Origin of the sequence: Streptomyces sp. NPDC092296, from assembly GCF_044755465.1 — a bacterium.
Lineage (GTDB): Bacteria > Actinomycetota > Actinomycetes > Streptomycetales > Streptomycetaceae > Peterkaempfera.
This window is the reverse complement of sequence record NZ_JBIVRB010000022.1, coordinates 1-57,671: the sequence shown is the minus strand read 5'-3', so window position 1 is coordinate 57,671 and position 57,671 is coordinate 1. Positions and strand designations below refer to the sequence as shown.

Genomic DNA, 57,671 nt, shown 5'->3' with positions numbered 1-57,671 from the left:
CGCAGGAGGCACCCACGGCCTTCGCCCAGGCCGTCATCGACGTGGACCACTTCTGACCCGGGCACCGCCCGTGCTCCGAGGGACCCGGTCCGGCCGGACACTCCGCCCCGGGCCGCTCATCGGGCCCGCGCGTGCGCGCCTTCCAGCCGGTCCGAGGTCGATTCAGCGCCATTCGTCACCGCCTTGACAGGTGACGAACGGAGTGCGAGTCTGATGATGCTCGAGCAGTACGGTGTGATCCGCCGCCGATCGGACGGAGTTGGCCATGGAGAACCAGCGCACGACGGACACCGCCGCCACGGTGCGTCACACCCGGTTCGGCACGCTGCCCGAGCGCATCCGCTACGAGGACATGGTCGAGGAGCAGCCGGTCGGACCACAGGACCCGGCGAGGGACAGGTACAACCCCGAGCGGTCCTGGCTGTTCTCCTCCTGCCTGGCCACCGACCTGGGGCTCTAGCCGAGCCGCCCCCGTGGACCGATGGGGCCTGCTCGGCGTCCCACCGCACGGGCCCCGGCGTGGACGGGCCGATCCCGGACAGCATCCGCAGGTGCGCGGTGCCGATGACCCCGGCGCGCTCTGCGCCGAGTCGCGCGGCCCGGGTCGGTGGGGTGGCTGCTGCTAGGCTAGGAGCGACGTCCGATGTCTATCGAGGAGACGCGACATGGTGGGTGACGACGACATCTCCGGGTGATACCCGGAGCTGATCGCCACCGGTCGGCGCGCAGCAGCGCGGCCGCAGTGGCTGCTCAGTCGTCCCCAGTTCCCCATGTCTGCCGAGGGCAGCACGGTTTTCAGCTGCCCGCATCGCCCACGAGGTCGCCTCCATGTCCGACGCCGCCATCGTCTGCTCGAACCTGTCCTTCCACTGGCCCGACGACACGCCGGTCTTCGAAGAACTGTCCTTCACCACCGGCAGCGGCCGTACCGGCCTGGTCGCGCCCAACGGCACCGGCAAGAGCACCCTGCTCAAGCTGATCGCCGGCGAACTGCGGCCCACCACCGGGTCCGTGGCCGTGGGCGGCACGCTCGGCTACCTTCCGCAGAGCCTCCCGCCGGCCGGGGGGCTCACGGTGGCCGAGGTGCTGGGCGTCGCCGCCGTGATCCGGGCCCTGGACGCCGTCGAGTCCGGGGATGTGAGCGAGGAGCACTTCACGGCCATCGGTGACGACTGGGACATCGAGGAACGCACCCGCGCCCAACTGGACCGGCTCGGCCTGGCCGACCTCACCCTGGACCGGACCCTGGACACCCTCAGCGGCGGCCAGGTCGTCTCGCTCGGCCTCGCGGCGCAGCTGCTGAAGCAGCCCGCTGTGCTGCTGCTCGACGAACCGACCAACAACCTCGACCTCGACGCCCGCCGCAGGCTCTACGACGTCCTGGCGGACTGGAACGGCTGCCTGCTGCTCGTCAGCCACGACCGGGCGCTGCTCGACCGGATGGAGCGCATCGCCGCACTCGACCGTGGCGAACTGCGCCTGTACGGGGGCGACTTCACCGCGTACGAGGAGGCCGTGCGCGCCGAGCAGGAGGTCGCGGAGAAGAACGTCCGCAACGCCGAACAGGAGCTGAAGCGGGAGAAGCGCGAGATGCAGCAGGCCCGGGAGCGGGCCGAGCGCCGCGCGAACAACGCCGCCCGCAACCTCAAGAGCGCCGGACTGCCGCGCATCTTCGCCGGGAACATGAAGCGCGGCGCCCAGGAGTCCGCAGGCCGGGCGGGCCGGCTGCACGCCTCCCGGGTCGGGGAGGCCAGGACCCGGCTGGACGAGGCCGAACGCGCCCTGCGCGAGGAGCAGCGCATCGTACTCGACCTGCCGGACACCGGCGTGCCCGCCGGGCGCACCGTCTTCCTCGGCGAGCAACTCCAGGTCCGCTACGGCGGGCGGGCCCAGTTCAGCGGCACCGGCGTCGACCTGACGGTCCGGGGACCGGAACGCATCGCGCTGACCGGGCCCAACGGCGCGGGCAAGACCACGCTGCTGCGCGTGATCAACGGTGATCTCGCCCTGGACAGCGGGCAGATCAAGCGGGCCGACGGCCGGATCGCCTACCTCTCGCAGCGGCTGGACCTGCTGGACCCGGACCGCACGGTGGCCGAGAACTTCGCCGCGTTCGCGCCGCACCGGGCGGAGGCGGAACGGATGACCCTGCTCGCGCGCTTCCTCTTCCGCGGCGCCCGCGCCCACCTCCCCGTCGCGGTGCTGTCGGGCGGCGAACGGCTGCGCGCCACCCTGGCCTGCGTGCTGTGCGCCGAACCGGCACCGCAACTGCTGCTGCTGGACGAGCCGACGAACAACCTCGACCTGGTGAGCGCCGAGCAGTTGGAGAGCGCGCTCGGCTCCTACCAGGGGGCGTTCGTCGTGGTCAGCCACGACGAGCGTTTCCTCGACGGGATCGGGGTGCACCGGTGGCTGCGGCTGGCCGACGGCGGACTGACCGAGACGGGCGCACCCGGGGTGTGAGCCGCTGCCGTGCCGACGGGAGCAGGCAGCGGGGGACCCGGGACATGGTGACCACTCTGACAGGTGACAAATCTTGCGGACGCAAGAGTCACCTGCCAGGATGGTGACTGTGAACCTGAACCATGTCTTCGTCTGCGGAAACCCGTCCCTCGACTTCGCCGCGACCCTCCGCGCGCGCCGTTCGACGCGGTTCGAGATGTTCGCGACGCCGGACCGACTGGACGCCTGGTACCGGGAGTCCGGCATCGTCGACGCCGTCTCGCCCGCTCGGCCGGATGACGTCGAAGAGGCGAAGACCGTACGGGAGGCCATCTACGAGCTGGTCACGGCCCGCCGTCTGGGCGAGGAGTACGGCGACGACGCACTGGCCGTGCTGAACAGCGCGGCCCGCAAGCCGTCGGCGACGCCGCAGCTCACCTCGTCCGGGCGTTGGACCGAGGCGACGCCGGACGAGGCCCTGGCCACCGTGGCACGGCAGGCCGTCGAGCTGCTGAGCGGGCCGGATGTGCCGCTGCTCAAGGAGTGCGGCAACCCCGAGTGCACACGTGTCTACATCGACCGCTCACGCGGCATGCGCCGGCAGTGGTGCGGCATGGAGTCCTGCGGCAACAAGATCAAGGCCGCCGCCTACCGTGCCCGCAAGAGCAGCGCCCAGGCCGCAGCCGCCCACTGACGGGCGCGTACGCGGCGGCCCCGCACCGTTGCCCCCGTACGACGCAGCCGCCTGCACGGGAGAGGCGTCCCGACCGAAGCGCCGGATTCAGGCGTGCCGTGGGCCCCTGGTGTCACAGGGTGTCGAGCCGCCTCCGGCCGCCCCGCGCAGTTTGCGCAGCGCGTTGTACTGACGGGATTTGACCGTCCCCGGCGGCACTCCCAGAATTCCGGCGGTCTCCTGAATGGTCCGGTCGTACAGATAGAGGTGGACCAGCACCGCGCGGTGCTCCGGCGACAGCGTCCGGAGTAAAGGCACGGCCAGCAGGGCGTCATGTACGGCGCCGATGCGGTCGGCCCTGCACGGCGGGTCGCTGTAGCCGGCCCCCACCACCTCCCTGCGGGTGTGCGGTTTGCGTACCCAGTCGACGACCAGACGGCGTGTCACGGTGAGCAGCCAGCCCCGCACCGAGCCCTCCGTACCGTGCAGGCGGTCGATGTGCCGCCAGGCCCGGATGAACGCCTCCTGAACGACATCCTCGGCGAGCCCGCGATCGTGCAGCAGTCTCTCGGCGTACGCGATGAGCCCGGCCCGGTGTTCCGCGACGATCACATCGAGCGGGTCCGGCCGCTGCCTGGGCGCGGGGGGCGTCACCGTCGTCATCTGCGCCATCCTCTTTCTCCGTCATACCGCCGACAGAAGCCGGGCTCTGCCACCCGCACACTCTCCGGCCCCGGGCGGACGCCGAAAGACCGCCGTTTCGGCCGGGGAGGAGAGCGGGGGCCGGGGGAAGGGTCGGGCGGTTGCCGTCGGCCGGATCAGACGGCGGTGGCGTTGACGGTGACCGGGATGTTGCCGCGGGTGGCCTTGGAGTAAGGGCAGGTCTGGTGGGCGGCGGCGCCGAGTTCGACCGCCGTCTGCCGGTCCACGCCACCGAGCTCCAGATTGAGGACGGCGGCGAGGCCGAACTCGCCGTCGTCGCCGTGCTGGAGGGTGATCTCGGTGGTGACGGCGGTGCTCGTCAGCCTCACCTTCCGCCGGCCGGCGGCCAGGCGCACCGCACCGAGGAAGCAGGCGGACCAGCCGGCGGCGAGCAGTTGCTCGGGATTGGTGGCGTCACCGGCCCCGCCCAGTTCCTTCGGGATGGCCAGCGTGGTCTTCAGCAGGCCGTCGTCGGACTGGACGCGGCCCCCGTTGCGGCCCTCGCCGGTCACCTTCACAACGGCGGTGTAGCTGGCTGCCATGGCGTATCCCCTTCGCACGAGTTCTCACGAGTCGAAGCACCCGCTTCGCCGACGCACCCTTTGCATCACCGGTTCAAGCGGTGACGTCATGGTGGCATCCACGCTCATCACCTGTCAAACAGGTGACGAGCAGCTGATGGGTGAGGCACATGGGCCGCCGTCACCGCGTGCGGCGCGTGGGGCCGGACAGGAGCGGGCCCGGACAGCTCCGGACGGCACTCACCAGGCGGAGTCGGTGCTGCGGAGTGGAGCGCGGGGCGCTACGGCCCTACGGACGCAGGCGGCGATGACGGCACTCGGGGCAACCCGCGTCGGGATGGGCCCGCTGCCCAGGCCCCTGGCGAGCTACGGCAGGGGTCATCGGCCTGGGTACCATACGCAACGTCATCCATTTACTGAGGAGTGAACGGTTGTGCTCAGCCGATCAGCCGCTGCCACGCTCCGATCGCGGTACATCGAACAAGCCGCATCGGACCTGGAAGAGAATCGCCGCCGGCAGCAGGAGCTGTCCGAGGAGATCAAGATGTTGCGTCAGGAGGAGGTGCTCCTGGTGGACATCCTGAACATCGCAGAGCGCTTCGAGGGCTCCCCGGACGCGGCGCCCGCAACACAGCAGGCGCCGGAGGGGACCGGCCCCACCCCCGCTGCCGCCGCCGACGGGGCAGCGCCCCAGCGTGCGGCCAGGGCCAAGGGTGCGGGCCCGCGCTCCGGGAAGAACGCCGCCCGGACCGGGGCGAAGGGCAGCGCCAAGGGGAAGCCGGGTCAGCCGCTGCTCGGGGACATCTTCCTGACCCTGCTCAGCGGGCACGACGAGCCGCGCCTCGCCAAGGAGCTGCGCGAGGAACTGCTGGAGCGGCACCCGGGCCGGACGCCGACGCCGCAGGTCGTCCGCAACACTCTGGAGTCACTGGTCGCCAAGGGCCGCATTCAGCGGCACAAGCAGCAGCGGTCGGTGATGTACTCGGTGGTCGAGCCGGACGCACCGGAGGCGGCCCCGGCAGCCGATACGCCGGAGAGCGACGGCTGAGTCCCCGCAGGGCCGGCGTCCGGCCGACCGGCCGCGCTTGGCCGCGCCGGGGCTCGGCGCTCCGCACGAGGTCGGACATGTGTTCCCCGGACACCCGGGAGGGCCGCGCCAAGCGGCAGACGACCCCCGTGCCACCGCATCGGCCCGTGCCGTGGAACCCAGCGCTCCTCGGCGGTGATGTTCCACGGCGCGGAACCGGCGGGCGGCAGGCCGTTCGACGGTCTCGATGCGTGAGCGGTTCCGTACGGGCAGGTTGCTCCGCCGCTGTCATACGTGTCTCGGGCCGGTCAGCCGGTGACTGACGGCCGCCAGCGGGCATCACCCGTGTACAGCGTGCCTGTCACGTGGCAGCGATCACCGTTCGTGCCCGGTGCGCCGGTCCGGCGGTCCGCGTTGCGGAAGACGGCGACGCTGCGCTCCGTGGCGGAAACCCGGCCCCGAGCCGCACACCTGTCGCGTACGGGTTTCTCGGCAACCGGCGGCCACGGCCACTTCGATGGCCCGGTGTCGACCCACCGAGCGCCCGGTCCGCACCCCTATGCCCACGGGGTCGAGTCGGCATCGCATCCGGGGGGGCGTTCGCAGGGCGCGTTCGCCGCCGCCCCACACGCCTCCGTACCACCCCGAGCGGCCGGCACGCGCGGTGCCGTACCGGGCTGCGCCGGCCACCGGCCCCGGGCGCGGCACGGGGGGCGGGCAGTCCGCCGCCGGGGCGCGCCGGTCGCTCCGGTGCCCCGCTGCCGCAAGCTGCCTGACGCTCGATCAGGCCGGAGACGACTTCCGACCAACACTGTTTACACGCCGTTGATCCGCTGTTATGTTCCTCAATGGGAGCGCTCCCATGACGCTTCGTTCACCCCACCCCCCACCCCGGGACCGGCTGCGGTGGGCCACGGCCTCGGGGGACGTCACCGGAAGGTCTCCACCTTGAACAGACGCAGAAGACTGGCTCTAATCTCAGCAGTCGTTACTCTCTTCTCCTCGCTCGGCCTGATCTTCCTTGGTCAGGGCACGGCTCAGGCGCACGGTGTCGCCATGATGCCGGGCTCGCGCACCTACCTTTGCTACAAGGACGCCTTCACCTCCACGGGTGCACTCAGCCCGACGAACCCGGCCTGTGCCGCCGCGATCGCGGCGACCGGCTCGACGCCCTTGTACAACTGGTTCGCTGTCCTCGACTCCAACGCGGGCGGCAAGGGTCAGGGTTACGTCCCCGACGGGACGCTGTGCAGCGCGGGCAACAAGTCGCCGTACGACTTCTCCTCGTACAACGCCGCCCGTGACGACTGGCCCAGGACCCACCTGACCTCGGGTTCCACGATCCAGCTGCAGTACAGCAACTGGGCCGCGCACCCGGGCAGCTTCCGGGTCTACGTGACCAAGGCCGGCTGGTCGACCTCCAAGCCGCTCGCCTGGGCGGACCTGGACCTGGTCCAGACCGTCACCAACCCGCCGGCGGTGGGTTCCCCGGGCACCGACGGTGGCCACTACTACTGGGACCTGCCGCTGCCCTCGGGCCGCTCGGGCAACGCCATGGTCTTCATCCAGTGGGTCCGCTCGGACAGCAACGAGAACTTCTTCTCCTGCTCCGACGTCGCCTTTGACGGCGGTCACGGCGAGGTCACCGGCATCCGCGGTGGTGGGTCGCAGCCCACCAACCCGCCGACCACCGCGCCCCCGACCACGCAGCCGCCGACCACGCAGCCCCCGACCACCCCTCCGCCCACCACGAAGCCGCCGACGACCCCGCCGCCGACCAACCCCGGCAACGGCACCTGCATGGCGACCTACGCGGTGACCAGCTCCTGGAGCGGTGGATTCCAGGGCGAGGTGACGGTGATGAACCACGGCACCTCGCCGACCAGCAAGTGGACGGTGAACTGGACCACCGGTAGCGGTACGCAGATCACCAGTCTGTGGAACGGCACCCTCACCGGTTCCAGCGGGGCCGTGAGCGTCACCAACGCCGCCTACAACGGCTCCATCCCGGCCGACGGCTCCACCACCATCGGCTTCACCGCCAACTCCACCGGCAACAACCTGCCGACCGGTTCGATCACCTGCAGCTTCGCCTGAATAAGCTGACAGCCTGACGAGCTGACGCACCAGCACCAGCACTCCGCCCCGCAAGGCCCCACGGCCTTGCGGGGCGGACGTGCGTCCGGCGCAGCGGCGGAAGTCCGCTGCGCCGGACCGGGCGTGTGCGGCCCGGCCCGCCGGGGCGGGCCGGGCCGCACGGGGTCACCCTGTGAGGTCGCCGTAGCCGGTGGCGGCGTTGAGCAGGGTGCTGGTGGAGTCATCGGCCTCCAGGGAGTACATCATCACTCCGCCGAGGCCCTTGTTCTTGATGTACTGCCGCTTGTAGGCGAGCGACAGGGGCGATTCGATGCTCCAGAAGTCGGTCCCGTCGTAGACCCAGGAGCCGTAGGTCTGCGGATCGAAGTGGACGTTGCCGCCGGTCAGCTTCCCGTCGGCCTTCAGCTCCTTGTAGAAGACCACCCCGGGGGACTGCGAGAACCCGTACGCCGCCGTCGGTCCGGTCACCGACTGGTACAGGCCGCTCTTGCCGCCGTCCGGGACGCCGGTCCAGCCCCGTCCGTAGAGCGGGACGCCCAGGGTGAGCTTGCCGGCCGGGAACCCCTGGGTGAGGTAGTTGTTGACGGCGTCGTTCGCGGTGAACTGGGTTCCATTGGCCGGGCTCTCCGGCGAGTCGAAGATTGGTGACTGGAAGTCGGTCGGACCGTTCGCCTCGAAGGCGCCGTGGAAGTCGTAGGCCATGACGTCGCCCATGTCGAGCGCCGCCGCCAGCTGTCCCACCTGGAGCCGGCCGATCTCGGTCGGTCCGGCCGGCAGCGCTGCGGTGAGCTGGTAGTGCTTGCCGCCGCCGAGGGCGTCGAGTTCGGTGCGGAACTCCTGGAGCAGCAGGGTGTAGTTGGCACCGTCCTGGGCGGAGACATGGTTGCCCGTGTGCCCGTTGGCGCTGCCCGGGAACTCCCAGTCGATGTCGAATCCGTCGAAGACCCCGGCGGCCACGCCGGTGCCACCGGCCGGATCGTCGTTGATCCCGGTGGGCAGGTCGCCCTTGATGTACATGTCGATGCAGGAGCCGACGAACTTCTTCCGGGAGGCGTCGGTCGCCGCCACATCGGAGAAGTACTTCGAGTACGTCCAGCCGCCCAGCGACACCACGACCTTCAGGTTCGGGTACTTGGCCTTCAGCTTCTCGAGCTGGTTGAAGTTCCCCTTGAGCGGCTGGTCCCAGGTGTCGGCGACCCCGTCGACACTGTTGTCGGTCGTGAAGGACATCTGGTAGTCGGCCCAGGCGTCCGCCGAGCCGTCATTGCCGTCGGTGTCGCTCTCGTCGGACGAGCTCGCCTTGTTCGCCGCGAAGCAGGTGAGGTTCACCGGGTCGATGTTCTCGAAGGCGTAGTTCAGGGTGGTCAGCTTCCCGGCGATGCCCTGGGTGTCCAGGTCCTTCGGGTAGAAGGCGTTCCCGTAGACCGACCAGCTGGGGTAGTACGCGACCCGCTGGGCGGGCTTGCCGGCGTCCCCGATCAGCACACCGCCGCCCGACGTGGGGTCGTCCCAGTCGGACTCCGGGTCCAGCACCGGATCGCCGCTCGGGTCGTACGGTGTCATCAGCCACGTCTGGTTCCGGGCCGGATCGGCATGGCTGCTGCACGGCCAGACGTCCAGATAGCCCTGGTCCGGGTCGACGGGTCCGCCGTGGACATCCAGGCACAGGTCCGGGCGGGCGACGCTGTGGAACATGACCTCCGCGCCCCGCAACTGCTCGACCCGCCACTGCTGGCTCGCCTGACCGGGGTGGCAGTCGAAGATGACCGCCTCGCGCCCGGCTTCGGCGGTGTCGCTGCTGTGGATGTCGAGGCAGCGGCCGCTCTGCACCCCCTTGAAGGTGACGGTCTGGCTGTCGCTCCAGGAGAGGTACCAGCCCTGGTTGGGCTGCCTGGTCCGGTGGTACTGGACGACCAGTGAGTCATTGTCAGTGTGCCTGCGGTCCACGTCCATCAGGCCGCCGGCCTTCAGGGACTCGACGCTGACCGGTCCCGGGACCTGCTTCGAGAAGTCCCACGGCCCCTCGGTGGCGAAGGTGTACGGCCAGGACGGTGTGAAGATCCACCGTTCATTGGGCGTGTTGTTGCAGTCCCACAGTATGGCCCGCTTGGGCGTATTGATGTCGGGCTGGCCGCCGCTGACGTTCAGGCAGAGGCTCTGGTTCTCCAGATTGCGCAACTGGTACTCGTTGTTGCCCAGCCACTGCGCCGCCCAGCGCTGGGTGTCCACATCGTCGCAGTCCCAGATCTGCAGGGGTGTGCCCGCCACCGCGTCACCGATGTAGTCGAGACAGCGGCCGCTGTCGATGTTGCGGAACGTGAGTGCGCCGTCGTCGTCCTCCTGCACCGTCCACCGCTGGTTGGTCGCGCCGTTGCGCCGGTTGCTGTAGATCGGCGTCCCATTGGCGGAGCCGCCCTCGTAGGCGTCGAGCACACCGCCGGACTCCATGCTCTCCACCGTCGCGTCCAGGTAGAGCGTCCTGGGTTCGGCCGCGCCCCGGAAGGGGCCGACGAACACCGGGACGTGGTCCGCCATCTGGGCGATGGTGGTGTTGTTCAGGACTCGACCCACCAGGACGCCGTTGGCCGGGGCGGTCCCGACACCGTAGTCGAGCTCCCTCGGCGAGGAGTTGCTCTGCCCGAAGAGGTTGTGGGTGTAGTTCCCGCTGTTGTAGAGCTGCGTCCCGGCCGGAATCGTCAGGGTGCCCGGATCGCGGTTGTAGTCACCGAGGGCGATCCAGTGCGGCGCCCCCACCGCCAAGGGCTGGCTGTCGACGAAGTCGCTGATGTTCGACAGGAGCCCGGCGTCGTCGTTCCCGCTGCCCGAGAAGCCGTGGAGGTCGAAGTACCACGTGTCTCCGATGCGTATGCCCAGGGCCGCCCGCGCGGAGTAGGGGTTGGCACCGTCGCTGCGGGCGAGCTGATTGGGGATGAGCGCGACCTGGTCCGCCTGCACCGAGGAGACGATGGCGAGGTTGACGCGGTTTTCGGACTCGCCCCACTGGTTGCGGTTCGCGGCCCGGTCGGTGGCGAGCCAGTAGACGTGGCGTTGCAGCGCCTGATCGTGACCGAGTTGCGCGATGCTGTGGGTGACCTGGCTGCCGACTCCCGGCGGCAGTACGGTCGTTCTGCCGTCGGCGTTCCGCCCGACCTCCAGGCGGTGCGTCGGGCTGTTCTCCTCGAAGGTCTCGACCTGGGTGCCGGCGACGGGTGGCGGCGGCGTGGGCCCGGCCTCCTGGAGGGCCACGACATCGGCCCGGTAGGCGAGGTACGCGACACCGGTCTGCCACTTGTCCGTCTGCGCGCTGCTGCCGCCCTGCATGTTCCAGGTGGCCGTGGGCCGGTCACCGACGGCGGCCAGCGCGGGCGGCCCCGCCAGCAGGCCCAGGAGGCCCGCCAGCAACGCGGCCACCAGTGCGACCGCCAGGGAGCGCCGCCTCGTCACGCCCCGCGCCGGAGCGGCGAACAGCGCGGCCACCGCACTCCGCCGCCCCGCTGCGGGGCGGCCCCCGTACGGTGGCGCACCCCTCCCCACGGATTCCGCACGGTCGCGTCGCCGCGCGACCGGTCTCGTGCTCTTCATGGCCCCTCCAGAGTGATCAGGCAACCTTCTGCCGAAGGCCTTGCAGTACCTACACGGTGCCGACGGCCCTTTCGGGTCAGCTCCGGGAACTGCTCCTCGGCCGAGGCTCCCTGACGTGGGGTCAGCGGTGGCGGTGGGTCCGGCGGGACCAGGTCGACAGCGGGGCCCGGTCGGGGGCGGTGTCCTCGGGCCACTGCATGGGGCGTCCGCGCAGTTGCCGGCTCAGTGCCGCCTCCACCGCGCTGAGCGGGACTTCGGGGCAGAGCCGCTCCGGGTGCCCCGGGCCCGGTCCGCCGGCTGCGGGGCCGACCGGAATCTGCGCCGTGATCGGGGCCACCGGGGGCACATAGACGCAGAACTGGCCGGCGGCGACCAGGGAGTCGACCACCAGCCGTACCGACCGGGCGAGGAGAGAGCGCATCCCCCGACGATGACCGAGCGCGCCAAAGCCGTTCCAAAGCCGCCCGCGACGACGGCTTTTGGCCAATCGGGCATACGTACGCAGTTTCTCCGATGCGCGGACCGCGACGGTGACATGAGAGTGGGCGGGAGCCGGAACCACGAAAGTTTGTTCCCCTACCGCGCGAGGTACAGATGCGATACGAACTGCTCGGTCCGCTCCGCGTCTCCAACGCAGGCGAACGCTACTCACTCAGTGCCCCCAAGATGGAGATGACGCTCGCCGCGCTGCTCGTCGGCGCGGGCCGGGTGACGACCAAGGAGCAGCTGATCGAGGAGTTGTGGGGGGCCGGCCCGCCCCGGCGCGCCTCCGCCTCCGTCCATGTCTACCTCTCCCAGCTGCGCAAGTTCCTGATGGCGGCGGGCGACACCCAGGCCCGAGCCATCACCACCAAGCCGTCCGGCTATCTCATGCGCCTCGACGGTTCGGACTACGACGTGGCGGACTTCCGGTCGGCCATGCGCGAGGGCCGGGCCCACCAGCAGGCGGGGGCGTACGAGGCGGCGTTGGACGCGTTCGACCGGGCGCTGTCCCTCATCCGGGGGCCGGTGCTCGACGGCACCCCCGAGGGGCCCGCCCTCACCCGCTTCGCCGCCTGGGTGGAGGAGGAGCGCCTGGCCTGCCTGGAGCTGTCGGTCGAGGCGCGCATCTCGCTCGGCCGGCACCGCGAGGTGATCGGCCTGCTCAACGCCCTCACCGCGCAGTACCCGCTGCGGGAGTCGTTCTACCGGCAGCTGATGCTCGTCCTCTACCGCTCGGACCGCCAGGCCGAGGCGCTCGGGGTCTACCGGTCGGCGCAGCGCGTGCTGCGGGCCGAACTGGGCCTGGAGCCCTGCCGTTCGCTGCGCAGGCTGCACCAGGCGATCCTCACCTCCGACCGGCTCCTCGACCTTCCGATGGCGAGCTGACGGTGGCACAGGGCCGTCAGGACACCTGGTTCCGCCGCTTCCATCCCAGCCGCGACGCGGTGGCCGAACTGGTCTGCTTCCCGCACGCCGGCGGCTCCGCGGCCTACTGGTTCCCGCTGTCCGCCGCCCTCGCCCCCGCCGTCGAGGTGCTGGCCGTCCAGTATCCGGGACGGCAGGACCGCCACCAGGAGGCCCCGGAGGCCGACCTGCACCGGCTGGCCGACCGGATCGCCGCCGCCCTGGGCGCCGACGACGACCCGGGCCGACTCCGGGTGCTGCTGGGCCACAGCATGGGGGCCTCCCTCGCCTACGAGGTGGCCGTACGGCTCGAAGGGACGCCCGGCGCCGCCGCCACCCTCGTGGTGTCCGGTCGGCGGGCACCCGGCCGGCCCCAGCCCGGCGGTGCGCGGGTCATGGACGACCGGGCGCTGATCGCCAAGGTCGGCTCGCTGGGCGGCACGGTGGCGTCGCTGCTGGAGGACGACGAGATGCTGCGGCTCATCCTGCCCACGTTGCGCGGCGACTACGCGGCGCTCGCGGCGTACGAGGGGACGCCCGGCACCCCGCTCGGCTGCCGGGTCACCGCGCTGGCCGGGGACGCCGACCCGGAGGCGTCCGTGGCGGACGTACGCGCCTGGCGGCACCACACCAGCGGCGACTTCGAGCTGCGGGTCTTCGCCGGAGGCCACTTCTTCCTCAATGACCACCTGGCCGCCGTGGCGGGGCTGATGACCGGTCTGCTCCCGCAGCGGTCATGAGCGGTCCGCCCGGCCCGCGACCGACCCCGGACGGTCGGTCGCGGCCGGGCGGGGGCGGGTTCGTCTGCCGGGTCGGGGCCGCTCAGCTCGCCAGGGTCATCAACCTGACGAGTCCGGCGCGCGAGGTCACCCCCAGCTTGTTGTAGATGCGGGTCAGATGGACGTCGACCGTGCGGGGGCTGACCCGCAGCCGGCCCGCGATGTCCTTCGTCTTGAGCCCCGCGCCGGCGAGTTCGGCCACCTCGCGTTCGCGCAGGGTCAGCTCCCCGAGGACGCTCTCCGGGCCGCGATCGGTCGCCCGCACCGCCGAGCGGGCCAGTTCACGGGCCCGCGCACCCGCCGGGCTCTCGCTGCCGAAGAGCAACTGCGCCTCCTTGTAGCACCGGGCGGCCTCCGTCGGCTGCCGGCGGCCCAGCAGGGCGTGCCCCCGGGCGAGCAGGGCGTGGCCGCTCTGCTCGGCGAGGCCGCAGGCCGCCGCCGCGGCCGCCGCGTGCTCGGCCCAGGCGTCCAGGTTCTCCCGGCCGACGCCCGCCTGGACGGCGGCGGCGGCGAGGAGTTCGTAGTCACGGGCGGCGAGCACCGCGACCGGTTGGGAGACCCGCAGCGCGTCGCGTTCGGGCAGCAGCAGCGCCAGGGCGGTGTCCGCCTCACCGGAGGCCAGCGCCGCCTCCGCGAGCAGCAGGGCGTTGAGCGGCGTACGGGCCACGGCGGGCGCGGCGGGCAGCTGCGGGAGGAAGGGGGTCGGCGCGGACGCGTGGCCGAGTTGCGCCCAGGCGGCCGCCGCGATCGCGTCCGACAGGTGCGCGTGGTCGGTGCGGCCCATCCGGGCGGAGACGGCGCCGCCTTCCCGTACCGCGTCGAGGGCGTCGGCCAGCCGGCCCGTCTGGTAGTGCACATAGCCGAGGGTGGCGAGCAGCGGGGCCAGCAGGTGGGTGTCGCCGCGCTTGCGGGCGGCGGTCAGGGCGCGCTCGGCGTGGCCGTGCGCGGGCCCGTACCAGCCCATCAGCGCCTCCGTCCAGCTCAGCGTCAGGAGGTAGGCGCACTCCTGCTCGCCGGCCGGACGGTCGGCGGCCAGCTCGTCGAGGGCGTGGGCTCCGCTCTCGAGTGACCTCTCGGCGGCGCACATGTCGCCGTCGAGCAGGGCGGTGAGTCCGCTGATCACCAGGGCACCGGCCCGGGTGACCGGGTCGGCGCGGCGGGCCGCCGGGAGCAGCGTCTCGACGTCGGTGCGGGCCGGGACCTTGCCCGCGAGGATCTTGCCCAGTTGCTGCTGGAGCTGGAGCGGTGTCCAGGCGTCGGGTGCGGTGCCGGGCCCGGCGGGGAGTTCGGCGGTGATCAGCGCTTGCGCCCGCTCCTCGTGGCCGGTCGCCGCCAGGGCGGTCGAGAGGAAGGTGACGGCGGAGACGCGCGGCTCCTGGAGTGCGCGGGTCTCGCCGCAGAGCTGGGGTTCGCCGGGGCCGAGCGGCCCGGCCAGGATCTCCCGGGCGAGGGTCGCCATCCGCTCGGCGTCGCCCTCGGCGGCGAGGGCGCGCACCACGGACTTCCACAGCTCGGCGTCGAGCGGTCCGGGCGCCGTGACGCCGGTCGCCGTACCGGTCGCAGCGCCGACCGTCGCAGCGCCGACCGTCGCAGCGCCGTCCGTCACGGGGTCGGCCGTCACGGGGTCGGCCGTCCGGCGGCGCAGGCGCAGCGCGGAGGTGAGCCAGCGGGCGCCCTCCGCCGGTCGGCCCAGGTGGACGGCGGCGCGGGTCGCGGCGGCCAGCACCGCGCCGTCGGACGGGCGGGTGCCGGCGCCGGAGCGTTCGATGTGCGGGGCCAGTTCGAGGGCCGGTGCGCCGGAACGGCCGAGCCGGTCCAGTGCCCTGCGGTGGGCGCCGGCCCGCCAGCAGGGGTCCGTGGCCGCGTACAGGCAGCAGCGCAGCAGCGGGTGCCGGAAGGCGTACCCCTCCGGTCCGTCGGCCGCGCGGACCAGGTCGCGCCCGCACAGTTCGGCCAGGGCCCGGCAGGCTTCGTCGCGGCTGATCTCGGCGACCTCCGCGACCGCCCCGGCGTCGAAGACCCCGCCGAGCACCGCCGCCGACTGGACGGCCTTGCGCGGGACTTCGCCCAGCAGCGCGGTCTCGGCCAGCAGCCGGGCGCCGAGGCCGCTGCCGGTCCAGCGGCCGAGGGCGTCATGGGTGACCGAGGCCGTCTCGGCCAGCGCCGTCAGATAGAGCGGGTTGCCGTCGCTGCGCTGGTGCAGCCGTGCGAGGTCCGGGGTGTCGGGGCCGGTGCCGAGCAGTTCGGCGCACTGGTGGGGGGTCAGCGGGCCGAGTTCGACGCTGTCGACGGTGCCCAGTTCGGCGCCCTGCTGGAGGGCGGCGCGCAGCGAGACGGGGGCCTGGCGGGGCCGGTGGGCAACGGCGATCGCGAGGCCGCCGTCGACCGGCCGGCGGATCAGCGTCTCCAGCAGCCGCAGCGAGGGGGTGTCGGACCAGTGGAAGTCGTCGAGCAGCAGGAGCAGTCCTTCGGGGATCGCGGCGAGCAGCCCGGCGAGCAGCCGGCGCAGCTCCGCGAAGTAGGGGAGCCGCCAGGCGGGCTCCGCGCTGTCGCGGACGGCCGCGCCGCCGTCGGTGAGGGCGCGCAGCAGTGCGGCGGCCTCGGGCCCGCCGCTGCCCGTTCCGGTGCTGGCCTGCCAGGTGGTCAGTGCCTGGACGAAGGGGTGGAACGGCACCTGGTTCTCGGCTTCCGAGCCGCAGCCGCGCAGCACGGTCAGGCCCTGGGCCCGGCCCTGGTGGGCCAGCGCGGTGAGCAGCCGTGTCTTGCCCGCGCCCGGGTCGCCGGCCAACTCGGCGGTGAGCGGGTGCCCTTGACGCGCTGTCCGGACGAGGCGGCCGAGCCGTCGGGACTCGTCGACCCGGACGGTGACTCCGGTGTGTGGCCCGGCGATGGTGGTGACGGTGGTGACGGCCATGTCGGAGGGCTCCTTCCCCCGGTCGGAAATCCCGTGTTCCCGGCTGCGCTGGACGCGTACGGCAGGTGCGGTCCCTGTCAGGGTAAGAGCGGCCGACGGCTTTCACGGTTCTGTTACAGAACGTTCATGGAGTACGCCCGGTCTGCCCGGCTTCCGTCCCACGGCGGGGCCCGGGATTCGCCTTAGCAGCGATTTAGCGCCCCGGGTGAGGCTGACGGTCCGCCGGACAGCCCAGGTCTCCACCGTACGAGGGCCCGGCCCAGCCTCCCAGAGCCAGCCGAGGAGCCGCCCCGTGCCCACGCCCCGGGACAACACCACCGCCCCACGTGCCGCATGGCGCCTTCCCCTCGGGGATCTCAGCGAGCTGCTGGTCGCCCTGCACGGCGGCGAACTCGTCCTGCGGCAGCTCGACCTGGTGGTCGGTGGCGCGGGGCGGCCGCTGCGGCTGGTCCGCGAGTACCACGGTCACACCTCGGCCGACACGGGCTTCGGCGTCGGCTGGTCGCTCGGCGCCGGGCCGTTCGAGCCGGACGCCGGTGGCGAGCCGGTCACCATCACCGACGCGCAGGGCCGCGTCGTGACGCTCCACCGCGACGGCGACGGCCGGATCGCCAAGACGGTGGACCCGCTGGGCGCCCAGGTGGCGTCGTTCGGCTATGACCGGGCGGGCCGGCTGGCGCGGCAGACGGACGCCGACGGCGCGGCGACCGCGTACCACTGGGACGCGTCGGGCCGGCTGGTCGAGCTGACCGATCCGACCGGCGCGGCGGTCCGGCTCTCGTACGACGCGCGGCACGCGGTCCGCGAGGTGGCCTGGACGGGTCCGGACGGCCCGGTCCGCACCGCCTTCGAGTACACGCGGGACCGGACGGTGGTCATCGGCGCCACCGGCCGGCGGACCGGGTACCTCTTCGACGCGGCGGGCCGGCTGACGGCCGTCGAGGGCCCGGCCGGCGGGGTGTCGCGGTATGCCCGGGACGGTCAGGGCCGGGTGACGGCGGTCACCGACGAGACGGGCGGGACCACCCGGCGCGGCTACGACCGGCGGGGCCGCCTCACCTCGGTGCGGCTACCGACGTCCGCCCTGTCGGCGGCCGAGTACCGCGAGGCGCCGGACGGGAGCGCGGTCACCGTGCTGCGTGATCCGGCGGGCAATGAACTCCGGCTGGAGTACGACGAGTCGGGCCGTCTGGTGCGCAGCCGCGCGGTGGGCCCGGACACGGATGTCGACTCCCGGACGTATGAGTCCGCGCACGGCAGGCTGGCCTCCGTCACCGACGGCAACGGCGCCACGACCCGGTTCGGCTACGACGCGGCGGGGAACCTGACGGCCGTCGATCCGCCCGCGCCGCTGGGCCGCACCTCCTTCCGGTACGACGGGCTGGGCCGCGTCACCGGGGTCACCAGCGGCAGCGGCGGCCGGACCGGCTACCGCTACGACCCGGTCGGCCGGCTGACCGAGGTCACCGACGAGGACTCGGGCCGGACCCTGCTGGTGCTGACCCATGACGCGCTGGGCCGGGTGGTGCGCAAGTCGGGTCCGGGCTGGTCGTACGACTTCGGCTGGGCCAGGACGGCGGGCGGCAGCCGGCTCGTCTCGTCCGTACGGACCCAGGACCCGCCCGACTCGCCCGACCCCCAGCACTCGCCCGACCCCCAGCACTCGCCCGACCCGCAGCACTCGCCCGACCCGCAGCACCGCGCGGGGGCCGCGCCGGGCACCGAGACGGTCCGCGCCGCCTATGACGGCGACGGTGCGCTGACCGGGCTGACCACGCCCGGCGGCACCACCCGCTACACCCTGGACGGCGCCGGCCGCACCGAGGCGGTCACCACACCGGCCGGGCGCACCGCCCGCCTCACCCATGACGCGGCCGGCCGCCTGACCGGCGTGGACTTCGGCGCGGCCACCCAGGAGATCCGGTACGACGCCTCGGGCCGCCGGACCGCGCTGACGGTGCGCGGGCCCGACGGCGGTGTCCTGCTGGCCGCCGGGTACTGCTACAGCTCCGGCGGCGGCGCCGACAGCGACGTGCTGCGCTCGGCCGTGCTGGACGGTGAGACCACGGTCTACGCGTACGACGGCCTGAAGCGGCTGGTGCGGGCGGGTGAGACCGAGTACGCCTATGACGGCGCCCACCACCTGGTGCGGCTCGGGGACATCCGGTTCACCCTCAACCGGGCGGGCCAGGTGGTGCTGTTCGGCGAGACCGCCTTCGCCTACGACGGCGCGGGCAACTTCACCGAGGAGACCAATCCCACCGGCTCGTTCCGCTACAGCCCCACCCAGCAGACCCTGACCGGGGTGTTCGGCGGGCAGCGGGTGGTGGACGTCCGCTACGACGGGCTCGGCCAGGAAGCGCCCCGGCGGATCGCGGAGACCACGGTGGACGGCCGGGCCGTCGTGCACGTCCTGACCCGCTCCCCGCTGGGCGTCGTGCGCACGGTCGACAACGGTGTGCCGACCGACTACGTGCGGACGCCGGACGGTGCCCTGCTGGCCGTGCTGACCGACGACGGCCGGCACTACTGGGCGGTGACCGACCAGCAGGGCTCGGTGCTCGCGCTCCTGGACGAGCGGGGCACGCTCGCCGCCACGTACCGCTACACCCCGCACGGGGCGGTGACCGCGTCCGGCGAGGCGGCGGCGGTCAACCCCTTCCGGTACCGGGGCGCCTACCAGCTGCTGCGCAGCGCGCATGTGCTCGACCACCACCTCTACAACGGGTTCTGGGGCCGGTTCACCCAGCCCGACCCGACGGGCCGGCAGTACGCGCCGTACACCTTCGCCGACAACGACCCGGTGAACAGCGGGACCTGGACCCGGCACGACTTCTGGTCGGTGCTGGCCCGCCCGCACGAGCCGGCCGCCGAGGTGTTCTTCCCCCGCCCGGACGCCGCCGAGCCGCCGGACGTCCTCACCGGGCCCGGCGCGACACCCGGCACACCTCCCCTGATCGCCGGGGCGCTGCCGCCCCGGTCCCTGTGACGCACACACCCGAATGGAGAGCCCTGATGGCCGACGAGATCGTGATCCGCGTCCCCAAGGAGATCGTGGTCAAGGTCGTGGACGACGTGGAGGTGGCCGAACCGCAGGTCGGTCAGACCGGCACGTTCGACGACGAGCTGTACGACGAGGACGACAAGCTGATCGGCACCTCGCACGGCTCGTTCCGCATCGAGTACGTCCGGCCCGGCGACGGCGGGCTGCTGACGTACTACACCGAGGACCTCACCTTCGAGGACGGGACCGTCCACGCGGAGGGCTGGGCCGACTTCAACGACGTCCGCGCCAGCGAGTGGGTCCACTACCCGGCGACCGGCACCGGCGGCCGCTACGCGGGCCTGACCGGCTTCCGCACCTGGCGGATGACGGGGGTCAGGGCCGCCGCCGAGGCGCGGCTGCTGCTCTCCGACTGACCGCCCGCACGGACGTCACCCACCTTCCGAGGAGATGCGGCTCATGACGGGTCGGGAAGTGTACCTACGGTCTGCGGCGTCCGCGCTGCCGGGCACGGCCGTGGACAACGCCGCGCTGGCCGCGCGGTTCGGTATGGACCCGCTGTGGGAGCAGTGGGTGGAGGTGTTCATCGGCACCAAGTCCCGCCATCTGGCGCTGGACCTGGAGTCCGGGAAGCTCACCGACTCGCTGGCGGACCTGGCCACCGAGGCGGGCGGCCGGGCGCTGACGGCCGCCGGTCTCGGGCCCGGCGACGTGGACGCGGTGGTGCTGGGCACGGCGACCCCGGACCAGCTGATGCCGGCGACGGTCAATGTCGTCGCGGACCGGCTGGGCATCGACGGGGTGCGCAGCTTCCAGCTCCAGTCGGGGTGCTCGGGCGCGGTGCAGGCGCTGGACGTCGCCCGGCAGCTGCTGCTGGGCGGGAGCGCCCGCACGGTGCTGGCGCTGGGCGGGGACGTGATCGCGCGCTTCTACGACCTGGACACGGATCTGCGCCGGACGGCCCCGGCGGAGCTGGTCAACTATGTGCTGTTCGGGGACGCGGCGGGCGCCGCGGTGCTCTCCCTGGACCCGGCGCCGGGCGCGGCGGCGGTTCGTACGCTGTTCACCCGGCTGGTCGGACTGGGCCGGGCGCCCGGCGCGGTCCTGGAGTGGTTCGGCCCCGCCGACCGGGACAGCGACCGGCCGGCGGCGACCGAGGACTACAAGGCGATCGAGCAGCATGTGCCCCGGATGACCGGCGAGGTGCTGGCGGAGCTGCTGGACGGGCTCGGCTGGCAGCCGGGCGATGTCGATCTGCTGCTGCCGCCGCAGCTGTCCGGCCGGATGACCCGGCTGATCACCGAGGGGCTGGCGCTGCCGGGCGCCGAGGCCGTCTCGTGTGTGGACGAGGCCGGCAACTGCGGCAACGCGATCGTCTTCCTCCAGCTGGAGCAGGCGTTGGGCCGACTGGCCGCCGGCCGGCGGGCGGTGGGGATCTCCATCGAGTCAAGCAAGTGGCTCAAGGCGGGCTTCGCCCTGGAAGGGGTCTGAGAGCGTGAGCGAGGCACTGGCGGCGCTGCTGCGTCAAGGCGTGCTGGCCGAGGAGTACCCGGCCGTGCGCGCCCTGCTGGCGGAGCTGTCCGACGAGGAGCTGGTACGGGCGGGCCGGCTGCTGGCCCGGGTCGACCCGGCGGCGGTGCTGGCCGCGCACCCCGGGACGCCCGCGCCGGTGATCGCGGTGACCGGGCACGGCACGCTCTCCGCGCTGATCCCGGCGCTCACCGTGGAGCTGGCCCGGCACGGGCTGCTCGCGCGGCTGCACCAGGGGGACTTCGACGGCTGGGTCTTCGACCTGGTCGACCCGGCGAGCGGGCTGTACGCCGCCCGGCCGGACTTCGCGCTCTGCGTCCTCGACCCGGCGGTGGTCGAGGACGAACTGCCGCTGCCGTGGCGGGTGGCGGACGTGGAGCGGGTGCTGACCGAGAAGCTGGACCTGGTCGAGCGGGCGGCGGAGGTCTTCGCCGGCGCCGCCGAGGGGGCCACCCTGGTGCTCAACACCCTGCCGCTGCCCCGGTCGCTGGCCGCCCAGCTGCTGGACCTGGGCTCGCGCAGCCGGCTCGGCGTGGTGTGGCGGGAGGCCAACGCGCGGCTGCTGCGGCTCGCGGAGCGCGGGTCCGGGGTGGTGACGGTGGATCTCGATCCGCTGCTGGCGGGCGGCGTCGCGGCGCAGGACGTCCGGCAGAGCGTGTACGCGAAGGCGCACCTGTCCGACGGGCTGCTCACCGCCTACGCCCGCGAGGTGGGCCAGCTGGCCCGCCGGACGGCGGGCGGGGTGAAGAAGGTGCTGGCGCTGGACCTGGACGACACCGTGTGGGGCGGGGTGCTCGGGGAGGTCGGCGCCGAGGGGATCGAGGTGGCGGGCGGCTACCGGGGGGAGGCCTTCCGGCGGTTCCAGCGGGTGGTCCGCCAGCTGGCCTCGCAGGGCGTCCTGCTCGCCGCCGTCTCCAAGAACGACCGGGAGCCGGTGGTGAAGACCCTGCGCGACCACCCTGAGCTGACACTGCGTGAGCCGGACTTCGTACAGATCCGGGCCAACTGGCGCCCCAAGCACGAGAACCTGGTCGAGCTGGGTGCGGATCTGAACCTCGCCCCGGACAGCTTCGTCTTCGTCGACGACAGCGCCTTCGAATGCGGCCTGGTCCGGCGTGAGCTGCCGGGCGTGGCGGTGGTGCGGGTCGGGGAGGAGCCGGCGCTGCACGTCGAGCGGCTGCTGCGCGAGGGGTGGTTCGACGTGCCCGAGCTGACCTCGGAGGATCTGGCGCGGCCCGCCCGCTACCGCGAGGAGCGGGCCCGGCGGGACTTCCTGCACACCTTCGACTCGCTGGACGGGTACCTGCGCGAGCTGGACCTGTCGGTGGCGGTGGGGCCGGCCGAGGCGGCGCAGTTCGGGCGGGTCTCGCAGCTCACCCTGCGGACCAACCAGTTCAACCTCACCACCGAGCGGCTCGGGTCGGCCGAGGTCCGCGCCCTGGTCGAGGACCCGGCCGCGCGGGTGCTGACCGTTGCCGCCGGCGACCGGTTCGGTGACCACGGGCTGGTCGGCGCCGTGCTGCTGCGGCGCGAGGCGGAGGTGCTGCACATCGAGAACTTCCTGCTGAGCTGCCGGGTGTTCTCGCGCGGCATCGAGCAGGCCGTACTGCACGCCGTGCTGCGCCACGCGTTCGAGGACGGCGCCGCCGAGGTGCGCGCGGTGTACCGGCGCTCCGCCAAGAACGGCAAGGTCGCGGACTTCTATCCGCGCGCGGGGTTCGAGACCGTCGAGGCCGACGACGCCGCGGCGGTCTTCCGGTACGCCGCAGGACCGCTGCCCGCGCCCGCCGGGCACATCCGTCTGACCGCTCACTTCGGAGAGGAGACCCCGTGAAGACCGTCGATGACTTCGTCACGCTGCTGCGCGACGAGCTCGCACTGCCCGTCACGGCCGAGGACCTGGGGCGCGGGCTGGACACCGTGGAGTCATGGGACTCGGTGCAGCTGCTCGCCCTGTGCACGATCCTGGAGCGCGAGACCGGGCGCTCGCTGCCGCTGGCGGCGGTGCTGGAGGCGGCCAGCCTGGGGGACGTGTACCGGTTGGCGGTGGCGCCGTGACGTCCGGTCCGGGGCGGCCGCTCCCCCGCCAGCGTCGGCACACCCTGTTCTTCCTGGAGGTGGTCCGGGACTTCTCGCCGGTCTTCCTGGACACCGAGGTCGACATGGGCCGGGTCCTCGCGCACCGCGCGGCGGCGCTGGAGAGCGAAGGGGTGCGGTACTCGACTACGGCGTACGTCCTGCTGGCGGCGGGGCAGGTGCTGGCCAAGCACCCGGACGCCAACGCGGCGGTGGCCGGCGGCGGCCGGCGGCTGCGGATCGCGCACTACCCCTTCGTCCACGGCAAGTTGACGCTGGACCGGACCCTGGGGGGCCGGCGGGTGGTGCTCGGCACGGTCGTGCCCAATGTGCACGAGGCCGGGCTCTCCGAGGTGCAGGCGCATCTGGCGCGGGTGCGGGACGCGGACCCGGAGTCGCTGCCGGACTTCGAGGGGGTGCGCCGGCTGCACCGGGCGTCCTGGGGCAAGGGCCGGCGGGCGTTCCGCCGGGCGGCGGCCTCGCTGGAGCTGCGGCCGCGGCTGAACGGGACCTTCGCGGTGACCTCGCTGGGCCACCGGGCGGTCGACTCCTTCCACTCGGTCGGCGGTACCACCACCACGTTCGGCGTCGGCCGGGTGCGGGAGCGGGCCGTCGTCCGGGACGGCCGGGTGGTGGTGGCTCCGGTGCTGCGGCTGAGTCTCGCCTTCGACCACCGGGCGATCGACGGGGCGGAGGCGGCCGATGTGCTGACCGAGGTGAAGGAGGCGCTGGAAAACGTATGAACGACCTGGCCGAGCTGAAGAACTTCGTGGTCGCGCACACCCATGCGCAGGGCCTGTCACCCGACCACTACAACCCGCTGCTGGAGCGCATCCGGCACGACGAGAACGGAACACCGGGCTCCTGGGTCCGCGAGTGGTCGGCGGCGGGCGACCGGCTGGCGGCCGAGGGGGCGCTGCTGGACGCCTGTGTGCACTACAACATGGCCCGCTTCCCGTTTGTGGACGGCACCGCCCGGCAGGAGGCGCTGGAACGCTGCACCGCCGCGTTCGACGCCTGGCGGGCGCAGTTCCCGGCGGTGCGGCGGCTGGATGTGGAGCTGGACGGCGGACGGGTGCGCTGCTGGACGGCGGGGCTGGACGCGGCGGACCCCAAGCCGCTGCTGGTGATGGTCGGCGGCATCGTCTCGATCAAGGAGCAGTGGGCGCCGGTCCTGCTCCAGCTCGGCGCGCTCGGCTTCGCCGGGGTGGTCACCGAGATGCCGGGGGTCGGCGAGAACACCCTGCCGTACGAGGCGGACAGCTGGCGGATGTTCTCCGCCGTCCTGGACGCGGTCGGCGACCGGGCCGACACCGCGCACACCTATGCGCTGGCGCTGAGCTTCAGCGGCCATCTGGCGCTGCGGGCCGCCCTGCACGACTCGCGGATCAGCGGTGTGGCGGGCGCCGGGACCCCGGTGCGCGACTTCTTCACCGACCCGGGGTGGCAGCGGGAGGTGCCCCGGGTGACCACCGACACGCTCGCCCAGCTGACCGGTAGCAAGCCCGGCGAGGTCTACGGGCTGATCCGCGACTGGGCGCTGGCCCCGGAGGAGTTGGAGGCGCTGCGGATTCCGGTGGCCCATGTGACCAGTCTGCGCGACGAGATCATCCCGCCGGGCGACGCCCGGTTGCTGCGGGAGCGGGTCCGGGGCATCCGGTTGCTCGCCCATGACGATGTGCACGGGTCGCCGCTGCACTTCGCGCAGACCCGCCTGTGGATGCTGCTGTCGGTGCTGCGGATGCGCGGCGGCGCCGGGGAGCAGCGGACCGCGCTGACGCGGGAGTTCGCCCGGCTGCGGTACGGGCGGGGGGACCGGTCGTGACCGGCGGGCCGGCGGGGCTCAGCCGCTGACCCCTGGGCCGCTGGTCTGCGGGCCGGGGGCGGGGGCGGCGCCGGCCGGGGCGTCGCCAGTTGACGCGTCGGGGCCGAAGGCCCGCAGGAAGGTGTCGACGCCCGCCGCGACGACCTTCGCGACCTCGGCCGGGTCCAGCGGCCGGGTGCCGAGCGCGCTCATGCCCGGCAGGTCCTCGTAGACCAGGGCGATGAACTGGTTGGCGGCGCGGACCGGGTCCTCGATCCGCAGGTGTCCGGCGTTCGCCAGCCGGGCGAGCCGGCCCGCCAGGGCCTCGGTGAACTGGTTGGGTCCGCTGGCCCGGACCGCGTCGTAGAGGTCGGGGAAGCGCACCGCCTCCGCGTACAGCAGTCGGCGGACGGATTCGGACTGCTCGTCGCAGTAGCAGTCGACGAGCTTGCGCGCGACGCCCTCCAGCCCGGGGCGCAGCTCCTGCGGGTCGTTGGGGAAGGCCGTGAGCACCTCCAGGGTCTTGGCGTTGGACCGGGCGGCGGTCTCCGTCATGACGTGCCGGAAGAGGTTCTCCTTCGAACCCAGGTGGTTGTAGATCGTCGGCTTGGAGACGCCCGCCTCGGCGGCGATCACGTCAAGGCTCGCCTGTGCGTAGCCGACCTGGGCGAAGACCCGCAGCGCGGCCTCCTCGATCGCCCGGCGCTTGTCCATCCGCCCCCGGTCCGCCGGGCCTCCCGCTGTCTGCGCGCTCTCGCCAACACTCATGCGCCCATGCTACCGTCCCAGCCACGGAATTTAACTACCCAGTTAAATGCTCTGGGTGGAGTGGTTAAAGGGAGTTACCGTGTCTGATACAAAGGCGGCGGCGGGCGGGCCGGCCCGGCTCGACGCCGCGTTGCTCACGCTCGTCGGCGTCATGGTGCTCGGCGGGATGATGTCGTACCTCGACGCGACCATCGTCAACGTCGGCATCAGCACCCTCGGGGGTCACTTCCGGGCGACCCTCGCCACCATCGAGTGGGTCACCACCGGCTATCTGCTCGCGGTGGCCCTGTCCATCCCGCTGGCCGGCTGGGCGCTGGCCCGCTTCGGGGCCAAGCGCATGTGGCTGCTGGGGCTGACGGTGTTCCTGCTCGGCTCCACGCTGTGCGCCTTCGCCTGGAACGCGGAGAGCCTGATCGCCTTCCGGGTGGTGCAGGGCCTCGGCGGCGGCATGGTCGACCCGATCATGATGACCGTCGTCGCGGGCGCCGCCGGGCCCGCCCGGATCGGCCGGGTGATGGGCCTGGTCTCCGTCCCGATCACCCTGGGACCGGTGGTCGGCCCGATCGTCGGCGGCCTGCTGCTCGACAACTTCTCCTGGCAGTGGATGTTCCTGGTGAACGTCCCCTTCGCGCTCGCCGCGATCATCCTGGCGATCCGGGTGCTGCCCGCCGACCCGCCGCGCAGCGGCGACCCGGTCCCGCTGGACGCGCTCGGTGTGGCACTGCTCTCCCCCGGCTTCGCCGCCATCGTCTACGCCCTGTCGCAGGCCGGGGAAGGCGGCTTCGGCAGCGCCCGGGTGATCGTCGGGCTGGTCGTGGGCATCGCGCTCTTCGCCGGGTACGGCGCGCACGCGCTGCGTACGGCCAAGACGCCGCTGCTGGATCTGCGGCTCTTCGCCAGCAAGGGGTTCAGCGCGAGCGTGGCCACGATGTTCCTGCTCGGCGGCGGACTGTTCTCGCTGCTCTTCCTGCTGCCGCTGTACTACCAGCAGGTGCACGGCCACAGCGTGCTGGAATCGGGCCTGCTGCTCGCCCCGCTGGGGTTCGGCACCCTGATCGGCATGCCGGTGGCGGGCAATCTGACTGACAAGTACGGCGCCCGGCGGCTGGTGCCCGTCGGCGCCCTGCTCATCGGGGCCGGCGCGCTGGTCTTCACCGGGTCGGACGCCGGCACCTCCCAGCTGGCCCTGACCGCCGCCCAGCTGGCGGCCGGCTTCGGCATGGGCCTGGTCGGCGCCCCCACCATGGGGTCGGTCTACAAGACCGTGCCCGGTGACGCCGTCGGCGGAGCCACCGGAGCGGTCTTCATCCTCAACCAGATCGGCGCCTCGCTCGGCATCGCCGTGGTCGCGCTGATCCTCCAGGGCGACGGCTCCCACCCGACCCCGACCGCCGCCTCGTTCGGGAACGCCTTCTGGTGGCCCGTCGCGGCGGCCGTCGTGGTCTTCGGCGCCGGGCTGCTCCTGCCGGGCAAGCCCCAGCCGGCCCCGGCGGAGCCGGTCGAGGCGCCGGCCGAACCGGTCTCCGACCACGCCTGAGCCCCGCAGCTCCCCGCCCGCGCACCTCGCCCTTCCCCGCCCGTGCGCCGCCGGACCCCGATCCGGCGGCGCACACTCCCGGAGGCGTCCGATGACCCGAAATGCCGACATCCCCCTGTCCGTCCTCGATGTGGTGCCCGTCTTCGACGGCGGCTCCGCCACCCAGGCCCTGCGTGACACCGTGGCGCTCGCCCCCCACATCGAGGAGCTGGGCTTCCTGCGCTACTGGGTGGCCGAGCACCACAGCACCCCGAGTCTGGCCACCTCGGCCCCCGGGGTGCTCGCCGGCAGCATCGCCGCCGCCACCACCACCCTGCGGGTGGGCTCCGGCGGGGTGCTGCTGCCCAACCACGCGCCGCTGGTGGTGGCGGAGCAGTTCGGCACGCTCGAAGCGCTGTACCCCGGCCGGGTCGACCTCGGCCTCGGCCGCGCCCCGGGCACCGATCCGCTGACCGCCCGCGCGCTGCGCCGCGTACCCGACCGCGGCCAGGACGACTTCCCCCGCCAGGTCGGCGAACTGCTGGGCTACTTCCCGCCCCGGGACGCCAACGCCCTGATCACGGCCGTACCGGCGGCGGACGGCGGCCCCGACGCATGGATACTCGGGTCGAGCCTGGCGAGCGCCCAGCTGGCCGGCTCGCTGGGGCTGCCGTACGCCTTCGCGCACCAGATCAACCCGCAGGCCACCGCGCACGCCCTGGAGCGGTACCGCGCGTCCTTCCGGCCCTCCGCCCGGCTGGAGCGGCCCCGGACCCTGATCTCCGTCCTGGTCACCGTCGCCGGGAGCGACCAGGAAGCCTGGCAGGTGGCCGCGCCCTACCTGCTCGGGAAGATAGCGATGCGGACCGGACAGCACTTCGACGCCTTCCCGTCCCCGCAGACCGCCGCCGCGTACCCGTACAGCCCCGGGGAGCGGCAGTTCCTGGACGAGCTGGCCGCGCCCCAGCTGATCGGCGGGCCCGCGACCGTACGGGACAAGCTGACCGCCCTGGTGGCGCGCACCGGCGCCGACGAGCTGATGGCGCTCACGGTCCTCCCCCGGCAGGACGAGCGGCTGCGCTCCTTCGCGCTGCTCGCGGAGGCCGCGCGGGGGGTGCGGCCGGGCTCCGCCGAAGGGGTTTCAGTCCGGCTTTAGACCGGGCCGCGAGAGTACCCGAAACCCCGCATCCCCGTTGTCGCGTCCGGAGTTCGAATGCACCCCCGTCGTACCGCCCGCCGTACCGCCCGCCGTACCGCCCTGCTCGCCGCCCTCGTCCTCGCCGGCGCCACCGCCACCGCCTGCGGCAGCGAAGGCCACACCACCTCCGCCGCCGACACGGCGCCGCGCTCCGGCGGCAGCCTGACCTACGCCGAACACCAGGAGCCCGACTGCTGGGACCCGCACGCCAGCGCCCAGGACGTGACCGCCTTCGCCCAGCGCCCGGTCTTCGACTCGCTCGTCTACCAGACCCCCACCGGGGAGCTGGAACCCTGGCTGGCGTCGTCCTGGACGACGGCCGAGGGCGGCAAGGTCTACCGCTTCACCCTCCGGCAGGACGTCACCTTCCAGGACGGCAAGCCGTTCGACGCGGCGGCGGTCAAGGCCAACTTCGACCACATCACCGCCAAGGCGACGCAGTCGCAGTACGCGGCGGGCCTGCTCGGGCCGTACGTGGGCACCAAGGCGACCGGGAAATACACGGTGGAGGTGCGCTTCAGCCGCCCCTACGCCCCGTTCCTCCAGGTGGCCAGCACCGCCTACCTGGGGATGGCCTCCCCCGCCTCGCTCACCGACGGCGAGGCCAAGCTGTGCACCGGAGCGGACTCGGTGGGGACGGGCCCCTTCAAGGTCACCGGATACACCCGGGGCCAGCAGCGCGTCTACACCAGGAACGCCGCGTACAACTGGGCCCCCAAGGGAGCGCAGCAGCAGGGACCGGCCCGGCTGTCGTCCTTCACGCTGCGCTTCATCACCGAGGACGCCACCCGGGTCGGCGCCCTGACCGCCGAACAGGTCGACGCGGCCGACGCCGTACCGGCCAACCAGAGCGCCCTGGTGACCCGCAACCCCCGGCTGTCCATCGTCACCAAGGACATCCCCGGCGCGGTCGACACCTTCTACCTGAACACCCGCAGCCCGCTCTTCTCCGATGTGCGCGCGCGGCGGGCCTTCCAGCGCGCCATCGACCTGGACGCACTGGTGGCGTCGGTGTTCCAGGGCACCGGCACCCGCGCCTGGAGCACCCTCTCCCCCAGCACACCGCACAGCTACGACCAGGCGCTGGAGCAGAGCTGGCCCTATGACCGCGCCCTGGCGGGCCGGCTGCTGGACGAGGCGGGCTGGACGGGCCGGGACTCGGCGGGCTACCGCACCAAGGACGGCAAGCGCCTCACCGTCGTCGCCCCGGTCTACGGCAAGCCCACCGTCTTCTCGCAGGCCGTCCAGGGCGACCTGAAGAAGGCCGGCATCTACCTGGACCTGGCCGCCTCCACGGACGCCGCGCAGGTCTCCTCCCAGCTGACCGGGGGACGCTACGACGTGGTCGAGACGTCCTGGGCGCGCGGCGACGGCGACATCCTCAGCAGCTTCTTCCTCTCCACCGAGAGCTCCGCGGGCGGCGGCCACAACTTCGCCCGGGTGGCCGACCCCCAGGTGGACGCCTGGCTGAAGGAGGCGCAGCGCGCCGCCACGCCCGACCAGCGCGCCGCGTACTACGCCAAGGTGCAGAAGTGGACGATCGACCAGGCGGTCGTGGTGCCCGCGTACGTCTCCAAGGCGTCGGTCGGCGTGAACAAGAGGGTGCACGACCTGCGGCTCTCCATCGCCGCCTGGCCCGAGCTCTACGGCGCCTGGGTCGAGGGCCGCTGATGCCCGGTCCACGTGTGTCGGGTCCCCACCTGTACGGCCCGGCCCGGACCCTCGCGGTCCGGGCCGGGGCGGCCGTCCTGGTGGTGTGGGGCGCCACCAGCTGCGCCTTCCTGGCGCTGCAACTCGTCCCCGGCGACCCGGTGAACGCCATCATCGGGTCCAACGCGCTGGTGAGCGCGGAGCAGCGGGAGCAGATCAGGACCCACTACGGCCTGGACCGGCCGCTGCTCACCCAGTACGGGGCGTACCTCAGGCGGCTGGTCTCCGGTGAGCTGGGCGACTCCTACCAGCTCCAGCAGCCCGTCTCCTCCCTGCTCGCGGCGCAGCTCCGGCCGACCGCCGAGCTCGCCTTCTGGTCGTCGCTGCTGGCGGTGGTCCTGGCGGCGGTGGTCACCGTGGCCACCTCGGGGCGGGCCCGCTGGCCGCGCCGGGTGTCGGGAGTGGTGGAGCTGGTCGTCGTCTCCACGCCGTCCTTCTGGCTCGGCATCATGCTGCTGACGGTCTTCTCCTTCCGGTTGGGCTGGCTGCCCGTCTCCGACAGCGGGGACGCCCGGTCGCTGATCCTGCCGGTGGTCACCCTGGCGCTGCCGATCGCCGCCGTGCTGGCGCAGGTCATGCGGGAGGGGCTGCTGACCGCGCTGGAGCAGCCGTTCACCCTGACGGCCCGTTCGCGCGGCCTGGCCGAGCGCACCGTGCGCTCCCGGCATGCGCTGCGCCATGCGGCGCTGCCCGCGCTGACCCTCGCCGGGTGGTTCACCGGGACGCTGCTCGGCGGAGCGGTGGTGGTGGAGAACGTCTTCGCGCGGTCCGGGGTCGGGCGGCTCACCCTCCAGGCGGTCAGTGATCGCGACATGCCGGTGGTCCAGGGCGTGGTGGCGCTGTCGGCGGTGGTGTTCGTGCTGGTGAGTGCGGTGATCGAGGTGCTGTACGCGGTCGTGGACCCCCGGCTGCGCAAGGGGACGGGAGTGGTCGCGGCATGACGAGGCAACCAGTGCGGACCGGGGTGGCGCTCCCCCTCGTCGGCCGTCGGCGGGGCGGCGGCACCAGCCCCGGGGTGGTGCTCGCCGGGGTGCTGCTGGCCCTGATCCTGCTGGCCGCCCTCGCTCCGTCGCTGCTCGCCGGCGGCGGTCCGGGCGACACCGATCCGGTGCACGCGTTGCAGCCGCCGGGCGCGGGGCACTGGTTCGGCACCGACCAGCTCGGGCGCGATGTGCTCACCCGGGTGGTGTACGGCGCCCGCTACTCGCTGGCCATCGGGGCGGCGGCGACGGGCGCCGGGGTGGCGCTGGCCGGGGTCTGGGGGCTGGCGGCGGCGCTGTCGGGGCGGTTCGGGGACGCGGTGCTGATGCGCGCGGCGGACACGCTGCTGGCGCTTCCCGGGCTGCTGCTGGCGCTGATGGTCGTCCTGGTCACCGGGAAGGGCGTCCTGGGGGCTACCATCGCCGTCGCGGTGGGCACCGCCCCGGGGTTCGCCCGGGTGGTGCGGGCCCAGGCGCTGATCGTCCGGCGTTCCGGCTATGTCGAGTCGGCGGTGGGGCTGGGGGTGCGGCGCCCGCTGATCGTGCTCCGGCACGTCCTGCCCAACACCTTCGGGCCGCTGCTCGTGCTGGCCACCGTCACCCTGGGCGCGTCCATCTCCACCGGGGCGGCGCTCAGCTATCTGGGCCTGGGCGCCCAGCCGCCCACGCCCGAGTGGGGCGCCATGCTGACCGAGGGTCAGGGCTTCCTCCAGCAGGCATGGTGGATCGCGCTCTTCCCCGGCCTGCTGCTGGTGGGCACCGTTCTGGCGGTCACGGTGGTGGGCCGCCACGCACAGGCACGAGCCGAAGGACGGACCGTTCGATGACCGCCAGATCTCCCGAGAGCGCGGCCGTTCCGGCGGCCGTCACCCCGGCCACTGTCACCCCGGCGGCCGTCACCCCCACCGAGGCGCCCCCCACCGAGGCGCCCCCGGCCGGGGTGCCGCTGCTCGATGTGGCGGGGCTCGACGTACGGTTCGGCACCGGCGCCGGGGCCGTGCACGCGGTGCGCGGGGCGGCGTTCAGCCTGGACGCGGGCCGGTGCCTGGCGATCGTCGGCGAATCGGGTTCGGGCAAGAGCGCCCTGGCCCGGAGCCTGCTGGGGCTGGCCGGCCCGACCGCACAGGTCACCGCCGAACGGCTGCGGATCTCCGGCCGCGAGGCCCGGGACTTCGGCCCGCGCGACTGGCTCGCCGTCCGGGGCCGGCGGATCGGCCTGGTCGCCCAGGACGCCCTGGTGGCCCTCGACCCGCTGCGCCCGGTGGGCCGGGAGATCGCGGAGCCGCTGCTCGCCCACCGGCTCGTGGCCCGGCGCGAGGCCGGGGCGCGGGTGCGGGAGCTGCTGGAACGCGTCGGGGTGCCGGAGCCCGACGAACGGGCCAGGAGCTACGTCCACCAGCTGTCGGGCGGGCTGCGGCAGCGGGCGCTGATCGCCTCGGCGCTCGCCGCCGAGCCCGGGGTGCTGATCGCGGACGAGCCGACCACCGCGCTGGACGCCTCCGTCCAGTCCCGAATACTGGCCCTGCTCGGCACCTTGAAGCGCGGCGGCACCGGCCTGCTGCTGATCAGCCACGACCTGGCCGTGGTCGAGGCGCTGGCGGACGACATCGCGGTGATGAAGGACGGCCGGATCGTGGAGTCCGGACCGGCCGCGCTGGTGCTGGAGCAGCCCCGGCACCCCTACACCCGCGCGCTGCTGGCGGCGGTCCCCGGCAGCCGGCCCCGGCCGGCCGCCCGGCCGGCCGCCCGCCCGGCCGCCACGGGCGAGCCGCTGCTCGACGTGGAGTCGGTGACCAAGGAGTTCAAGGGCCCGCGCGGGGCCCGGCGCACCGCGGTGGACGGGGTGTCCTTCACGCTGCGCGCCGGGGAGACCCTGGGCCTGGTCGGTGAGTCCGGGTCGGGGAAGTCCACCCTCGCCCGGATGGTGCTGGGCCTGGCCGCCCCGGACGGCGGCGCCATCCGGCTGGGCGGCGAGCCGTGGAGCGCGGTGCGCGAACGCGACCGGCGCGGGCGGCGGCACACCGTGCAGCTCGTCCCGCAGGACCCGCTGAGCGCCTTCGACCCGCGCTGGACGGTGGCGCGGATCGTCGGCGAGGCGCTGGCCAGCACCGGCGTGGCCCGGCCGGAGCGGCGGGACCGTACCGTGCGGCTGCTGGAGCGGGTCGGGCTGTCGCGGGAGCACCTGGACCGCCGGCCGCTCGCCCTGTCCGGTGGGCAGCGGCAGCGGGTCGCCCTGGCGCGGGCCCTGGCCCCGGAGCCGAGGCTGCTGGTCTGCGACGAGCCGGTCTCCGCGCTGGACGTGTCCGTACAGGCCCAGGTCCTGGAACTGCTGCGGGAGTTGCAGGAGTCGCTGGGCCTGGCGGCGCTGTTCATCTCGCACGACCTGGCGGTGGTCCGGGAGGTCTGCGCCCGGGTGCTGGTGATGAAGGACGGCCGGATCGTGGAGTCGGGGCCGGTGGAGGAGGTGTACACGGCTCCCTCCCATCCGTACACGCGGGCGCTGCTGGCGGCGGTGCCGCGACGCTCCCGTACAGCGCAAGAGCGGCTTTAGACCCGGCCAATACGCGACTGCGAGCCTCGACGGGCCAGTTTCGGACAAGCCGGAGGTCTTCCTTCATGCCAGGCGCACCAGCAGCGGCACCAGCACCGGAGCGGCCGGGCCTCGCCCGGCTGCCCTCACTGACCGGGATGCGGTTCATCGCGGCCCTGCTCGTCTTCGCGTTCCACACCACCTTTCAGACCCGCTTCCTGACCGGCCGGACGGGCGACGCGCTCAGTGACGTCTTCGGCAACGCCGGTTTCTACGGGGTGACCTTCTTCTTCGTCCTCAGCGGGTTCGTGCTGACCTGGTCGGCCCGGCCGGGTGAGCGCGCGCGGCGGATCTGGCGCCGCCGGCTGGTGAAGATCTTCCCCAACCACCTGGTGACCTTCGCCGCCGCCGCCGTGCTGATGCTCGCCGCCTCCGAGGTGTTCACCGTCAAGGGCACCCTCGCCAACCTCTTCCTGGTGCAGGCGTGGTTTCCCGACATCCAGGTGCCGAACTCCATGAACGCGGTGAGCTGGTCGCTCTCCTGCGAGCTGTTCTTCTATCTGAGCTTCCCGCTGCTGCTGCGGCTGCTCGCCCGGCTGAGCGTGCCCCGGCTGTGGGTGCTCGGCACGGTACTGGCCGCCCTCACCGTCGTCGTACCGTTCCTCAGCTCCCACTTCGTCGGCGGCGCGCACCTGCCGTTCATCGCGGACGGCTCGCTGTCGTTCGGGCAGATCTGGCTCGTGTACTTCTTCCCGCCGGTCAGGGCACTGGAGTTCCTGCTCGGCATGGTGGCCGCCCGGCTCGTGCTGGCCGGCGCGTGGCCCCGGATCGGCCTGCTGCCCGCAGGGCTGCTCGCGATCGGCGGCTATGCGCTCGACTCGTGGGTGCCGTACCTGTACGGGGTCGCGGGCACCGGGGCGCTCTGGCTGACGCCGCTGGTCGCCGCCGCCGCCCGGAGCGACCTGCGGGGCACCCGGTCGCCGTTCCGCGGCCGGGTGCCGGTCCGGCTCGGTGAGCTCTCCTTCGCGTTCTACATGGTGCACGGACTGGTCGTCGGCTACGGGCACCGCTGGCTCGTGGCGGGCAAGGACCGGTCCGACATCGCGGCGACCGGGCTGCTGCTGGCCGCGCTGCTGGTCTGCCTGGCCCTGGCCCAGGCGCTGTTCAGCGGCGTGGAAGTACCGCTCATCCGCCGGTTCAGCGCGCCGCGCCGCACACCGGTGTCCACGACCGCGCCGACCGTTCCCCTCACCGTGGTGGAGGCCAAGCGATGACGGAGACCACCGCCCCCGGCGCCGGGGACACCCGCGCCGTACCCGCCTACCCGCAGGCCCGGGGCTGCCCCTTCCAGCCCCCGGCCGGCTACGACCGGTACCGGGAGGAGGGGCCGGTCTCCCTGGTCGAGCTGTACGACGGCCGCCGGGTGTGGGCCGTCAGCGGCCACACGGAGGCCCGCGAAGTGCTGCTGGACGCGGCCACCTTCTCCTCGGACCGCGTCCACCCGCACTACCCCGCCACCGCCCCGCGCTTCGAGTCCGCGCGCAAGGTCCGCAACTTCATCGGCATGGACCCGCCCGAGCACACCGTCCAGCGGCGCATGCTGCTGTCGCAGTTCACCGTGCGCAAGGTGCAGGCGCTGCGCCCGGGAATCCAGCGGCTCGTCGACGAGCTGATCGACGCCATGGAGGCCAAGGGGCCGACCGCCGACCTGGTACCGGACTTCGCGCTGCCCGTCCCGTCCGTCGTCATCTGCGAACTGCTCGGGGTGCCGTACCAGGACCACGCCTTCTTCGAGCAGCAGTCACGGCGGGTGGTGACCGGGAACACCACGCTGGAGGACAGCGCCGACGCCTTCGGGCAGCTCAGCTCGTACCTGGACGGGCTGATCGGGCGCAAGCAGCGCGAGCCCGGGGACGGGCTGCTGGACACCCTGCTCGCCGAGCAGGTCAGCACCGGGGCGCTGTCGCGCCGCGACCTGGTGGACATCGCGCTGCTGCTGCTGGTCGCCGGGCACGAGACCACCGCGAGCGCCATCGCGCTGGGCGTGCTGACCCTGCTGGAGAACCCGGACCAGCTGGCGGCGCTGCGCTCCGACGGGACGCTGCTGCCGAGCGCGGTGGAGGAACTGCTGCGCTACATGGCGATCGCGGACGGCGTGGCACGGTTCGCGACCACCGACACGGAGCTGGGCGGGCACCGGATCAGGGCCGGCGACGGGGTGATCATCGTCATCTCCGCCGCCAACCGGGACGACGACGCCTTCCCGGTGGCCGACGCCTTCGACGTGGCACGCGGCGCGCGGCACCACATCTCCTTCGGCCACGGCGTCCACCAGTGCATCGGCCAGAACCTGGCCAGGGCCGAGATGGAGATCGCGCTGTCCACACTCTTCCGGCGGCTGCCGGGGCTGCGGCTCGCCGTCCCCGCCGGTGAGCTGCCGGTCAAGGAGGCGGGCGGTGTCCAGGGCATCTGGCGCCTGCCCGTCACATGGTGATCAGAGCCGTCACACGGTGATCAGAAGGGAAACGGAACCCATGCACATCAAGGCCGACACACAGCGGTGTCTGGGCGCGGGTCAGTGCGTCCTGTCCGCGCCCGACCGCTTCGACCAGTCGGACGAGGGCACCGTCCTCGTCCTGCGGGCCGGGGTGGACGGCGCGGCGGAGGAGGCCAGGGTGCGGGAGACCGTGTCCCTGTGCCCCTCCCAGGCGATCGCACTGGAGGCATGAGCGTGCCGGTGGAGGGAAGTCTGGCCGACGCGGTCGCCGCCCACCGGGCGGGGCCGCGTCCGCTGCGCGAACTGCCCGCGATACCGGACGTCACGGCGCGGGAGCGGCGTGTACCGGGGCCGCCGGGCACGCCCGATGTGCTGGTGCGGATCTACCGCCCCAGCGCGGCGCCCGCCGGGCTGCCCGCCGTGCTCTGGATACACGGCGGCGGCTTCGTCCTCGGGAACGTGGACTCGGTCCACCACAGCGCCGCGCAGGCCGCGCTGTACGCCTCCGCCGTGGTGGTCGCGGTGAGCTACCGGCTGGCGCCCGAGCACCCGTTCCCGGCCGGTCTGGACGACTGCTGGGCGGCGCTGGACTGGGTCGCCGGCCACGCCCGCTCGATCGGCGCCGACCCGCTGCGGCTGGCGGTGGCCGGCGCCAGCTCCGGCGGCTGTCTGGCCGCGGGCCTCACCCTGCTGGCCCGGGACCGGGGCGGCCCGGCGCTGTGCTTCCAGCATCTGAGCACCCCGGTCCTGGACGACCGCCTGGCGGGGGCGTCGATGTCCGCGTACCTGGACACCCCCGTCTGGAACCGCCGGCTCGCGGAGGAGAGCTGGCGGCTCTACCTGGGCGCCGGCACCGCCCCCGACGCGGTGCCCGAGTGGGCCGCCCCGGGCCGGGCCGGGGACCTGACCGGGCTGCCGCCCGCGTACCTCTCCACGGCCGGCCTGGACCCGCTGCGCGACGAGGGGCTGCTGTACGGGCTGCGGCTCGCCCAGGCGGGGGTGCCGGTGGAGGTGCACAACTTCCCCGGCGCGTACCACTCGTTCGGCGGGGTGGCGGACCCGGGCGAACAACAGCGGATCGCGGTGGAGCACCTGACCGCGCTGCGGCGCGGGCTGCACCCGGCGGGCCCGGTTTAGAACGCACCAAGGGCGCCGCTAGGGCCGCTGGGGAGGGTGGTGCTCACCGGGTCGTCCTCGACGAGGGAGTACGTCACAGACCATGCGTAACGACCACTCCGCACCTATCGCCGTCATCGGACTCGCCTGCCGCCTCCCCAAGGCACCCGACCCGGCCGCGTTCTGGCGGCTCCTCACCCGGGGTGAGGACGCCGTCGGGCCGGCGCCCGGGGACCGGGGGCAGGCGGGGGCGCCGGCCCGGGGGGCGTTCCTCGCCGAGGTCGACCGCTTCGACGCCGCCTTCTTCGGGATCTCCCCGCGCGAGGCGGCGGCGATGGACCCGCAGCAGCGGCTGCTGCTGGAGCTGGGCTGGGAGGCGCTGGAGGAGGCGGGCATCGTCCCCGGGGTGCTCGCCGGCAGCCGTACCTCGGTCTTCGCAAGCGCCATCTGGGACGACTACGCGGCGCTGCACCACCGCCGGGGCGTGCCGGGCCGGCACGCGGTCACCGGGCTGCACCGGGGCATCCTCGCCAACCGGCTCTCCTATGTGCTGGGCCTCACCGGCCCGAGCCTGACCGTCGACGCGGCGCAGTCGTCCTCGCTGGTCGCCGTCCACCTCGCCTGCGAGAGCCTGCGGCACGGCGAATCCGACCTGGCCGTGGTGGGCGGCGTCAATCTGATCCTCGCCCCCGGCAGCAGCGCGGACAGCACGGCGTTCGGGGCGCTCTCCCCCGACGGCCGCTGCTTCACCTTCGACGCGCGGGCCAACGGGTACGTACGCGGGGAGGGCGGGGTCGCCGTCGTCCTCAAGCCGCTGGACCGGGCCCGCGCCGACGGCGACCGCGTCCACTGCGTGATCCTGGGCAGCGCCGTCAACAACGACGGCGCCTCCGCCGGGCTGACGGTCCCCGACCGGGCCGCGCAGGAGGCGGTGGTCCGCGAAGCCCACGCCCGTGCGGGCACGGCGGCGGACGCGGTCCAGTACGTCGAGCTGCACGGCACCGGGACGCCGGTCGGCGACCCCGTCGAGGCGGCGGCCCTGGGCGCGGCCCTCGGCGCGGGGCGTCCTGCCGGTTCGCCGCTGCTGGTGGGCTCGGCCAAGACGAACGTGGGCCATCTGGAGGGCGCGGCGGGGCTGGTGGGGCTGCTGAAGGCCGCGCTGTCGGTGGCCCACCGCCGGATTCCGGCGAGCCTGCACTTCGAGCGGCCCAATCCGGCGATCCCGCTGGCGGAACTGGGTCTGCGGGTGCGTACCGAGGAGGGCCCCTGGCCCCGGGAGGACCTGCCGCTGGTGGCGGGGGTGAGCTCCTTCGGCATGGGCGGCACCAACTGCCATGTGGTGGTGGCGGAACCGGCCTTCCCGGAGCCGGCGGCGCCCGACGCCGCCGCCGGGCCGGAGAGCGGCGGGCGCGGGTCCGCGCCGCTGCCCTGGGTGGTGTCGGCGCGGGACGGCCGGGCGCTGCGCGGGCAGGCCGCCCGGCTGCGGGACCGGCTCGGCGGCGCTCCCGCCGTCCGGCCGCTCGACACGGCGTACTCGCTGGCCGCGACCCGGACGCTGTTCGACGAACGCGCCGTGGTGGTGGCGGACGACGCCGCCGGGCTGCTGCGCGGCATCGAGGCGCTGGCCGCCGGGGTGGACGACCCGGCGGTCGTCCGGGGCACGGCGTCCGGTCCGGGGCGTACGGCGTTCCTGTTCACCGGGCAGGGCAGCCAGCGCGCCGGGGCCGGACGCGGACTCCACGCGGCCTTCCCGGAGTTCGCCGCGGCCTTCGACGAGGTGTGCGCGGCGCTCGACCCGCACCTCGACCGGCCGCTGCGCGAGGTGGCCTTCGCCGCGGAGGGCAGCCCCGAAGCCGCCCTGCTGGAGGAGACCCGCTACACCCAGCCCGCGCTGTTCGCCCTGGAGACGGCCCTCTTCCGGCTCGTCGGGCAGCTGGGGCTGCGGCCCGACCGCCTCGCGGGCCACTCCATCGGCGAGCTGACGGCCGCGCATGTGTCGGGGGTGCTCTCGCTGGACGACGCGGCGCTGCTCGTCGCGGCGCGCGGCCGGCTGATGCAGGCGGTCCCGGCCGGTGGCGCCATGGCGGCGGTCGAGGCCACCGAGGACGAGGTGCTGCCGCTGCTCACCGCCCGGGTCGCGGTGGCGGCGGTCAACGGACCGCGCGCCGTGGTGGTCTCCGGCGACGAGGCGGAGGTGCTGCGGGTCGTGGAGGTGTTCGCCGCCCGGGGGCGCCGCACGCGCAGGCTGGCCGTCGGCCACGCCTTCCACTCCCCGCACATGGATGCGGTGCTGGACGAGTTCCACCGGATCGCCACCGGCGTGGAGTTCCGTACGCCCCGCATCCCGCTGGTCTCCAATGTGACCGGCGGCTTCGCCACCGCCGCCGAACTGGCCTCGCCCGCGTACTGGACCCGGCACATCCGGGAGGCGGTCCGCTTCCACGACGGCCTGCGCACCCTGCGCGAGGACGGCGTCTCGGTCTTCCTGGAGCTGGGGCCCGACGCGGTGCTCACCTCCCTGGCCCGCGCGTCGCTGGCGGCCGGGCCCGACGCCCCGGCGGCCGAAGCTCCCGCCCTGCTGGCCGGGGTGCGGCGCGACCGGCCCGAACCGCTGACCCTGCTGACCGCCCTGGCCGGGGCGCAGGTGCGCGGCGCCCGGGTGGACTGGGCGCCCGCGCTCGCCGGGCGGGGCGGCGGCGCGGTGCCGCTGCCGACGTACGCGTTCCAGCGCGAACGGCACTGGCTGGACGACGCCCCGGCGGACCCGGAGCCCGTCCCGGCCGCCGGGGCGCCGGTCCGCAGGGCGCCGGCCCTGGAGGCGCCGGGACCGGTGGCCGCGCCGCCGCAGCGGTCGCACACCGGCGGTCTGCTGGACCTGGTGCGTACGCAGACGGCGATCGTGCTGGGGCATGTCACCGCGGACGCCGTGGACGCCCGGCACGCCTTCAAGGATCTCGGCTTCGACTCGCTGGCCGGGCTGGAACTGCGGGACCGCCTCCAGACGGCGACGGGGCTGACCCTGCCGGCGGCCCTGGTCTACAACCACCCGACGCCCGAGTCCGTCGTACGCCTGCTGCACGAGCGGCTGTCCGGCCAGGACGGCGGCCCGGACCCGGCTGGCGCGGACGCGGGTGCGAGGGGTGCGGCCGAGGAGCCGATCGCCATCGTCGGCATGGCCTGCCGCTACCCGGGCGGGGTGGCCTCGCCCGAGGACCTGTGGGACCTGGTGGCGAGCGGCACGGACGCCATCGGCCCGTTCCCGGCGGACCGGGGATGGGACCTGGCGGGCCTGTACGACCCCGATCCCGACCACCCCGGGACGGCGTACGTCCGCGAGGGCGGGTTCCTCGACGGCGCGGGCGACTTCGACGCCGCGCACTTCGGGATCAGCCCCCGCGAGGCGGCGGCCATGGACCCGCAGCAGCGGCTGCTGCTCACCACCGCCTGGGAGGCGTTCGAGCGCGCGGGGATCGCGCCCGACCGGCTGCGCGGCACCGCGTCCGGGGTCTTCATCGGCGCGACGGCGCAGGACTACGGCCCCCGGCTGCACGAGCCCGCCGAGGGCCTGGGCGGCTATCTGCTCACCGGCAGCACCACGAGCGTCGCCTCCGGCCGCCTCGCCTACACCTTCGGCCTGGAGGGCCCGGCCGTCACCGTCGACACGGCCTGCTCGTCGTCCCTGGTGGCGCTGCACCTCGCCGCCCAGGCGCTGCGGCAGGGCGAATGCGACCTGGCGTTGGCGGGCGGCGTGACCGTGATGCCGACGCCGGGGATGTTCCTGGAGTTCAGCCGGCAGCGCGGGCTGGCGCCCGACGGCCGCTGCAAGCCCTTCGCCACGGCCGCGGACGGGACGGCCTGGGCGGAGGGGGTCGGCCTGCTGCTGGTCGAGCGGCTGTCCGACGCCCGCCGCAACGGCCATCGGGTGCTCGCGCTGGTCCGGGGCTCCGCGATCAACCAGGACGGCGCCAGCAACGGTCTCACCGCCCCCAGCGGCCCCGCGCAGGAGCGGGTGATCCGGCAGGCGCTGGCCGGCGCCGGGCTCTCCCCCGCCGACGTGGACGCGGTGGAGGCCCATGGGACGGGTACGAAGCTGGGCGACCCGATCGAGGCGCAGGCCGTCATCGCCACCTACGGGCAGGACCGCCCGGCCGGGCAGCCGCTGCTGCTGGGCTCGCTGAAGTCCAACATCGGGCACACCCAGGCGGCGGCCGGGGTCGGCGGCGTCATCAAGCTGGTCCAGGCGATGCGGCACGGCGTCCTGCCGCGCACCCTGCACATCGATGAGCCGTCCCCGCATGTCGACTGGGAGGCCGGCGCGGTCGAACTGCTGACCGGTGACACGGTCTGGCCGGACCGCGCGGACCGGCCGCGCCGCGCCGCCGTCTCGTCGTTCGGCATCAGCGGCACCAACGCGCATGTGGTCCTGGAGGAGTCCCCCGACCACCGTCGGCCGGCCGGGCCGGCCCCGGCCCGGCCGGCCGACGGGAGCGTGGACGGCCCCGTGCTGTGGCCGGTGTCCGCGAGCAGCCCCGAGGCGCTGCGGGAACAGGCCGAACGGCTGCACGCGTACGTCCTGGCCCACCCCGACCTCCACCCGGCCGCCGTGGCACGGGCGCTGACCGGCGGACGGGCGGCACTGGACCACCGCGCGGTGGTGCTCGGCGGCGACCGGGCGGCCGCGCTGCGGGCCCTGGCCGCGCTCTCCCGGGGCGCCGACGATCCGGCGCTGGTCCGGGGGACGGCGTCCGGGACGGCCCGTACGGCCTTCCTCTTCACCGGGCAGGGCAGCCAGCGCGCCGGGATGGGGCGCGGGCTGTACCACGTCCATGCCGTCTTCGCCGCTGCGCTGGACGAGGTGTGCGCGGCGTTCGACGGCCACCTGGACCGGCCGCTGCGGGACCTGGTGCTGGCCGGGGCGGGCTCGCCCGAAGCGGCCCTGCTCGACGAGACCCGCTACACCCAGCCGGCGCTCTTCGCCGTCGAGATCGCGCTGTTCCGGCTGCTGCGCCACCACGGCGTGGAGCCCGACCACCTGGCGGGGCACTCGATCGGTGAGCTGGCGGCCGCCCACGCGGCGGGGGTCCTCTCGCTGGAGGACGCCGCCGCGCTGGTCGCCGCGCGCGGCCGGCTGATGCAGGCCGCGCGGCCCGGCGGCGCGATGATCGCCGTGGAGGCCACCGAGGAGGAGGTGCTGCCGCTCCTCGACGCGCGCGTCAGCCTGGCGGCGGTCAACGGCCCCACCTCCGTGGTCCTCGCCGGCGACCCGGCGGCGGTGCGGGCGGCGGCCGGCGGCTTCGCCGCCCGGGGGCGCCGGACCCGCGAACTGACCGTCAGCCACGCCTTCCACTCCGCCGACATGGACCCGGTGCTGGACGAGTTCCGCGCGATCGCGGCGGGCCTCACCTTCCACCGGCCCCGCATCCCCGTCCACACCGGGGGCGACCCCACCTCGCCGGACCACTGGGCCCGCCAAATCCGGGACACCGTCCGCTTCCACGACACCGTCCAGGCCCTGGACGGCCACGGGGTGACCACCTACCTGGAGCTGGGCCCGCAGGCGGTCCTCGCCGCGCTCGTCCCCGGGGCCGTACCGCTGCTGCGCGCGGACGCGGACGAGGCGGCCACCTTCGCCACGGCCCTGGCCACCACCTACGCGCGGGGCGTCGCCTTCGACCCGGCCGCCACGCTCCCGCCGACCGCCGACCCGGCCGCCGCCGACCTGCCCACCTATCCCTTCCGGCGCGACCGCCACTGGCTGCCGCCCACCCGCGCCCAGGCCGACCCGGAGGGGCTCGGCCTCGCCTCGGGCGGCCATCCGCTGCTCGGCGCGGCGGTGGAACTGGCCGAAGACGGCGGCCTGCTGCTCACCGGCCAACTCTCCCTCGACACCCACCCCTGGCTCGCGGACCACGAGATCCTGGGCCGCCCGCTGCTGCCGGGCACCGCCTTCGTGGACCTCGCGCTCGCCGCGGGCGACCGCACCGGCACACCCCGGCTGGCGGAGCTGACCCTGCACGCCCCGCTCGTCCTGCCGGCGACCGGCTCGGCGCAGCTGCAACTCGCCGTCGGAGCACCGGACGCCGCCGGGCACCGCCCGCTGACCGTGCACGCCCGGCCGGCGGCCGGGAGCGAGTGGACCCGGCACGCGACCGGCCTGCTCTCCCCGGCCACGGCGGCGCCCGGCGAGCCGGGCGCCTGGCCGCCGCCCGGTGGTACGCCGCTCGACCCGCAGACGCTCTATGCCCACCTGGCCGACCTGGGGTACGGCTACGGGCGGGCGTTCCGTGGCGTCAGCGCGGCCTGGCGCCTGGACGGCGAGCTGTACGCCGAGCTGTCCCTGCCCGAGGAGCTGGCGGAGGACGCCCGGACGTATCCGCTGCACCCGGCCCTGCTGGACGCGGCGCTGCATCCGCTGGTGGCCCGCGCGGCGGAGGGCGCGGCCGGGCTGCCGCTGCCGTTCAGCTGGTCGGGGGTGGAACTGCACGCGGCCGGGGCGACCTCGCTGCGCGTGCACTGGTCGTCCGGTGGCGCGCTGACGGCCACCGACCCGGCCGGGCGGCCGGTCCTGACCGCCGACTCGCTCGCCCTGCTGCCGGTCGACCCCCGGGAGCTGGCGGCGGCGGGGAGCCGGTCGGCCGGTTCGCACCGGATCGGCTGGACGCCCGCTGCTCCCGAGGCCACCGCCGCCACCGGCGCCCGCGTCGTCCTGGTGGAGCGGCTTTCGGACCTGGCCGCCGACGGCACCGCCGATGAGGCCGCTGTCCCCGATGTCGTCGCCGTACCGGTGCCCCGAGGGCGCGCGGCGGTGGTGCACACGCTGCGGCTGGTCCGGGAGTGGCTGGCCGACAGCCGGTACGGCGCGTCCCGGCTGCTGTTCCTCACCCGTGGGGCACTCGCCGCCGTCGCGGGCGACACCGTCACCGATCCCTGGGCGGGGGCGGTCTGGGGGCTGGTCCGCTCGGCGCGCGCGGAGCACCCGGACCGCTTCGCCCTGGCCGACGTGGACGCGGACGTGGACCTCGCTGCGGGCCAAGGCCCGGCCGCGCTCGCGGGCGCGTCCGCCGCCGAACCCGAACTCGCCCTGCGGGCAGGTGCCCTGCTGGTGCCCCGGCTGGCACCGGCGCCGCCCGCCGCGCCGCGCACCGCCCCGGACTACACCGACCGCACCGTCCTGGTCACCGGAGCCACCGGCGGGCTCGGCCGGCTCGTCGTACGGCACCTCGTCGCCCGGCACGGCGTCCGCCATCTGCTGCTGCTGAGCCGGTCCGGCGACAGCGCCCCCGGCGCGGCCGCCCTCGCCCGGGAACTCGGCGCGGCCGGCGCCGAGGTGCGGTTCGCCGCCTGCGACGCGGCCGACCGCGAGGCGCTCGGCCGGGCCCTGGCCGCCGTGCCCGCAGCGCGGCCGCTGGGGGCGGTGTTCCATCTGGCGGGCGTGCTCGACGACGGCACGGTGGAGAGCCTCACCGAGGAGCGGCTCGACGCCGTCCTGCGGCCCAAGGCCGACGCCGCGCTGCATCTGCACGAGCTGACCCGGGGCGCCGACCTGGCCGCCTTCGTACTCTTCTCCTCGGTCACCGGGGTGACCGGAAACGCCGGGCAGGCCAACTACGCCGCCGCCAACGCCTGCCTGGACGCGCTGGCCCAGCACCGCCACGGGCTCGGGCTGCCCGCCACCTCCCTCGCCTGGGGCCTGTGGACCCAGGCCGACGGCATGGGCGGCGGGCTGGGGCCGGCGGAGCTGGCCCGCTGGTCGCGCTCCGGGCTGGCGCCGCTCACCCCGGACGAGGGGCTGGCGCTGCTGGACGCCGCCCTCGCGGACCCGGCCCCGGCGCTGGTGCCGGTACGGATCGACCCGGCCGCGCTCCGGGCGCGGGCGGCGGACGGGCCGCTGCCGCCGGCGCTGCGCGGCCTGGCGGGTACCGCGCGGCGCCGGGCGGCGGCACCGACCGCGCCCGGCCGGGACACCGGCTCCTGGGCGGCGCGCACCGCCGCCCTGCCGGTGGCCGAACGGGCCCGCGCGGCGGCCGAGCTGGTGCGGACGACCGTGGCCACCGTGCTGGGCCACGCCGATCCCGCGACCCTCGACGGCTCCCGGGCGTTCCGCGACCTCGGCTTCGACTCGCTCACCGGCGTCGAACTGCGCAACCGCCTGGGTACGGTCACCGGCCTCCGGCTGCCGACCACCGCCGTGTTCGACCACCCGTCCCCGCAGGCGCTCGCCTCGTACCTGCTGACCCTGCTGCCCGGCGCCGCCCCGGACGGCGCGGCGACGGCGGGCACCCCGGTCCGGCGCGCGGCCGTGGACGACGACCCGATCGTGATCGTCGGCATGGCCTGCCGCTACCCCGGCGGGGTCGACTCGCCCGACGCCCTGTGGCGGCTCGTCGCCTCGGGCACCGACGCCGTGGGCGACTTCCCCACCGACCGTGGCTGGGACCTCGCGGGCCTCTACGACCCCGATCCGGAGCGGCCGGGCACCTCCTACGCCCGGGAGGGCGGCTTCCTCTACGACGCGGGCCGGTTCGACGCCGACTTCTTCGGGATCGGCCCCCGGGAGGCGGTGGCCGCCGACCCCCAGCAGCGGCTGCTGCTGGAGACGGCCTGGGAGACCTTCGAGCAGGCGGGGATCGACCCGCACCGGGTGCGCGGCAGCCGCACCGGGGTCTTCACCGGGGTGATGTACAACGACTACGGGTCGCGGCTGTCCCGGGCCCCGGAGGAGCTGGAGGGCTACCTCCTGACGGGCAACACCTCCAGTGTGGTGTCGGGCCGGGTCGCGTACACCTTCGGGCTGGAGGGCCCGGCGGTGACCGTCGACACGGCGTGCTCGTCGTCGCTGGTCGCGCTGCACCTGGCCGCCCAGGCGCTGCGCCAGGGCGAATGCGATCTCGCGCTGGCCGGCGGGGTGACGGTGATGTCCCGGCCGGACACCTTCGTCGAGTTCAGCCGGCAGCGCGGACTCTCCCCCGACGGGCGGTGCAAGTCGTTCGCGGCGGCGGCCGACGGCACCGGCTGGTCGGAGGGGGTGGGGCTGCTGCTGGTGGCCCGGCTGTCGGACGCCCGGCGCGAGGGGTACCGGATTCTCGCGGTCGTCCGGGGCTCGGCGGTCAACCAGGACGGCGCCAGCAACGGCCTGACCGCCCCCAACGGCCCGGCCCAGGAGCGGGTCATCCGCCAGGCGCTGGCGAGCGCCGGGCTGCGGCCCTCGGACGTGGACGCGGTGGAGGCCCACGGCACGGGCACCCGGCTGGGCGACCCCATCGAGGCGCAGGCCCTGCTGGCGACGTACGGGCAGGAGCGCACCGGTGACCAGCCGCTGCACCTGGGCTCGCTGAAGTCCAACATCGGTCATGCCCAGGCGGCGGCCGGGGTGGGCGGCATCATCAAGATGGTCCAGGCGATGCGGCACGGGCTGCTCCCCCGCACCCTGCACGTCGACGAGCCGTCCCCGCACGTCGACTGGGAGACCGGCGCCGTACGGCTGCTGCTGGCCGAGACCGCCTGGCCGGAGCAGGACCGGCCGCGCCGGTCGGCCGTCTCGTCCTTCGGCATCAGCGGCACCAACGCCCACGTCATCCTGGAGCAGGCCCCGCCGAGCGCCCCCGCCGACCCCGCCACGGCGGAGGCCGCGCCCGACCGGCCGGTGATCTGGCCGCTGTCCGCGCACAGCCCGCAAGCGCTGCGCGCCCAGGCCCAGCGGCTCGCCGCCGCCGTCCGGGAGGGCTCCGGCGCACCGGCCGCCGTCGCGCACACCCTGACCGCCGGCCGCGCCGCACTGGAGCACCGCGCCGCAGTGCTGGTCACCGACCCGGCCGACGCCCTGGGCGCGCTGGACGCGCTGGCCGCCGGCGCCGACCATCCGGCGCTGCTCCGGGGCACGGCGTCCGGTCCGGGGCGTACGGCGTTCCTGTTCACCGGGCAGGGCAGCCAGCGGGCCGGGATGGGCCGTGGACTGTACGCGGCGCACCCGGAGTTCGCGGCGGCCTTCGACGAGGTGTGCGCGGCGCTCGACCCGTATCTCGACCGGCCGCTGCGCGAGGTGGTCTTCGCCGCGGAGGGCAGCCCCGAAGCCGCGCTGCTGGCCGAGACCCGCTACACCCAGCCCGCGCTGTTCGCGGTCGAGACCGCGCTCTTCCGGCTGCTGCGGCACCACGGCGTCACCCCCGACTACGTGGCCGGGCACTCCATCGGTGAACTCGCCGCCGCGCACGCGGCCGGGGTGCTCTCCCTGGCGGACGCGGCACTGCTGGTCACCTCCCGGGCGCGGCTGATGGGCGCGGCCCGGCCCGGCGGCGTGATGATCGCCGTCGAGGCCGCGGAGGCCGACGTCCTGCCGCTGCTCACCGACGGCGTCAGCCTCGCGGCCGTCAACGGGCCCTCGTCCGTCGTCCTCGCGGGGGACGCCGGGCCGACCGGCGCCCTCGCCGACCGGTTCGCCGCGCGGGGCAGCCGCATCCGCCGGCTGACCGTCAGCCATGCCTTCCACTCGTCCCACATGGATGCGGTGCTGGACGAGTTCCGCCGGATCGCCGGCCCGCTGGACTTCCGCGCGCCGCGCATCCCGGTGGTCACGACCGGTGACGTCACCTCGCCCGAGCACTGGACCCGGGCGATCCGGGAGACGGTCCGCTTCCACGACGCCGTGCTGACGCTGACGGCCGAGGGGGTCACCACCTGGCTGGAGATCGGTCCGGACGCGGTCCTCGCCGCGCTGGCTCCCGGCGCGGTGCCCGTGCTGCGGGCGCGGCAGGACGAGGAGCGGACGTACCTCACCGCCCTGGCGGCCGCCCACACCCAGGGCGCCCCCGTCGACCTGCTCGCCGTACTGCGTGGCCGCCGGGACCGGGCCGACGGCGAGCACCGGGCCGATCTGCCGACCTACGCCTTCCAGCGGACCCGGTACTGGCTGGACGCCGCGGCGGGCGGCTCCGGCGGGGCGCTGCTGGGCACGCCGGTCGAGCTGGCCGAGCACGGCGGGCTGCTCTTCGCGGGCGCGGTCGGCACCGGCCCGCTGCCCTGGCTCGCGGACCACACCATGGGCGCGGCGCCGCTCGTACCGGGCGCCCTCTTCGTCGAACTGGCCCTGCGGGCGGGCGAGCGGGCCGGGAGCCCGGTGGTGGACGAACTGACCCTGGAGGCCCCGCTCGTCCTGCCGGCGGACGCCACCGTGCCGCTCCAGCTCACCGTGGGGGCGCCCGATCCCGACGGGCGGCGGCCCTTCGCCGTCCACGCCCGGCCGGCGACCGGCTCGCCCTGGGCCCGGTACGCCGCCGGGTGGCTGGCCCCGGAGCGGGCCGGCGCGCCGGTGCCGGACGCGGTGTGGCCGCCGGCGGGGGCGGTGCGCACCGATGCCGAGGACGTCTACCGCCGGCTGGCCGCGCTGGGTTACGGGTACGGGCCTGCCTTCCGCAATCTGCGCGCGGCGTGGCAGCGGGGCGACACCCTCTTCGCGGACGTGGCCCTCTCCGAGGAGCTGCGGCCCAGCGCACGCGACTTCACGGTGCACCCGGCGCTGCTCGACTCGGCGCTGCATCTGCTTCCGCTGCGCGCTGCGGACGGCGCGCTGCGCCTCCCGTTCTCCTGGGCGGGGGTCCGGCTGCACGCCACCGGCGCCGACACGCTGCGGCTCCGGCTGGAACCGGTGGCCGGGGCGACCGGTGGCGAAGTGTCGCTGATCCTCACCGATCCGGCGGGCGGCCTCGTCGCCTCCGTCGAGTCGGTGGCGCTGCGGCCCGTCCCGGCCGAGGCGCTGGTCGCGGCCCCGGCCGTCGGCGGCGAGCCGCTGTACGGGGTGGAGTGGACCCCGGTGGCGGCCACCGACGCCGGGGCCGGCGAGGACGGCGGGGCGACCGAGCTGGTCCGGATCGACGCTTCTGCCACGGCCGCCGAGGCGGCCCACCGGGCCCTGGCGCTGGTGCAGGACTGGCTCGCGCGGGAGCGTTCCGCCGGGGCCCGGCTGGCCGTCGTCACCCGCGAGGCCCTGGCGGCGACGGCGGGCGACCCGGTGGCGGGCCTGACCGCCGCCGGTGTCTGGGGACTGCTGCGGACGGCGCAGTCCGAGCACCCCGGTGCCTTCGTACTGCTGGACACCGACGACAGCGAAGCGTCGTCCGCCGCGCTGGCAGCCGCGCTCGCCACCGGGGAGCCGCAGCTGGCCCTGCGGCAGGGGCGGGTGCTGGTGCCACGGCTCACACCGCGACCGGCGGTGGCGCCGACCGGCGCCGACCGGTTCGACGGCGCCGGGACGGTGCTGCTGACCGGCGCCACCGGAGCGCTCGGCGCGCTGATCGCGGAGCGGCTGGTCACCCGCCACGGGGTACGCCGCCTGCTGCTGACCAGCCGCAGCGGTCCCGCCGCGCCGGGCGCGGACGCCCTGCTGGCCCGGCTGCGGGCGCTCGGCGCGGACGCCGTCCTCACCGCCTGCGACACGGCGGACCGGGCCGCCCTCACCCGGCTGCTCACCGCGATCCCCGAGGCCCACCCGCTCACCGGGGTCTTCCACGCGGCGGGCGTGCTGGACGACGGTGTGCTCGCCGATCTGACGCCGGAGCGGCTGGACACGGTGCTCCGCCCCAAGGCCGACGCGGCCCTGCTGCTGCACGAGCTCACCCTTGAACTCGGCCTGGAACCGGCCGCCTTCGTCCTCTTCTCGTCCGTCACCGGACTCACCGGCACCGCCGGGCAGGGCAACTACGCGGCCGCCAACGCCTCTCTGGACGCCCTGGCGCAGTACCGGCACGCCCGCGGGCTGCCCGCCACCTCCCTCGCCTGGGGGCTGTGGGCGCAGCCGGACGGCATGGGGGCCCGGCTGCGGCCGGCCGACCTGGCCCGGCTCGCGCGGTCCGGCATCGCCCCGCTGCCCTCGGACAGCGCCCTGGCCCTGTTCGACGCGGCGCTCGGCTGCGACGATCCGCTGCTGGTGGCGTCGCGCTTCACCACCGAGGCGCTGGGCGCGCCGGGCACCACCGTGCCCGCGCCGCTGCGCTCCCTGGTCCGCAGTGCGCCGCGCCGGGCCGCGCTCGCCGCCCCGGCGGCCGGTTCGGCGCCGGACGGCGGGCTGGCCGCGCGGCTGGCCGAGCTGCCGCCGGACCAGGCCGCGCGGGAACTGCTGGACCTGGTCCGGGGCGCGGCGGCGACCGTGCTCGGCCACAGCGACCCGGGCGCCGTCCCGGACGGCCGGGCCTTCACCGACCTCGGCTTCGACTCGCTCGCCGCCGTCGACCTGCGCAACCGCCTCGGCGCGGCCACCGGGCTGCGGCTGCCGACCACCCTGGTCTTCGACCACCCGACGCCCGTCGCGCTGGCCGCCCGGCTGCGTACCGAACTGCTGGGCGCCGTGGCGGACCGGCCGGCCGCCGGGCCCCGCGCGGTGGCGGCCGTCGACGGCGATCCGATCGCCGTGGTGGCGATGGCCTGCCGGTTCCCCGGCGGGGTGGCCTCGCCGGAGGAGCTGTGGGAGCTGGTCGTGTCCGGCACCGACGCCGTGTCCGGCTTCCCCGCCGACCGGGGCTGGGACCTGGCGGCCCTGTACGACCCGAGCGCGTCCCGCCCCGGGACGTCGTACACCCGGGAGGGCGGCTTCCTGCACGGCGCCGCCGAGTTCGACCCGGAGTTCTTCGGGATGAGCCCCCGGGAGGCGCTCACCACCGACCCGCAGCAGCGGCTGCTGCTGGAGACGGCCTGGGAGGCGTTCGAACGCGCGGGCATCGACCCGGCGGCCCTGCGCGGCTCGCGCACCGGTGTCTTCGCCGGGGTGATGTACAACGACTACGGCGCCCGGCTCCACCAGGGCGCCCACCCGCCCGGCGAGGTCGAGGGCTATCTCGTCAGCGGCAGCGCCGGCAGTGTGGCCTCGGGCCGGATCGCGTACACCTTCGGGCTGGAGGGCCCGGCGGTGACCGTCGACACGGCGTGCTCGTCGTCGCTGGTCGCGCTGCACCTGGCGGCGCAGGCGCTGCGGCAGGGCGAATGCGATCTGGCGCTCGCGGGCGGGGTGACGGTGATGGCGAGCCCGGCGACGTTCGTCGAGTTCAGCCGGCAGCGCGGGCTCTCCCCCGACGGCCGCTGCAAGCCGTTCGCGGCGGCCGCCGACGGGACGGGCTGGAGCGAGGGCGCGGGGCTGCTGCTGGTGGAACGGCTCTCCGACGCCCGCCGCAACGGGCACGAGGTGCTGGCGCTGCTGCGCGGCTCGGCGGTCAACCAGGACGGTGCCAGCAACGGGCTGACCGCCCCGAGCGGCCCGTCCCAGCAGCGCGTCATCCGGCAGGCGCTGGAGCAGGCGGGGCTGACGGCCGCCGAGGTGGACGCCGTGGAGGCGCACGGCACCGGTACCAGGCTGGGCGACCCGATCGAGGCGCAGGCGCTGCTGGCCGTCTACGGCCAGGACCGGCCCGCCGACCGGCCGCTGCTGCTGGGCTCGGTGAAGTCCAACATCGGGCACACCCAGGCCGCCGCCGGCGCCGCCGGTGTGATCAAGACGGTGCTGGCCATGCGGCACGGGCTGCTGCCCAGGAGCCTGCACATCGACGAGCCGACCCCGCATGTCGACTGGTCGGCGGGGGGCGTGGCGCTGCTCACCGAGGAGACGCCCTGGCCCGACCGGCCGGGGCCCCGCCGGGCGGCCGTGTCGTCCTTCGGCATCAGCGGCACCAACGCCCACGTCATCCTGGAGCGGCCCGAGCCCGAGCCCGAGCCCGAGCCGGAGCCCGCGCCCGCCTCGCCGCCGGACGCCCCGGACACGCCGTGGCTGCTCTCCGGGCACACGGCGGAAGCGCTGCGGGCCCGCGCGGGGCGGATCGCGGACTTCCTGGAGCGGCACCCGGCGGCGGCCCTGGCCGACGCCACCCGGACGCTGGCCACCCGCAGCGCCTTCGAACACCGCGCGTCCTTCGTCGCCGCCGACCGGGCGCAGGCCCTGGCCGCGCTCGCCGCGCTGGCCACCGGCGGCGCCGGGGAGGTGCGCCGCAGCGGGATCGCGCACTCCGGTGCGGCCGTACCGGCGGCGCTGCGTACGGCGTTCCTCTTCACCGGCCAGGGCAGCCAGCGCGCCGGAGCGGGCCGGGCACTCCACGCGACGTACGGGGTGTTCGCAGCCGCGTTCGACGAGGTGTGCGCGGCCCTCGACCCGCACCTCGACCGGCCGCTGCGTGACATCGCCTTCGCCGAGGAGGGGTCTGCGGCGGCGGCGCTGCTGGACCGCACCGGCTACACCCAGCCCGCGCTCTTCGCGCTGGAGACCGCCCTCTTCCGGCTGCTGGAGCACTTCGGGGTGCGCCCGGACGCCGTGCTGGGCCACTCCGTGGGCGCCGTGGCGGCCGCCCACGCGGCCGGGGTGCTCTCGCTGGCCGACGCCGCCGCCCTGGTGACGGCGCGCGGACGCCTGATGCAGGACCTGCCGCCCGGCGGCGCCATGCTCGCCGTCGCAGTGGACGAGCGGGCGGCGGCGGAGCTGCTGACCGGGCTGGGCGACCGGGTGTCCCTCGCGGCGCTCAACGGCCCCCGGGCCGCGGTGCTGTCCGGCGCGGCGGACGCGGTGGACGAGGTGGAGCGGCGGGCCCGGGAGTCGGGGGCCAGGACGCGGCGGCTGTCGGTCAGCCACGCCTTCCACTCGCCGCTGATGGACCCCATGCTGGCGCGGTTCCGCGCGGTGGTGGCGGGGCTGACGTTCCGTACGCCGGACATCCCGGTCATCTCCGACCTCACCGGCCGCGTGGCCGGGCCCGACGAGCTGGCCGCGCCGGAGTACTGGACCTCGCACGCCCGCAACACCGTCCGGTTCGCCGACGGTGTCCTGGCGCTGCGGGACAGCGGGATCGGCGCCTACCTGGAGCTGGGTCCGGACGCCGTGCTCAGCACGGCGGCGGCCGACTCGCTGCCGGACGGCGCGGTGCTGCTGCCGCTGCTCCGGCGGGACCGCCCGGAGGTCCGCTCACTGCCGGAGGCCCTCGGCGCGCTGCACACGGCCGGCGGCGCCGTCGACTGGCACACGTACACGGCGGGCCTCGGCGGCCGGCGGGCGGACCTGCCGACGTACCCCTTCCAGCGGGAGCGGTACTGGCTGGACGTCCCGGCGCGCCCCGCCGACGGCGCGGATACCGGCGCGGGGACGCACCACCCGCTGCTCGGCGCGGCCGTGGAGCTGGCCGGGGGCGGCGGCACGCTGCACACCGCCCGGCTCTCGCTGCGCTCGCACCCCTGGCTGGCCGGGCACTGCGTGCTCGGGGCGGTGGTCCTGCCCGGCACCGCGCTGCTCGAAGCCGCCCTGCACGCGGGCCGGCAGGCCGGCTCCCCGGTGGTGGAGGAGCTGACGCTGAGCGCGCCGGTGCTCATCCCCGACGAGGGGTCCGTACAGCTCCAGCTCGCGGTCGGCGCCGAGGGCCCGGACGGGCGCCGGACGGTCGCGGTGCACGGGCGGGCGGACGACGACGGCGCGGCGGGACCGTGGACGCTGCACGCCGCCGGGACGCTGGCGGCGGACCCGCCCGGGGCGCCGCAGGCCGCGGCGGGTCCCTGGCCGCCCGCCGGTGGCGTCCCCGTCGGGCTGGAGCGGGCGTACCAGGACCTGGCGGGGCTCGGTTACGGGTACGGTCCGCTCTTCCAGGGGCTGCGGGCCGCCTGGCGGCACGGGGACGGCAGCTGGTCCGCCGAGGTCGCGCTGCCCGCCTCGCCGGGCGCGGACGGCTCCGGTTTCGCCCTGCATCCGGCCCTGCTGGATTCCGCGCTGCACCCGCTGGCCCTGGCGGCGGGGGCGGACGGCTCGGGCGGGCTGCCGGTGCCGTTCTCCTGGACCGGGGTGCGGCTGCTCACGACCGGCGCGCGCTCCCTGCGGGTCCGGCTGACGCCGGGCGGCCCGAGCGGCACCGGGCTGCTGCTGACGGACGAGGCCGGGGCGCCGGTGTTCGCCGTGGACCGGCTGACCGTGCGGGACGCGGACCCGGCCCTGCTGGTCGCGGCCCGGCGGACGGCGAACGGGCTGTACCGGGTGGACTGGGTGGAGCCGGAGCGGCCCGACGCGTCCGCCGCTCCGACGGAGCGGACCCCGGCCCCGGTCTCCTCCGCCGAGGCGGCGCGGGCCGCCGACGCCGACGGCGCCTTCACCGGCGACGCCCTGCTGACCGCCGAGGAGCCCGCCTCGCCGCACGGGACGCTGCGTACGCTGCTCGGCTGGCTGGCGGACGAACGCCTGGCCGGGTCCCGGCTGGTGATCACCACCAGGCGGGCCACGGCCGTCCGCGCGGGCGAGCCCGTGCCCGGCCTCGGCCAGGCCGCGCTGTGGGGGCTGACGCGCACGGCGCAGACCGAGCACCCCGGCCGGTTCGTCCTGGTCGACACCGACGGGGAGGAGGCATCGCGGCAAGCCCTGGGCGCGGCGCTCGCCACCGGGGAACCGCAACTGGCGCTGCGGGCGGGCCGCGTGCTGGTCCCCCGGCTCGTCCGCGCCGCCGTCCCGGCGGAGCCGGCCGCAGCGCCGCAGGCCCTGGCGCGCGGCACCGTGCTGGTGACCGGCGCCACCGGGGCACTCGGCAGGCTGATCAGCGAACGGCTCGTCACCCACCACGGCGCGCGGCGGCTGCTGCTGACCAGCCGTCGGGGCCCCGAGGCACCGGGCGCGGCGGAACTCCTCGCCCGGCTGCGCGAGCTGGGCGCGGAGGCCACCCTCGCCGCCTGCGACACCGCCGACGCCCGCGCGCTGTCCGAGCTGCTGGCCGGCCTGCCGCCGGCGCACCCGCTCAGCGCGGTGGTGCACGCGGCGGGGGTGACCGCCGACGCGACCCTGGAGGCGCTTACGGAGGAGTCGTTCGCGCGGGTGCTGCGGCCGAAGGCCGAAGCGGCCCGGCTGCTGCACGAGCTGACCAAGGACCTGGAGCTGGACGCCTTCGTCCTCTTCTCCTCCGTCGCGGGGGTCATCGGCAACGCCGGCCAGGCCAACTACGCCGCCGCGAACGCCGAGTTGGACGCGCTGGCCCAGCACCGGCAGGCTCTGGGGCTGCCCGCGACCTCGCTCGCCTGGGGGCTGTGGGAGCAGGACGGCGGCCTGGGCGGCGGGCTGAGCGCTGCGGATCTGGCCAGGATCGCCCGTACCGGTATCGCCCCGCTCACCGCCGACGAGGGCCTTGCCCTCTTCGACGCGGCGCTGGCCTCCGGCCTGGCCACGGCGGTGCCCGCCCGGCTGGACACCTCGGCGCTGCGGCGGCTCGGTGACCCCGACCGGGTCCCGCCGCTGCTGCGGGGCCTGGTGCCGCCGTCCGTGGCCGCGCGTCCGGCGCGGGACGCGGCGCGGCAGGACCGGGGCGCGGCGGCCGACGGCACTCCCGCGTGGGTGCGCAAGCTCTCCGAGGCCGCCGAGGCGGAGCGGCCGCGGATCGCCCTCGACCTGGTACGGGCGACGATCGCCGAGGTGCTGGGGCATCCGCCGAACCGCCCGGTGCCGACCGACCGGGGCCTGCTCGACCTCGGTTTCGACTCGCTGACCGCCGTCGAGCTGCGCAACCGGCTCGGCGCGGAGACCGGGCTGCGGCTGCCGACCACCCTGCTCTTCGACCAGCCGACGGCCGCCGCCCTGGCCGCGCACCTCCACGGCGAGCTGGCGAGGCTGCTGCCGGGCGAGGCGGCGTCGGCACTGTCCCGGCTCGACGAACTGGCCGCGATCGTCGACGGCGCCGCGCTCGACGCCCAGGCGCGCGAGCAGGTCGCCGCCCGGCTGGCGTCCGTGCTCGCCCGGCTCGCCCCCACGGGGGCGGCCACGGGCGACGACGCCCCGGCCGCCGCGGCGCGGTTGGACGAGGTCACCGACGAGGAGCTGTTCGAGCTGATCGACGGACAGCTGGACGACAACTGATCCCAGCGGCCCGACCGCCCGCGTCCCCCATCACCCTGCACATGAGGAGAGTTGACGTCGCATGACGAACGAGGCCCGGCTCCGCGACTACCTCAAGCGCGTGACCAACGACCTGCTCCAGACCCGGCAGCGGCTGACCGAGGTCGAGGCCGAACGGCACGAACCGATCGCGATCGTCGGTATGGCGTGCCGCTACCCCGGCGGGGTGCGCTCCCCCGAGGAGCTGTGGCGCGTCGTCGCCTCGGGCACCGACGCGATCTCCCCGTTCCCGGAGAACCGGGGCTGGGACACGGCCGGGCTCTACGACCCGGACCCGGAGCGGACCGGCAGGAGCTACACCCGCGAGGGCGGCTTCCTGCACGACGCCGACCGGTTCGACGCCGCGCTGTTCGGCATCAGTCCACGGGAGGCCACTGCCATCGATCCGCAGCAGCGGCTGCTGCTGGAGAGCGCCTGGGAGGTGTTCGAACGGGCCGGGATCGACCCGGGCACCCTGCGGGGGTCGCGTACGGGTGTGTTCGCCGGGGTGATGTACGGGGACTACGGCGGCCGGATCCGCCGGGCGCCGGACGGCCTCGAAGGGTACATCGGCACCGGCAGCGCGGGCTCGGTGGCCTCGGGCCGGCTGTCGTACACCTTCGGCCTCGAAGGTCCGGCCGTCACCGTCGACACGGCGTGCTCGTCGTCGCTGGTGGCGCTGCACCTCGCGGTGCAGTCACTGCGCCGGGGCGAGTGCGACCTGGCGTTGGCGGGCGGGGCGACGGTGATCGCGACACCGGGCCTGTTCGTGGAGTTCAGCCGGCAGCGCGGGCTCTCCCCGGACGGCCGCTGCAAGGCGTTCGCCGCCTCGGCGGACGGCACCGGCTGGGGCGAGGGCGTCGGGCTGCTGCTGGTGGAGCGGCTGTCCGACGCGCGGCGCAACGGACACCCCGTCCTCGCGGTCGTCCGGGGCACGGCGGTCAACCAGGACGGTACGAGCGGGCAGTTGTCGGCGCCCAACGGCCCCGCGCAGCAGCGGGTCATCCGCCAGGCGCTGGACGACGCCGGGCTCTCCCCCGCCGAGGTGGACGCGGTCGAGGCGCACGGGACGGGTACGAAGCTGGGCGACCCGATCGAGGCGCAGGCACTGCTGGCCACCTACGGGCAGGACCGCCCGGCCGAACAGCCGCTCTGGCTGGGCTCGCTGAAGTCCAACATCGGGCACACCCAGGCGGCGGCCGGGGTCGGCGGCATCATCAAGATGGTCCAGGCGATGCGGCACGGCGTCCTGCCGCGCACCCTGCACGTGGACGAACCGTCGCCGCACGTCGACTGGGAGGCGGGCGCGGTCCGGCTGCTCACCGAGGAGATCCGGTGGCCGGAGCACGACCGGCCGCGCCGGTCGGCGGTGTCGTCCTTCGGCATCAGCGGTACCAACGCGCATGTCGTCCTGGAGCAGGACGTGGCGACCGTGGCCGCCGACGCGGTTGCGGTCGAGCAGGCGGGTCCGGCGACGGAGGCGGGTCCGGCCGGGGAGGAAGCGGTCGAGGACGCGGGGCGGGCGGGCACCACGCCGTGGCTGCTGTCCGCGCAGAGCCCGGAGGCGCTGCGGGAGCAGGCCGGGCGGCTGCGGGCGTACGCCGAGGAGCGGCCGGAGCTGGACCGGGACGCCGTGGCGAGGGTGCTGGCCGGGGGCCGTGCCACGCTCGAACACCGCGCCGTGGTGGTGGCCGAGGAGCGCGAAACGCTGCTGGCGGCGCTTGACGCGCTGGAGCGGGACGAACCGTCGCCCGATGTGGTGCGGGGTGTCGCGACCGATCAGGGCCGGACGGTGTTCGTGTTCCCGGGTCAGGGCTCGCAGTGGGAGGGCATGGCCCGCGACCTCCTCGCCACCTCACCCGTCTTCGCCGAACACCTCACCGCCACCGCCGACGCCATCCAGACCCACACCGGCTGGAACCTCATCGACATCCTCCAAGGCACCCCCGGCACACCCCCCACC

33 protein-coding genes (1 of these 33 running past the window's edge) are annotated in these 57,671 nt (G+C 74.8%); 27 read left to right on the top strand and 6 right to left on the bottom strand.

Annotation, left to right across the window (positions count from 1 at the left end):
* The 4 genes from ACIQGZ_RS28330 to ACIQGZ_RS28315 form a co-directional block, all read left to right on the top strand.
* Positions 1 to 56: the end of an alpha/beta fold hydrolase gene (locus ACIQGZ_RS28330; RefSeq protein ID WP_402607249.1), read on the top strand. It extends 1,006 nt beyond the left edge of the window; only the last 56 of its 1,062 coding nucleotides appear in the window; the start codon falls outside the window, past its left edge; its stop codon occupies positions 54 to 56.
* A gap of 209 nt (positions 57 to 265) precedes the next feature.
* Positions 266 to 460: a hypothetical protein gene (locus ACIQGZ_RS28325; protein ID WP_402607246.1), complete on the top strand. Its 195-nt coding sequence runs from the start codon at positions 266 to 268 to the stop codon at positions 458 to 460.
* A 368-nt stretch (positions 461 to 828) separates the two neighbouring features.
* Entirely contained in the window at positions 829 to 2,463 is a 1,635-nt protein-coding gene (gene abc-f, locus ACIQGZ_RS28320) for a ribosomal protection-like ABC-F family protein (RefSeq protein WP_402607243.1), read from the top strand.
* 109 nt (positions 2,464 to 2,572) lie between these two features.
* Positions 2,573 to 3,136 (top strand): CGNR zinc finger domain-containing protein, encoded by a 564-nt coding sequence (locus tag ACIQGZ_RS28315; protein ID WP_402607241.1) that lies wholly within the window; start codon positions 2,573 to 2,575, stop codon positions 3,134 to 3,136.
* 87 nt (positions 3,137 to 3,223) lie between these two features.
* On the opposite strand, the gene ACIQGZ_RS28310 is transcribed toward ACIQGZ_RS28315, so the two are convergent.
* Positions 3,224 to 3,787 (bottom strand): sigma-70 family RNA polymerase sigma factor, encoded by a 564-nt coding sequence (locus ACIQGZ_RS28310; RefSeq protein WP_402607239.1) that lies wholly within the window; start codon positions 3,785 to 3,787, stop codon positions 3,224 to 3,226.
* 146 nt (positions 3,788 to 3,933) lie between these two features.
* Positions 3,934 to 4,359, bottom strand: coding sequence for an organic hydroperoxide resistance protein (locus ACIQGZ_RS28305; protein WP_402607237.1), 426 nt, complete (start codon positions 4,357 to 4,359; stop codon positions 3,934 to 3,936).
* Positions 4,360 to 4,813: 454 nt separating this feature from the next.
* On the opposite strand from ACIQGZ_RS28305, the gene ACIQGZ_RS28300 reads away from it, so the two are divergent.
* Both ACIQGZ_RS28300 and ACIQGZ_RS28295 read left to right on the top strand, forming a co-directional pair.
* Positions 4,814 to 5,386 carry a hypothetical protein gene (locus ACIQGZ_RS28300; RefSeq protein ID WP_402607279.1) on the top strand — a complete coding sequence of 191 codons (573 nt, stop codon included), beginning with the start codon at positions 4,814 to 4,816 and terminating at the stop codon, positions 5,384 to 5,386.
* Positions 5,387 to 6,421: 1,035 nt separating this feature from the next.
* Entirely contained in the window at positions 6,422 to 7,462 is a 1,041-nt protein-coding gene (locus ACIQGZ_RS28295) for a lytic polysaccharide monooxygenase (RefSeq protein WP_402607235.1), read from the top strand.
* A gap of 165 nt (positions 7,463 to 7,627) precedes the next feature.
* Here the strand turns inward: ACIQGZ_RS28295 and ACIQGZ_RS28290 are convergent, their stop codons facing one another.
* Both ACIQGZ_RS28290 and ACIQGZ_RS28285 read right to left on the bottom strand, forming a co-directional pair.
* The gene (locus tag ACIQGZ_RS28290; protein WP_402607233.1) at positions 7,628 to 10,939 is read right to left on the bottom strand and encodes a glycosyl hydrolase family 18 protein; all 3,312 of its coding nucleotides are present in this window, start codon (positions 10,937 to 10,939) and stop codon (positions 7,628 to 7,630) included.
* A gap of 226 nt (positions 10,940 to 11,165) precedes the next feature.
* Positions 11,166 to 11,465 (bottom strand): DUF6059 family protein, encoded by a 300-nt coding sequence (locus ACIQGZ_RS28285; protein ID WP_402607231.1) that lies wholly within the window; start codon positions 11,463 to 11,465, stop codon positions 11,166 to 11,168.
* A 173-nt stretch (positions 11,466 to 11,638) separates the two neighbouring features.
* On the opposite strand from ACIQGZ_RS28285, the gene ACIQGZ_RS28280 reads away from it, so the two are divergent.
* Both ACIQGZ_RS28280 and ACIQGZ_RS28275 read left to right on the top strand, forming a co-directional pair.
* Positions 11,639 to 12,412 carry a BTAD domain-containing putative transcriptional regulator gene (locus ACIQGZ_RS28280; RefSeq protein ID WP_402607229.1) on the top strand — a complete coding sequence of 258 codons (774 nt, stop codon included), beginning with the start codon at positions 11,639 to 11,641 and terminating at the stop codon, positions 12,410 to 12,412.
* A 2-nt stretch (positions 12,413 to 12,414) separates the two neighbouring features.
* Positions 12,415 to 13,170: a thioesterase II family protein gene (locus ACIQGZ_RS28275; protein WP_402607228.1), complete on the top strand. Its 756-nt coding sequence runs from the start codon at positions 12,415 to 12,417 to the stop codon at positions 13,168 to 13,170.
* A gap of 82 nt (positions 13,171 to 13,252) precedes the next feature.
* Here ACIQGZ_RS28275 and ACIQGZ_RS28270 read toward each other — a convergent pair whose 3' ends face one another.
* The gene (locus tag ACIQGZ_RS28270) at positions 13,253 to 16,123 is read right to left on the bottom strand and encodes an AAA family ATPase (protein WP_402607226.1); all 2,871 of its coding nucleotides are present in this window, start codon (positions 16,121 to 16,123) and stop codon (positions 13,253 to 13,255) included.
* A 292-nt stretch (positions 16,124 to 16,415) separates the two neighbouring features.
* On the opposite strand from ACIQGZ_RS28270, the gene ACIQGZ_RS28265 reads away from it, so the two are divergent.
* From ACIQGZ_RS28265 to ACIQGZ_RS28235, 7 genes are read left to right on the top strand one after another with little or no spacing between them, the layout of a single operon-like run.
* The gene (locus ACIQGZ_RS28265) at positions 16,416 to 19,112 is read left to right on the top strand and encodes an RHS repeat protein (RefSeq protein ID WP_402607224.1); all 2,697 of its coding nucleotides are present in this window, start codon (positions 16,416 to 16,418) and stop codon (positions 19,110 to 19,112) included.
* A 26-nt stretch (positions 19,113 to 19,138) separates the two neighbouring features.
* Positions 19,139 to 19,543 (top strand): hypothetical protein, encoded by a 405-nt coding sequence (locus ACIQGZ_RS28260; RefSeq protein ID WP_402607221.1) that lies wholly within the window; start codon positions 19,139 to 19,141, stop codon positions 19,541 to 19,543.
* Positions 19,544 to 19,586: 43 nt separating this feature from the next.
* Positions 19,587 to 20,618, top strand: a complete 1,032-nt coding sequence (locus ACIQGZ_RS28255; protein ID WP_402607218.1) for a 3-oxoacyl-ACP synthase III family protein — start codon at positions 19,587 to 19,589, stop codon at positions 20,616 to 20,618.
* Positions 20,619 to 20,622: 4 nt separating this feature from the next.
* The gene (locus ACIQGZ_RS28250; protein ID WP_402607216.1) at positions 20,623 to 22,491 is read left to right on the top strand and encodes an HAD-IIIC family phosphatase; all 1,869 of its coding nucleotides are present in this window, start codon (positions 20,623 to 20,625) and stop codon (positions 22,489 to 22,491) included.
* The gene (locus ACIQGZ_RS28245; RefSeq protein ID WP_402607213.1) at positions 22,488 to 22,715 is read left to right on the top strand and encodes an acyl carrier protein; all 228 of its coding nucleotides are present in this window, start codon (positions 22,488 to 22,490) and stop codon (positions 22,713 to 22,715) included. The genes ACIQGZ_RS28250 and ACIQGZ_RS28245 overlap by 4 nt, the downstream gene beginning before the upstream one ends.
* On the top strand, positions 22,712 to 23,476 hold the full coding sequence (locus ACIQGZ_RS28240) for a 2-oxo acid dehydrogenase subunit E2 (RefSeq protein ID WP_402607211.1): 765 nt from the start codon (positions 22,712 to 22,714) through the stop codon (positions 23,474 to 23,476). The genes ACIQGZ_RS28245 and ACIQGZ_RS28240 overlap by 4 nt, the downstream gene beginning before the upstream one ends.
* Positions 23,473 to 24,558: an alpha/beta hydrolase gene (locus ACIQGZ_RS28235; RefSeq protein WP_402607209.1), complete on the top strand. Its 1,086-nt coding sequence runs from the start codon at positions 23,473 to 23,475 to the stop codon at positions 24,556 to 24,558. The genes ACIQGZ_RS28240 and ACIQGZ_RS28235 overlap by 4 nt, the downstream gene beginning before the upstream one ends.
* An 18-nt stretch (positions 24,559 to 24,576) precedes the next feature.
* Here the strand turns inward: ACIQGZ_RS28235 and ACIQGZ_RS28230 are convergent, their stop codons facing one another.
* Complete coding sequence (locus tag ACIQGZ_RS28230; RefSeq protein WP_402607207.1) at positions 24,577 to 25,305, bottom strand: TetR/AcrR family transcriptional regulator; 729 nt, start codon at positions 25,303 to 25,305, stop codon at positions 24,577 to 24,579.
* A 79-nt stretch (positions 25,306 to 25,384) separates the two neighbouring features.
* Between ACIQGZ_RS28230 and ACIQGZ_RS28225 the strand changes: the two genes are divergently transcribed.
* The 12 genes from ACIQGZ_RS28225 to ACIQGZ_RS28170 all read left to right on the top strand — a co-directional run.
* Positions 25,385 to 26,842 (top strand): DHA2 family efflux MFS transporter permease subunit, encoded by a 1,458-nt coding sequence (locus tag ACIQGZ_RS28225; protein ID WP_402607205.1) that lies wholly within the window; start codon positions 25,385 to 25,387, stop codon positions 26,840 to 26,842.
* A gap of 91 nt (positions 26,843 to 26,933) precedes the next feature.
* Positions 26,934 to 27,977: an LLM class flavin-dependent oxidoreductase gene (locus tag ACIQGZ_RS28220; protein ID WP_402607203.1), complete on the top strand. Its 1,044-nt coding sequence runs from the start codon at positions 26,934 to 26,936 to the stop codon at positions 27,975 to 27,977.
* Positions 27,978 to 28,034: 57 nt separating this feature from the next.
* Positions 28,035 to 29,690, top strand: coding sequence for an ABC transporter substrate-binding protein (locus tag ACIQGZ_RS28215; protein ID WP_402607200.1), 1,656 nt, complete (start codon positions 28,035 to 28,037; stop codon positions 29,688 to 29,690).
* 14 nt (positions 29,691 to 29,704) lie between these two features.
* On the top strand, positions 29,705 to 30,670 hold the full coding sequence (locus ACIQGZ_RS28210; RefSeq protein ID WP_402607198.1) for an ABC transporter permease: 966 nt from the start codon (positions 29,705 to 29,707) through the stop codon (positions 30,668 to 30,670).
* Positions 30,667 to 31,536: an ABC transporter permease gene (locus ACIQGZ_RS28205; protein ID WP_402607196.1), complete on the top strand. Its 870-nt coding sequence runs from the start codon at positions 30,667 to 30,669 to the stop codon at positions 31,534 to 31,536. The genes ACIQGZ_RS28210 and ACIQGZ_RS28205 overlap by 4 nt, the downstream gene beginning before the upstream one ends.
* A complete protein-coding gene (locus tag ACIQGZ_RS28200) occupies positions 31,533 to 33,260 on the top strand; it encodes a dipeptide ABC transporter ATP-binding protein (protein WP_402607194.1) in 1,728 nt (575 codons plus the stop codon). Before ACIQGZ_RS28205 ends, ACIQGZ_RS28200 begins: the two co-directional genes overlap by 4 nt.
* Positions 33,261 to 33,325: 65 nt before the next feature.
* On the top strand, positions 33,326 to 34,513 hold the full coding sequence (locus ACIQGZ_RS28195; RefSeq protein ID WP_402607192.1) for an acyltransferase family protein: 1,188 nt from the start codon (positions 33,326 to 33,328) through the stop codon (positions 34,511 to 34,513).
* On the top strand, positions 34,510 to 35,733 hold the full coding sequence (locus ACIQGZ_RS28190) for a cytochrome P450 (protein WP_402607190.1): 1,224 nt from the start codon (positions 34,510 to 34,512) through the stop codon (positions 35,731 to 35,733). The genes ACIQGZ_RS28195 and ACIQGZ_RS28190 overlap by 4 nt, the downstream gene beginning before the upstream one ends.
* A 40-nt stretch (positions 35,734 to 35,773) precedes the next feature.
* Positions 35,774 to 35,968: a ferredoxin gene (locus ACIQGZ_RS28185; RefSeq protein WP_402607188.1), complete on the top strand. Its 195-nt coding sequence runs from the start codon at positions 35,774 to 35,776 to the stop codon at positions 35,966 to 35,968.
* On the top strand, positions 35,965 to 36,873 hold the full coding sequence (locus tag ACIQGZ_RS28180) for an alpha/beta hydrolase (protein ID WP_402607186.1): 909 nt from the start codon (positions 35,965 to 35,967) through the stop codon (positions 36,871 to 36,873). Before ACIQGZ_RS28185 ends, ACIQGZ_RS28180 begins: the two co-directional genes overlap by 4 nt.
* Before the next feature lie 82 nt (positions 36,874 to 36,955).
* Positions 36,956 to 55,690, top strand: coding sequence for an SDR family NAD(P)-dependent oxidoreductase (locus ACIQGZ_RS28175; RefSeq protein ID WP_402607183.1), 18,735 nt, complete (start codon positions 36,956 to 36,958; stop codon positions 55,688 to 55,690).
* Positions 55,691 to 55,751: 61 nt separating this feature from the next.
* A partial coding sequence (locus ACIQGZ_RS28170; protein ID WP_402607181.1) for a type I polyketide synthase occupies positions 55,752 to 57,671 on the top strand: 1,920 nt, incomplete at its 3' end.

What these genes read in the sequence shown, in the direction of transcription:
- ACIQGZ_RS28195 (WP_402607192.1), top strand. Translation starts at nt 33,326, where the DNA reads ATGCCAGGCGCACCAGCAGCGGCACCAGCACCGGAGCGGCCGGGCCTC.
- ACIQGZ_RS28285 (WP_402607231.1), bottom strand. Translation starts at nt 11,465, where the DNA reads ATGCGCTCTCTCCTCGCCCGGTCGGTACGGCTGGTGGTCGACTCCCTG.
- ACIQGZ_RS28180 (WP_402607186.1), top strand. Translation starts at nt 35,965, where the DNA reads ATGAGCGTGCCGGTGGAGGGAAGTCTGGCCGACGCGGTCGCCGCCCAC.
- ACIQGZ_RS28220 (WP_402607203.1), top strand. Translation starts at nt 26,934, where the DNA reads ATGACCCGAAATGCCGACATCCCCCTGTCCGTCCTCGATGTGGTGCCC.
- ACIQGZ_RS28200 (WP_402607194.1), top strand. Translation starts at nt 31,533, where the DNA reads ATGACCGCCAGATCTCCCGAGAGCGCGGCCGTTCCGGCGGCCGTCACC.
- abc-f (WP_402607243.1), top strand. Translation starts at nt 829, where the DNA reads ATGTCCGACGCCGCCATCGTCTGCTCGAACCTGTCCTTCCACTGGCCC.
- ACIQGZ_RS28175 (WP_402607183.1), top strand. Translation starts at nt 36,956, where the DNA reads ATGCGTAACGACCACTCCGCACCTATCGCCGTCATCGGACTCGCCTGC.
- ACIQGZ_RS28325 (WP_402607246.1), top strand. Translation starts at nt 266, where the DNA reads ATGGAGAACCAGCGCACGACGGACACCGCCGCCACGGTGCGTCACACC.
- ACIQGZ_RS28235 (WP_402607209.1), top strand. Translation starts at nt 23,473, where the DNA reads ATGAACGACCTGGCCGAGCTGAAGAACTTCGTGGTCGCGCACACCCAT.
- ACIQGZ_RS28205 (WP_402607196.1), top strand. Translation starts at nt 30,667, where the DNA reads ATGACGAGGCAACCAGTGCGGACCGGGGTGGCGCTCCCCCTCGTCGGC.
- ACIQGZ_RS28295 (WP_402607235.1), top strand. Translation starts at nt 6,422, where the DNA reads ATGATGCCGGGCTCGCGCACCTACCTTTGCTACAAGGACGCCTTCACC.
- ACIQGZ_RS28310 (WP_402607239.1), bottom strand. Translation starts at nt 3,787, where the DNA reads ATGGCGCAGATGACGACGGTGACGCCCCCCGCGCCCAGGCAGCGGCCG.
- ACIQGZ_RS28230 (WP_402607207.1), bottom strand. Translation starts at nt 25,305, where the DNA reads ATGAGTGTTGGCGAGAGCGCGCAGACAGCGGGAGGCCCGGCGGACCGG.
- ACIQGZ_RS28305 (WP_402607237.1), bottom strand. Translation starts at nt 4,359, where the DNA reads ATGGCAGCCAGCTACACCGCCGTTGTGAAGGTGACCGGCGAGGGCCGC.
- ACIQGZ_RS28280 (WP_402607229.1), top strand. Translation starts at nt 11,639, where the DNA reads ATGCGATACGAACTGCTCGGTCCGCTCCGCGTCTCCAACGCAGGCGAA.
- ACIQGZ_RS28255 (WP_402607218.1), top strand. Translation starts at nt 19,587, where the DNA reads ATGACGGGTCGGGAAGTGTACCTACGGTCTGCGGCGTCCGCGCTGCCG.
- ACIQGZ_RS28190 (WP_402607190.1), top strand. Translation starts at nt 34,510, where the DNA reads ATGACGGAGACCACCGCCCCCGGCGCCGGGGACACCCGCGCCGTACCC.
- ACIQGZ_RS28270 (WP_402607226.1), bottom strand. Translation starts at nt 16,123, where the DNA reads ATGGCCGTCACCACCGTCACCACCATCGCCGGGCCACACACCGGAGTC.
- ACIQGZ_RS28215 (WP_402607200.1), top strand. Translation starts at nt 28,035, where the DNA reads ATGCACCCCCGTCGTACCGCCCGCCGTACCGCCCGCCGTACCGCCCTG.
- ACIQGZ_RS28185 (WP_402607188.1), top strand. Translation starts at nt 35,774, where the DNA reads ATGCACATCAAGGCCGACACACAGCGGTGTCTGGGCGCGGGTCAGTGC.
- ACIQGZ_RS28260 (WP_402607221.1), top strand. Translation starts at nt 19,139, where the DNA reads ATGGCCGACGAGATCGTGATCCGCGTCCCCAAGGAGATCGTGGTCAAG.